The sequence below is a fragment of the Tropicimonas aquimaris genome, from assembly GCF_042676185.1.
GTDB lineage: Bacteria > Pseudomonadota > Alphaproteobacteria > Rhodobacterales > Rhodobacteraceae > Tropicimonas > Tropicimonas aquimaris.
In genome coordinates this window covers 1-57,671 of record NZ_JBHTJT010000012.1, presented here as the reverse complement: position 1 = coordinate 57,671, position 57,671 = coordinate 1, and the positions used below count along the sequence as shown (strand labels likewise).

Annotated in this window: 47 protein-coding genes and 2 pseudogenes (1 of these 49 running past the window's edge); 30 read left to right on the top strand and 19 right to left on the bottom strand. The window is 63.1% G+C overall.

Annotated elements, in window-relative coordinates; genetic code table 11:
• The 13 genes from ACFQ2S_RS10670 to ACFQ2S_RS10610 all read left to right on the top strand — a co-directional run.
• Positions 1-874: the 3' portion of a thiamine pyrophosphate-dependent enzyme gene (locus ACFQ2S_RS10670; RefSeq protein WP_386074446.1), read on the top strand. Its footprint begins 365 nt before the window's first position; only the last 874 of its 1,239 coding nucleotides appear in the window; its start codon lies off the left edge, out of view; the stop codon is at positions 872-874.
• A complete protein-coding gene (locus ACFQ2S_RS10665; RefSeq protein ID WP_386074445.1) occupies positions 865-1,884 on the top strand; it encodes an alpha-ketoacid dehydrogenase subunit beta in 1,020 nt (339 codons plus the stop codon). Before ACFQ2S_RS10670 ends, ACFQ2S_RS10665 begins: the two co-directional genes overlap by 10 nt.
• A gap of 1 nt (position 1,885) precedes the next feature.
• Positions 1,886-3,067, top strand: coding sequence for a dihydrolipoamide acetyltransferase family protein (locus ACFQ2S_RS10660; protein ID WP_386074444.1), 1,182 nt, complete (start codon positions 1,886-1,888; stop codon positions 3,065-3,067).
• Between the two features lie 376 nt (positions 3,068-3,443).
• The gene (locus ACFQ2S_RS10655) at positions 3,444-3,605 is read left to right on the top strand and encodes a hypothetical protein (RefSeq protein ID WP_386074443.1); all 162 of its coding nucleotides are present in this window, start codon (positions 3,444-3,446) and stop codon (positions 3,603-3,605) included.
• A gap of 42 nt (positions 3,606-3,647) precedes the next feature.
• Entirely contained in the window at positions 3,648-5,456 is a 1,809-nt protein-coding gene (locus ACFQ2S_RS10650; RefSeq protein WP_386074442.1) for an alkyl/aryl-sulfatase, read from the top strand.
• Positions 5,457-5,532: 76 nt separating this feature from the next.
• The gene (locus ACFQ2S_RS10645) at positions 5,533-7,236 is read left to right on the top strand and encodes a SulP family inorganic anion transporter (RefSeq protein WP_386074441.1); all 1,704 of its coding nucleotides are present in this window, start codon (positions 5,533-5,535) and stop codon (positions 7,234-7,236) included.
• 3 nt (positions 7,237-7,239) lie between these two features.
• Positions 7,240-8,100: a bile acid:sodium symporter family protein gene (locus ACFQ2S_RS10640; protein WP_386074440.1), complete on the top strand. Its 861-nt coding sequence runs from the start codon at positions 7,240-7,242 to the stop codon at positions 8,098-8,100.
• 175 nt (positions 8,101-8,275) lie between these two features.
• Entirely contained in the window at positions 8,276-10,375 is a 2,100-nt protein-coding gene (locus ACFQ2S_RS10635) for an alkyl/aryl-sulfatase (RefSeq protein WP_386074439.1), read from the top strand.
• A 265-nt stretch (positions 10,376-10,640) separates the two neighbouring features.
• Positions 10,641-11,285, top strand: a complete 645-nt coding sequence (locus ACFQ2S_RS10630) for a Crp/Fnr family transcriptional regulator (protein WP_386074438.1) — start codon at positions 10,641-10,643, stop codon at positions 11,283-11,285.
• Positions 11,286-11,588: 303 nt separating this feature from the next.
• Positions 11,589-12,287: a zinc metallopeptidase gene (locus ACFQ2S_RS10625; protein ID WP_386074437.1), complete on the top strand. Its 699-nt coding sequence runs from the start codon at positions 11,589-11,591 to the stop codon at positions 12,285-12,287.
• A 334-nt stretch (positions 12,288-12,621) separates the two neighbouring features.
• Positions 12,622-13,680, top strand: a complete 1,059-nt coding sequence (locus tag ACFQ2S_RS10620) for a DUF937 domain-containing protein (RefSeq protein ID WP_386074436.1) — start codon at positions 12,622-12,624, stop codon at positions 13,678-13,680.
• Between the two features lie 65 nt (positions 13,681-13,745).
• The gene (locus ACFQ2S_RS10615) at positions 13,746-13,949 is read left to right on the top strand and encodes a dodecin family protein (RefSeq protein WP_386074435.1); all 204 of its coding nucleotides are present in this window, start codon (positions 13,746-13,748) and stop codon (positions 13,947-13,949) included.
• A gap of 425 nt (positions 13,950-14,374) precedes the next feature.
• Positions 14,375-14,806 carry an FKBP-type peptidyl-prolyl cis-trans isomerase gene (locus ACFQ2S_RS10610; protein ID WP_386074434.1) on the top strand — a complete coding sequence of 144 codons (432 nt, stop codon included), beginning with the start codon at positions 14,375-14,377 and terminating at the stop codon, positions 14,804-14,806.
• A gap of 124 nt (positions 14,807-14,930) precedes the next feature.
• On the opposite strand, the gene ACFQ2S_RS10605 is transcribed toward ACFQ2S_RS10610, so the two are convergent.
• The 3 genes from ACFQ2S_RS10605 to ACFQ2S_RS10595 all read right to left on the bottom strand — a co-directional run bounded on the left by ACFQ2S_RS10605 (position 14,931) and on the right by ACFQ2S_RS10595 (position 21,244).
• A complete protein-coding gene (locus ACFQ2S_RS10605) occupies positions 14,931-18,323 on the bottom strand; it encodes an efflux RND transporter permease subunit (RefSeq protein WP_386074433.1) in 3,393 nt (1,130 codons plus the stop codon).
• Positions 18,323-19,810 (bottom strand): efflux RND transporter periplasmic adaptor subunit, encoded by a 1,488-nt coding sequence (locus ACFQ2S_RS10600; RefSeq protein ID WP_386074432.1) that lies wholly within the window; start codon positions 19,808-19,810, stop codon positions 18,323-18,325. Before ACFQ2S_RS10600 ends, ACFQ2S_RS10605 begins: the two co-directional genes overlap by 1 nt.
• Before the next feature lie 331 nt (positions 19,811-20,141).
• A protein-coding gene (locus ACFQ2S_RS10595) for an IS3 family transposase (RefSeq protein ID WP_386074431.1) occupies positions 20,142-21,244 on the bottom strand; the annotation gives its coding sequence in 2 pieces (ribosomal slippage) (positions 20,142-20,983 and positions 20,983-21,244; 1,104 coding nt in all).
• Positions 21,245-21,927: 683 nt separating this feature from the next.
• Here ACFQ2S_RS10595 and ACFQ2S_RS10590 point away from each other — a divergent pair.
• Positions 21,928-22,140 (top strand): hypothetical protein, encoded by a 213-nt coding sequence (locus tag ACFQ2S_RS10590; protein ID WP_386074430.1) that lies wholly within the window; start codon positions 21,928-21,930, stop codon positions 22,138-22,140.
• Between the two features lie 310 nt (positions 22,141-22,450).
• On the opposite strand, the gene ACFQ2S_RS10585 is transcribed toward ACFQ2S_RS10590, so the two are convergent.
• The gene (locus ACFQ2S_RS10585) at positions 22,451-24,091 is read right to left on the bottom strand and encodes a winged helix-turn-helix domain-containing tetratricopeptide repeat protein (RefSeq protein WP_386074429.1); all 1,641 of its coding nucleotides are present in this window, start codon (positions 24,089-24,091) and stop codon (positions 22,451-22,453) included.
• Between the two features lie 511 nt (positions 24,092-24,602).
• Between ACFQ2S_RS10585 and ACFQ2S_RS10580 the strand changes: the two are divergent.
• Positions 24,603-24,707 (top strand): annotated as a pseudogene (locus tag ACFQ2S_RS10580) (IS5/IS1182 family transposase); the annotation flags it as partial.
• Positions 24,708-25,016: 309 nt separating this feature from the next.
• On the opposite strand, the gene ACFQ2S_RS10575 reads toward ACFQ2S_RS10580, so the two are convergent.
• Positions 25,017-26,045, bottom strand: a complete 1,029-nt coding sequence (locus ACFQ2S_RS10575) for an IS110 family transposase (protein WP_386074428.1) — start codon at positions 26,043-26,045, stop codon at positions 25,017-25,019.
• A gap of 22 nt (positions 26,046-26,067) precedes the next feature.
• Between ACFQ2S_RS10575 and ACFQ2S_RS10570 the strand changes: the two genes are divergently transcribed.
• Positions 26,068-26,340, top strand: coding sequence for a hypothetical protein (locus ACFQ2S_RS10570; RefSeq protein WP_386074427.1), 273 nt, complete (start codon positions 26,068-26,070; stop codon positions 26,338-26,340).
• A 15-nt stretch (positions 26,341-26,355) separates the two neighbouring features.
• Here the strand turns inward: ACFQ2S_RS10570 and ACFQ2S_RS10565 are convergent, their stop codons facing one another.
• The 4 genes from ACFQ2S_RS10565 to ACFQ2S_RS10550 form a co-directional block, all read right to left on the bottom strand.
• On the bottom strand, positions 26,356-27,369 hold the full coding sequence (locus tag ACFQ2S_RS10565; protein ID WP_386074426.1) for a LacI family DNA-binding transcriptional regulator: 1,014 nt from the start codon (positions 27,367-27,369) through the stop codon (positions 26,356-26,358).
• 90 nt (positions 27,370-27,459) lie between these two features.
• The gene (locus ACFQ2S_RS10560; RefSeq protein ID WP_386074425.1) at positions 27,460-27,792 is read right to left on the bottom strand and encodes a putative quinol monooxygenase; all 333 of its coding nucleotides are present in this window, start codon (positions 27,790-27,792) and stop codon (positions 27,460-27,462) included.
• The gene (locus ACFQ2S_RS10555) at positions 27,789-28,676 is read right to left on the bottom strand and encodes an NAD(P)-dependent oxidoreductase (protein WP_386074424.1); all 888 of its coding nucleotides are present in this window, start codon (positions 28,674-28,676) and stop codon (positions 27,789-27,791) included. Before ACFQ2S_RS10555 ends, ACFQ2S_RS10560 begins: the two co-directional genes overlap by 4 nt.
• A gap of 37 nt (positions 28,677-28,713) precedes the next feature.
• Positions 28,714-29,487: an SDR family oxidoreductase gene (locus ACFQ2S_RS10550; protein ID WP_386074423.1), complete on the bottom strand. Its 774-nt coding sequence runs from the start codon at positions 29,485-29,487 to the stop codon at positions 28,714-28,716.
• 90 nt (positions 29,488-29,577) lie between these two features.
• On the opposite strand from ACFQ2S_RS10550, the gene ACFQ2S_RS10545 reads away from it, so the two are divergent.
• The 6 genes and pseudogenes from ACFQ2S_RS10545 to ACFQ2S_RS10520 all read left to right on the top strand — a co-directional run.
• Positions 29,578-30,525: a 2-hydroxyacid dehydrogenase gene (locus tag ACFQ2S_RS10545; RefSeq protein WP_386074422.1), complete on the top strand. Its 948-nt coding sequence runs from the start codon at positions 29,578-29,580 to the stop codon at positions 30,523-30,525.
• Positions 30,526-30,533: 8 nt separating this feature from the next.
• Positions 30,534-31,565, top strand: a complete 1,032-nt coding sequence (locus tag ACFQ2S_RS10540) for an L-idonate 5-dehydrogenase (RefSeq protein WP_386074421.1) — start codon at positions 30,534-30,536, stop codon at positions 31,563-31,565.
• 329 nt (positions 31,566-31,894) lie between these two features.
• Positions 31,895-32,398: a TRAP transporter small permease gene (locus tag ACFQ2S_RS10535; protein WP_089233636.1), complete on the top strand. Its 504-nt coding sequence runs from the start codon at positions 31,895-31,897 to the stop codon at positions 32,396-32,398.
• The gene (locus ACFQ2S_RS10530; RefSeq protein ID WP_089233635.1) at positions 32,395-33,675 is read left to right on the top strand and encodes a TRAP transporter large permease subunit; all 1,281 of its coding nucleotides are present in this window, start codon (positions 32,395-32,397) and stop codon (positions 33,673-33,675) included. Before ACFQ2S_RS10535 ends, ACFQ2S_RS10530 begins: the two co-directional genes overlap by 4 nt.
• Before the next feature lie 18 nt (positions 33,676-33,693).
• On the top strand, positions 33,694-34,671 hold the full coding sequence (locus tag ACFQ2S_RS10525; protein ID WP_386074420.1) for a TRAP transporter substrate-binding protein: 978 nt from the start codon (positions 33,694-33,696) through the stop codon (positions 34,669-34,671).
• A 421-nt stretch (positions 34,672-35,092) separates the two neighbouring features.
• Positions 35,093-35,527, top strand: a pseudogene (locus tag ACFQ2S_RS10520) (EamA family transporter); the annotation flags it as partial.
• A 187-nt stretch (positions 35,528-35,714) separates the two neighbouring features.
• Here ACFQ2S_RS10520 and ACFQ2S_RS10515 read toward each other — a convergent pair.
• Positions 35,715-36,311, bottom strand: coding sequence for a TetR/AcrR family transcriptional regulator (locus tag ACFQ2S_RS10515; protein ID WP_386074419.1), 597 nt, complete (start codon positions 36,309-36,311; stop codon positions 35,715-35,717).
• Positions 36,312-36,430: 119 nt separating this feature from the next.
• Here ACFQ2S_RS10515 and ACFQ2S_RS10510 point away from each other — a divergent pair, with 119 nt between their 5' ends.
• The 3 genes from ACFQ2S_RS10510 to ACFQ2S_RS10500 all read left to right on the top strand — a co-directional run bounded on the left by ACFQ2S_RS10510 (position 36,431) and on the right by ACFQ2S_RS10500 (position 39,064).
• Complete coding sequence (locus tag ACFQ2S_RS10510; protein ID WP_386074418.1) at positions 36,431-37,456, top strand: aldo/keto reductase; 1,026 nt, start codon at positions 36,431-36,433, stop codon at positions 37,454-37,456.
• 72 nt (positions 37,457-37,528) lie between these two features.
• The gene (locus tag ACFQ2S_RS10505; protein ID WP_386074417.1) at positions 37,529-38,482 is read left to right on the top strand and encodes an SDR family oxidoreductase; all 954 of its coding nucleotides are present in this window, start codon (positions 37,529-37,531) and stop codon (positions 38,480-38,482) included.
• A gap of 75 nt (positions 38,483-38,557) precedes the next feature.
• Positions 38,558-39,064 carry a hypothetical protein gene (locus ACFQ2S_RS10500; RefSeq protein ID WP_386074416.1) on the top strand — a complete coding sequence of 169 codons (507 nt, stop codon included), beginning with the start codon at positions 38,558-38,560 and terminating at the stop codon, positions 39,062-39,064.
• A 413-nt stretch (positions 39,065-39,477) separates the two neighbouring features.
• On the opposite strand, the gene ACFQ2S_RS10495 is transcribed toward ACFQ2S_RS10500, so the two are convergent.
• Both ACFQ2S_RS10495 and ACFQ2S_RS10490 read right to left on the bottom strand, forming a co-directional pair.
• Positions 39,478-40,830: an ATP-binding protein gene (locus ACFQ2S_RS10495; protein WP_386074415.1), complete on the bottom strand. Its 1,353-nt coding sequence runs from the start codon at positions 40,828-40,830 to the stop codon at positions 39,478-39,480.
• Positions 40,827-41,549: a response regulator gene (locus tag ACFQ2S_RS10490; RefSeq protein WP_386074414.1), complete on the bottom strand. Its 723-nt coding sequence runs from the start codon at positions 41,547-41,549 to the stop codon at positions 40,827-40,829. The genes ACFQ2S_RS10495 and ACFQ2S_RS10490 overlap by 4 nt, the downstream gene beginning before the upstream one ends.
• Positions 41,550-41,749: 200 nt before the next feature.
• Here ACFQ2S_RS10490 and ACFQ2S_RS10485 point away from each other — a divergent pair, with 200 nt between their 5' ends.
• The 3 genes from ACFQ2S_RS10485 to ACFQ2S_RS10475 are packed head-to-tail and all read left to right on the top strand — an operon-like array spanning position 41,750 to position 44,544.
• The gene (locus tag ACFQ2S_RS10485; RefSeq protein WP_386074413.1) at positions 41,750-42,310 is read left to right on the top strand and encodes a ricin-type beta-trefoil lectin domain protein; all 561 of its coding nucleotides are present in this window, start codon (positions 41,750-41,752) and stop codon (positions 42,308-42,310) included.
• Between the two features lie 14 nt (positions 42,311-42,324).
• Positions 42,325-43,626 (top strand): sulfatase-like hydrolase/transferase, encoded by a 1,302-nt coding sequence (locus ACFQ2S_RS10480; RefSeq protein ID WP_386074412.1) that lies wholly within the window; start codon positions 42,325-42,327, stop codon positions 43,624-43,626.
• Positions 43,627-43,677: 51 nt separating this feature from the next.
• On the top strand, positions 43,678-44,544 hold the full coding sequence (locus ACFQ2S_RS10475; RefSeq protein WP_386074411.1) for a hypothetical protein: 867 nt from the start codon (positions 43,678-43,680) through the stop codon (positions 44,542-44,544).
• Between the two features lie 1,101 nt (positions 44,545-45,645).
• Here ACFQ2S_RS10475 and ACFQ2S_RS10470 read toward each other — a convergent pair.
• From ACFQ2S_RS10470 to ACFQ2S_RS10440, 7 genes are all read right to left on the bottom strand, one after another.
• Positions 45,646-46,302: a DUF3299 domain-containing protein gene (locus tag ACFQ2S_RS10470; RefSeq protein ID WP_386074410.1), complete on the bottom strand. Its 657-nt coding sequence runs from the start codon at positions 46,300-46,302 to the stop codon at positions 45,646-45,648.
• Positions 46,303-46,323: 21 nt separating this feature from the next.
• Positions 46,324-47,664, bottom strand: a complete 1,341-nt coding sequence (locus ACFQ2S_RS10465; protein ID WP_386074409.1) for an ABC transporter permease — start codon at positions 47,662-47,664, stop codon at positions 46,324-46,326.
• On the bottom strand, positions 47,664-48,341 hold the full coding sequence (locus tag ACFQ2S_RS10460) for an ABC transporter ATP-binding protein (RefSeq protein WP_386074408.1): 678 nt from the start codon (positions 48,339-48,341) through the stop codon (positions 47,664-47,666). Before ACFQ2S_RS10460 ends, ACFQ2S_RS10465 begins: the two co-directional genes overlap by 1 nt.
• 155 nt (positions 48,342-48,496) lie before the next feature.
• Entirely contained in the window at positions 48,497-48,757 is a 261-nt protein-coding gene (locus ACFQ2S_RS10455) for a hypothetical protein (protein WP_386074407.1), read from the bottom strand.
• Between the two features lie 101 nt (positions 48,758-48,858).
• Complete coding sequence (locus ACFQ2S_RS10450) at positions 48,859-50,520, bottom strand: aminoacylase (protein ID WP_386074406.1); 1,662 nt, start codon at positions 50,518-50,520, stop codon at positions 48,859-48,861.
• A 106-nt stretch (positions 50,521-50,626) separates the two neighbouring features.
• Positions 50,627-51,973 (bottom strand): metal-dependent hydrolase family protein, encoded by a 1,347-nt coding sequence (locus ACFQ2S_RS10445; RefSeq protein WP_386074405.1) that lies wholly within the window; start codon positions 51,971-51,973, stop codon positions 50,627-50,629.
• Between the two features lie 208 nt (positions 51,974-52,181).
• On the bottom strand, positions 52,182-53,558 hold the full coding sequence (locus ACFQ2S_RS10440; RefSeq protein ID WP_386074404.1) for an amidohydrolase family protein: 1,377 nt from the start codon (positions 53,556-53,558) through the stop codon (positions 52,182-52,184).
• Between the two features lie 251 nt (positions 53,559-53,809).
• Between ACFQ2S_RS10440 and ACFQ2S_RS10435 the strand changes: the two genes are divergently transcribed.
• Positions 53,810-54,853: a helix-turn-helix domain-containing protein gene (locus ACFQ2S_RS10435; RefSeq protein ID WP_386074403.1), complete on the top strand. Its 1,044-nt coding sequence runs from the start codon at positions 53,810-53,812 to the stop codon at positions 54,851-54,853.
• A gap of 88 nt (positions 54,854-54,941) precedes the next feature.
• Positions 54,942-56,267, top strand: coding sequence for a carbohydrate porin (locus ACFQ2S_RS10430; RefSeq protein WP_386074402.1), 1,326 nt, complete (start codon positions 54,942-54,944; stop codon positions 56,265-56,267).
• Positions 56,268-57,671: the final 1,404 nt, after the last annotated feature.

Here is a 57,671-nt window from a genome sequence, read left to right as displayed (position 1 = left end):
GCTCGGCAAGGGCGATATGAACTTCCCGACCTATCGCAACGCCGGGCTTCTGGTTGCCCAGGACTATCCGCTCGAGACGATGATGAACCAGATCTTCTCGAACCAGAAGGATCCGCTGGCCGGACGGCAGTTACCGGTGCTCTACTCGGCCAAGGACTACGGCTTCTTCACCGTGTCGGGGAATCTCGGGACGCAGTTCGTGCAGGCCGTGGGCTGGGCGATGGCGGCAGCGATCGACGGATCGGACCGCATCGCGGCGGGCTGGATCGGCGACGGCTCCACGGCGGAATCCGATTTCCACTCCGCGATGGTCTTTGCCTCGACCTACAAGCCCCCGGTGATCCTCAATATCGTCAACAACCAGTGGGCGATCTCGACCTTCCAAGGCATCGCCAAGGGCGAATCCGGCACGCTGGCCGCCCGCGCGCTCGGCTTCGGGATCGCCGCGCTGCGGGTGGACGGGAACGACTTCCTCGCCGTGCACGCGGTGGCGAAATGGGCGGTGGAACGGGCGCGGCAGGGGCTCGGCCCGACGGTTCTGGAGCATGTCACCTATCGCGCCGGCGGGCATTCGACGTCCGACAACCCAGAAGCCTATCGTCCGAAGAAGGAGTCCGATGCCTGGCCCCTTGGCGACCCCATCGAGCGGCTCAAGCTGCACCTGATCCGGCGCGGGCTGTGGTCGGAGGAGCGGCACGCCCAGGCGATTTCGGAGATCCACGATCTTGTGGTCGCCGCCCAGAAGGCCGCGGAGAAGAACGGCACGCTGCTTGGTGGCGGCGCCCCACGCCGGCGCAGCATCTTCGACGGCCTGTACGAGGAAATGCCCCTGCACCTGAGGCGCCAGAAGGAGGCGGCCGAGAAATGGCTGTGAGGCAGATGTCGATAGTCGAGGCGGTGCGCGACGCGCTCGATGTGATGATGACCCGCGACCCGCGCGTGATCGTCTTTGGCGAGGATGTCGGCTACTTCGGCGGGGTCTTCCGCTGCACGCAGGGGTTGCAGCAGAAACACGGCAAGCTGCGCTGTTTCGATACGCCGATCAGCGAGAGCGGCATTGTCGGCGCGGCGATCGGCATGGCGGCCTACGGGCTGCGCCCCTGCGTCGAGATCCAGTTCGCCGATTACATGTATCCCGCCTATGACCAGATCACCCAGGAGGCGAGCCGCATCCGCTACCGCTCCAATGGCGATTTCACCTGCCCGCTGGTGATCCGGATGCCGACCGGCGGCGGCATCTTCGGCGGAGAGACCCACAGTCAGAGCCCGGAGGCCCTGTTCACCCATGTGTCGGGCCTCAAGACGGTGATCCCCTCTAACCCGCAGGATGCCAAGGGGATGCTCATTGCCGCCATCGAGGACCCGGACCCGGTGATCTTCCTGGAGCCCAAACGGCTCTATCATGGTCCCTTCGACGGGCACCACGAGCGGGAGACGACCTCGTGGCAGGGGCATCCGCTGGGCGAGGTGCCCGAGGGGCACTACCACGTCCCGCTCGGGCGTGCGGCGATCCGGCGCGAGGGGGGCGACCTGACGATCCTGACCTACGGCACGATGGTTCACGTCGCGCTGGCGGCGGTGGAGGAACAGGGGATCGATGCCGAGGTCATCGATCTGCGCAGCCTGATCCCGCTCGACCTCGAGACGATCGAGGCCTCGGTACGCAAGACCGGACGCTGCGTCGTTGCCCACGAAGCGACCCTGACCAGCGGCTTTGGCGCGGAACTGGCCGCGCGGGTGCAGGAGACCTGCTTCTACCACCTCGAAGCGCCGGTCGGCCGCGTCGCGGGCTGGGACGTGCCCTACCCCCATGCGCAGGAATGGTTCTACTTCCCCGGACCGGAACGCGTCGGCCGGGCGCTGCGCGAAGCGATGGAGGCCTGAGATGCCGGAGATCACCATCAAGCTGCCGGACATCGGCGAGGGCATCGCGGAGGCCGAAATCTCGGAATGGATGGTCGAGGTCGGCGAATGGGTGCGCGAGGACGAGCCGCTCGGCGTGGTTCTGACCGACAAGGCGGCGGTCGAGATCCCCGCGAGCGCCTCGGGCCAGCTCGTCTGGCGGGCCGGCGAACCGGGCGACAGGCTCGCCATCGGAGCGCCGCTGGTGCGGCTCAACGTTGCAGAGGACGGTGAGGACGCGCCCGAGACCTCAGCCGAGCCAACCGAAGCGGCCCCCAGCCCCACCCCGCCGCCCGCCAGAAGCCCCAGGCAAATCGAACACTCCCTCGCTGCCCCGGCCGTGCGGCAGCGCGCGAGAAACCTCGGGCTGGATCTCTCGGAGGTAGAGGGAACCGGGCCCGAGGGCCGCGTCACCCATGCCGACCTCGACCGACGCCTGGCCGGCACGCCCCGCAAGGCGCCCGCGCGCGATGGCGTTACGGAAACCAGGGTCATCGGCCTGCGCCGGCAGATCGCCGAGCAGATGGTCCGCGCCCATGAACGGATTCCCCAGATCACCATCGTCGAGGAAGTCGACGTGACCGAGCTGGAGCGGCTGCGCGGCCAGATGAACGCCGACCGGTCCGAAACGCAACCGCGGCTCACCCTGCTGCCCTTCCTGATCCGCGGCATGATCGTGGCGCGGTCGGAAGCGCCGGAAGTCAACGCGCGCTACAACGACGAGGCGGGCGTGCTGCACCGGCACGACGCCGTGCATGTCGGCATCGCAACCCAGACCGAACGTGGGCTGCTCGTCCCGGTCCTGCGCCATGCCGAGGCGCAGACGGTCTGGGAGATCGCCGCCGGCATCACCCGGTTGGCCGATGCGGCACGTGACGGCTCGCTGCCGCGCGAGGATCTCTCCGGCAGTACGATCACAATCACATCGCTCGGGCCGCTCGGCGCCCTCGCCACGACGCCGATCGTCAATTACCCCGAGGTGGCCATCCTCGGCGTAAACCGAAAGCAGGTTCGCCCGCATTGGGACGGCCGGAACTTCGTGCCGCGGGAGATGATGAACCTCTCGGCGAGCTTGGATCACCGGATCGTGGACGGCTGGAACGCGGCACGTTTCGTGGCGCGACTCAAGACGCTTCTGGAGACCCCCGCCCTGCTCTTTGCCTGACGGGGCGGATCATCGACGAACCTGCCCGCTCGCCGCTTGTCACCGTGCGGGAACTCATTCGCAGCAGGCATGGATTTCCGCAGGCACAGACGGGACGGTTTGCGCCTCGCATTGGCAGCGGCTGGACGGACCCGGTCGCTTCTCGACCTGTCGCTGCGGGTGGGCATTCCCGGAACAAGTGTGGTCAAGTATCAGTCTGCGGATCCGCCGAACGGGCAATCCGGAATTCTTCACGATTGCCACAATTGTTGCAATCTTGCAAAAACGCGCCGTTATTATGGCGTTGTGTTCCCAAGCGGTCATCGCTGCAGCGTCCCGCTCGGGGCCAGTCGTGGCGAGACATTTCCAGGCATCAGCCAACAGCGGGGTTGCTTCAATGACAGATTCCTCCGACATCGGGCACCTCCATTTCCATCCCAAGGGCAAGATGCCCACCGAGCAATCGCGGTCCATTCTGAGGACGGCGAGCGCGGATCTTCCCTTTGACGACACACGCGATTTCGAGGAAAGCGCGCGTGGCCTGATCGCCCGGATGTAAGAAAAACGGATCCCCGCAGATGGCGGTCACGATGCCTGGAACATGGGCAAGTTCGATTTCATCGACGCCGCCGACAGCTATGACAGCATTCACCCGTCGCTGCTGCGACAGGCCAAGCTGAACCAGGAATATGGGCTCTTCGAGGTTATCCCGGGTATCTACCAGATCCGCGGTTTCGATCTGTCGCAGATGACCTTCGTGCGCGGAAAGACCGGCTGGATCGTCTTCGACGTCCTGATCTCGGCCGAGACGGCCCGCGCCGGCCTTGAGCTCTTCCGCGAGCATGTGGGTGGCGACCTGCCAATCACTGCGGTCGTCTATTCCCACAACCACGTCGATCACTGGGGCGGTATCAAGGGCGTGGTTACGGAGGAAGAGGTGCTCGCCGGAAAGGTCGAGATCATCGCGCCCGTGGGCTTCATGGACAACACCGTGGCCGAGAACGTCTATGCCGGCAACGCCATGAACCGACGCGCGTTCTACCAGTATGGCATCATGCTTCCGATCGATCCTTACGGCTTCGTCACTCAAGGCCTCGGCCAGGGAACGTCGCGCGGCGCCGTGACGCTGATCGCGCCGACACGGGTCGTCCGGGAGGCCTTCGAGGAGTTCGAGGTCGACGGGGTGCGGATGATCTTCCAGAACACGCCCGACACCGAGGCGCCATCGGAAATGAATACCTACATCCCCGGGATGAAGGCACTTTGGATGGCCGAGAACGTCACCCATTGCCTGCACAACATCTACACGCTCCGCGGTGCACCTGTGCGCGATGCGCTCAACTGGTCGAAATATATCGCCGAGGCGCTCTATCGCTTCGGTCAGGAGGCGGAGGTGATGTTCGCCGCGCATCATTGGCCCCGCTGGGGCAACGCCCGCATCCAGGAGGTGCTGCGGGCCCAGCGGGATATCTATGCCAACATGCACAACCAGGTTCTGCACCATGCCAACAACGGCGTGACGATCAACCAGATCCACAACGTCTACAAGGTGCCCGAGGAGCTTCGGAAGCACTGGCATGTGCGCGGCTACCACGGTTCGCCGGAGCACAACGCGCGGGGGGTAATCCAGCGCTATCTCGGATACTGGGACTGCAACCCCGCGACGCTCATCCCGCCCTCGCCGGAGGAGTCCGCGCCGGTCTATGTCCGCATGATGGGCGGCGGTGAAGCCATCATCGCGGAGGCGGCGAGGCTATACGAGGCCGGTGACTACAAGATGGCGGTCGAGATCCTCAACAAGCTCGTGCTCGCGGAGCCGGGCAACCAGACGGGTCGGGATCTGATGGCGGACGCCTTGGAACAGATCGGCTACCAGCAGGAAAACCCCGGACTGCGCAACTGCTTCCTCGCCGGGGCGCTGGAACTTCGCTCGGGAATTCCCGCCGGCATGATCCCCACTACATCGAGCCCCGATGTGATGCAGGCCATGTCGACGGAACTGTTTCTGAACTTCCTCGGAATCCGTCTCGACAGTGCGAAGGCTGCTGGCCAACGCTTCACGATGAACCTGCGCACTCCGGACAACGGCGAAGAGTTCATCGTCGAGCTCGAAAATGCAACCCTCACCAACATCAAGGGGATCCAGGCGTCCAATCCGGATCTTGTCCTGACGATCGACCGCGCGGCGCTCAACCAGACCCTGACCGGCGCCAGGAGCTTAGCGGAACAAATCGCCGACGGAACCGCGCTGGTGGAAGGGGATCCGACAATCCTGCAGAGGCTCGCCACCATGATGGTGGATTTCACGCCGGACTTCGAGATCTTCCCGGGCACGCGCCAGGAGGCGCCCGCGGCCACCGATCACGATCCCTTCGATACCGAGGAGATGAAGCAGGTCGTCCCGGAGTGACCTGTGTGATGGCGGAGAGGGCACATTGGCAGTGCGGCCCGGCACTCTCGTTTGGGGAGGAAAGAGGAGCACGAGCATGAAGTTGCCAGCCGGCTTGAAGCTCGAACCGGGGAACCTCGTGTCAGACCTCGTCGCCGGCGCAACCTTTGCGATCGTCAACGTTCCGCAAGGCATGGCGAACGCCGTGCTGGCAACGGTCAACCCGGTGGCCGGCCTCTATGCGCTGATGATAGCGATGCCGGTAGGTGCAGTCTTCACCAGTTCCATCTTCATGAACGTGTCGACCACGGGCGCATTGTCAGTGGCCGCGGGCGAGGCGCTTCAACCGTTCGATGCCGATGCCAGGATCGCGGCGTTGGTGACACTGGTGCTGTTTGTCGGAGCGTTCCAGCTTGCCTTCGGTCTGCTGCGTTTCGGTCGGCTTATCCGCTTCGTGTCCAATGCTGTGATGACAGGCTTCATCACCGGGATCGCGTTCCTGATCATGTTCGGCTCGGTGTCCGACATCACCGGCTTCTCGAGCTCGCAGCCAAATCATGTACTGAGATTGGCCGACACCGCGCTCAACTGGCGTGAGTTCGATCCTCAGACAGTCTTCCTCGGACTCTCGACCGTTCTGCTGATCCTGCTGTTCCAACGCACGTTCGCGCGGAAATTCGCACTGATCATCGCACTGGCAGGAACGACCGGCCTTGCTCTGGGGCTGACGCGGATGCTCGGCGACCTCACTGCCGTTGTCGTGGGCGACATAGCATTCATTCCGCGGAGCCTTCCCCACCCCATTCTGCCGGATATGGCCCAGATCCATGTCCTCGCACTTCCCGCCTTTGCCATTGCGATCATCGGGCTGATCCAGGGGGCCGGGGTCGGGCAGAGCTACCCCAATCCCGACGGAACCTTTCCCGACACGTCGCGCGACTTCGTCGGACAGGGCGTGGCCAATCTTGCCGCAGGCGCTTTCGGCGCCATTCCATGCGGCGGATCCATGTCCGGAACGGCGGTTAACTATCAGGCGGGCGCAAGGTCCAGATGGTCGAACATCTTCGCAGGGATTTTCGTCATACTGATCGTCTTGCTGCTTGTCGATACGGTCAAGCTGGTGCCGATGGCCGGGCTCGGGGGCCTGCTGCTCGTCGTCGGTTTCCAGAACATCCAGCCCGAGACTATCCGCATGGTCTGGTCGACGGGGCTGCTGGCCCGAGCCGCGATGCTCACGACTTTCATCGCAACGCTGTTCCTGCCGCTGCAATTCGCGATCCTGCTCGGTGTGGCGCTGTCGTTCCTTCTGCAGATTTTGCGAATGTCGAACCGCGTCGAAGTGCGGGAAATCGAACTGGTCGATGGCGGCTTTCCGGTCGAGAAGGCGGCTCCGCGTGTCCTGGGACGTGACGAGTTGCGCGTCTTGCGCGTGAGGGGCGCGCTCTTCTTCGCCTCGGCGCAGGCGCTCGAAGCGCAGCTTCCTTCAGTGGCGGGGGCTACGGGTTCGACATTGATCCTGATCTTGCGCGATGTCGACGATCTGGGAAGCACGGTCATCCGGCTGCTCAAACGCTACGCCTCGGACATTGGCCGCGCGGGCGGGACGCTGGTGCTGACAGGCGTCAACGACGAACTCCACGGCCAGCTTGAACGCACCGGCGTCATAGAAAACGTGGGATCAGACAATGTCTACAGGGAGCAACCCGAACTTGGCGCCGCCTTGAACGCAGCCATCGCAGCCGCCCGCGAGAAGTTTGCGGGGCGCACAGACCGCGATGTCGCCGGCAATGAGACGGGATAGGTCATGCCGGACGCGATCGTTCTGTTCACGGGTCTCGTGGTCTTCGCCCAGATGTTCGACATGGGGTTGCAGCACATTCCCGGGAGCGCCATGCGCCTCTATCGCGAGACCAGACCGCTTCTGCGCGCGCTCCTGTCCTCGCTCGTCATGGTCCCGCTCGCCGCCTTTCTGCTGATCGCCATGTTGCCGGTTTCCGCCGAGGTCGCAATCGGCCTCGTCCTTCTTGCCGCGGCGCCGGGCGCGCCTCTGACCACGCGCAGATCGGAGGCGGCGGGGGCCGACCGGGAATTTGTCACGGCCTTGCAGGTGACCCTTGCCGCGCTTGCGGTGCTCACAATGCCTCTGGTGATTGCGCTGTTCGAGTCTGCCATCGAGTTGCCACCGCCAGAGGTCGCACCGGCAACGATCGCGCGGCAGGTCGCGCTCGTCACGTTCGTGCCATTGGCGCTTGGCTGGTTGTTCGTACGTTTCGCACCAGAGGCCGTCAGACGTCATGCACCGCGGCTCTCCAGAGCCAGCAAGCTGCTGTTCGCGGCCTTCATCGTCGCCGTGGTGCTGGCCCTGGCCCTGGTTCCGGAGTTGCGAAACAAGCTGCTGATTGGGTGGCTCGGCGCCGCGGCGGTGCTGGCTCTGGCAGCAGCTGCGCTTGTATCGGGGCACTGGCTCGGCGGACCGAAAGACTCCCGGAGGGGCGGCCTCGCCATCGTGACGGTCGCGCGCAACCTCGGGCTTGCACTGTACATCGCCGAAAGGTCCGAGCCGACCCTTGCCGCCATTCCAACAATTCTGAGCTACGGGCTTCTCGCCATGCTTCTGGCCATGGCCTACGCGCGCTGGATCAGGCGTCGCATCGACACCGGATAGGCCACCACCAAACGCGCGGCAGCTTGCGTCTCTGGACGGGATCGCACGCGCCTTTACGCAAAGGCAACGAAAGCTACGTCGAAATTGGATTGCATGAGATAAGACATAACCAGACCGGTTGGCGCAACGCGCTGCAGCTCAGAGATCGCAGTACGGCACTGAAAAGGAGTTGGCCATGACCACAAGAAGAACCTTCCTCGCATCCCTGCCCACGACGGGCGCGGCGTTCGCGCTTGGCGGCGCCCTCTTCGACGAGAGACCGGCGATGGCGCAGGAAGCTCCGGCGCCGCTTGCGGGCCATTTCCACCCCAAGGGCAAGGCACCGTCGGAGCATACGAAGCGTGTGATTTTCGAGGCGAAAACGAGCCTGCCCTTCGATGACACTCGTGACCTCGATGAGCAGGCGCGCGGCCTCATCGCCGAGATGCCTGACATGCAGATCATGGCCGACGCCGGGAACGTCGCCTTCGACATGTCGGAATACCAGTTCCTGAACGAGGAGCGGGATTTCGACAGCATCCACCCGTCGCTCACGCGAATTGCACGGCTCAACAACAACTACGGCCTCTATGAAGTGGTGCCCGGCATTTACCAGGTGCGCGGCTTCGACCTTTCCGACATTACCTTCGTGCGCGGCAAGACAGGCTGGATCGTGATCGACCCGCTGACCATGACCGAGACCGCGCGCGCGGCCTGGAACCTGTTTCAGGAACATGTCGGCGAGGGCCTGCCGGTTACAGCCGTGATCTATTCCCACACCCACGGCGACCACTGGGGCGGCGTCCGCGGCATCGTCCGGCCCGAGGACGTGGCCGAAGGCCGGGTCGAGATCATCGCACCGCGAGACTTCATGCAGTTCACGATTTCCGAGAACGTCTATGCCGGCAATGCCATGAACCGGCGGCTGTTCTACCAGTACGGTCTGCTTCTCCCGGTGGCGCCACATGGCTTCGTCAGCCAGGGACTCGGGCACCGCATCCCGGCCGGGACCGCAGGCCTGATTGCGCCGACACGTTTCGTTACCGATCCGATCGAGGAGTTCGAAGTCGACGGCGTGCGGATGATCTTCCAGAACACGCCCAACACCGAGGCGCCACGGGAGATGAACACCTACATCCCCGATCTCAAGGCGCTGTGGATGGCCGAGAACGTCACCGCCACGCTCCACAACATCTACACCCTGCGAGGCGCCCCGGTCCGAGATCCGCTCAACTGGTCCAAATACATCAACGAGGCGCTCTATCGCTTCGGACAGGAAGCCGAGGTCATGTTCGCCTCTCACCACTGGCCCCGCTGGGGTAACGAGCGCATCCGCGAGGTGCTGCGCGACCAGCGCGATCTCTATGCCAACATGAACAACCAGGTGCTGCACTACGCGAACCAGGGCGTGACCATCAACCAGATCCACCACGTCTACGAAGTGCCCAAAGCCCTGCAGGCGAAATGGCACTGCCGCGGCTACCATGGCTCGCCCGAGCACAACGCCCGCGGCGTGATTCAGCGCTACCTCGGCTTCTGGGATTGCAACCCGACGACGCTGATCCCGCTTGCCCCCTCCGACTCCGCGCCGCTCTACGTCGAGATGATGGGGGGAGCTTCCGCAATCCTCGCCAGAGCCCGGACGTTGCACGATGCCGGCGATTACCTGCTTGCCACCGAGATCCTCGACAAGTTGGTGCAGGCCGAACCGGAGAACAATGAGGCGAAGGATGCACTCGCCGACGCGTTCGAGCAGATCGGCTACCAGCAGGAGAACCCGGGCATCCGCAACAGCTTCCTCGCCGCTGCCTACGAGCTTCGCACCGGCATCCCGCAGGGAACCGTCGCCAGCAGCTCCAGCCCGGAAGTGATCCGCGCGATGTCGACCGAGCTGTTCCTCAACTTCCTCGCCATCAAGATGGACAGCCGCCGCGCCGAGGGGCTCGCGTTCGTGATAAACCTGGAGACGCCCGACAACGGCGAGAGCTTCGTCATCGAACTGGCAAATCAGACGCTGACCAACATTGCGGGCTTCCGTGCCGAGGATGCAGACCTCAGCCTGACCGTGAACCGTTCCGATCTCGAGCGTGTCATGGCGGGAGAGGTGGAGCTGGAGGCGCTTCTGGCCGATGGCACGATGCGAGCGGAGGGCGATCTCGCGATCCTGACACAACTTGCGACGCTGATGGTCGAGTTCGACCCGCGCTTCGAGATCATGCCGGGCACAAAGGGCCGCACGGTGCTTCCCGACGTCGCGCCTTTCGAGGGCGATATCGGCGCCGTGATCCCGGAGTGAAAGCACGCCCATCGACATGAGCGTCCGAGCGCCGCAAATCGCGCCCCGGGTGAGCCGGTGCTCCGGCGTCGCGTGACAGCCCTACCGAGGCGCCGATAGACCGGGCCGGCGAAGGGTCGACATCGAGGCATCATGTGAGACCACGCTGTCGGGGGACGGCCATTGGAACGCGCCGCGTCCATGCTAGCATGCGAGGTGGATTGGCACCGCGGGGGGCGTCGTTTTGGTGAACCAACAGGGTCAGCGAGGTCTTCCGGCTCCGAGTGTGTTGGCAGTCACCGGATGGTTCTCCGAGCAGCCGGAAGATTTCCGCGAACGCATGTTGGCGCTTGCCAACTGGCGGACCTATCGCGCTGGCGAGGATCTCTACGAAGTCGGGGACGAGCCGAACGGGGTGTTCGGCCTCGAGAACGGGGAACTGGATATCGCCGTCCCGCTGTCCGACGACGAGATGGTCGTTCTGCACCGTGCTCAGCCGGGGTTCTGGATTGGCGATTCCGCGCTTCTTGCCGAGACCAAGCGTGGGCTGTCCGTCGTTGCGCGCGTCGAAAGCCTCGTGCTCTCAATACCGGCCCGACCTCTGCTCCGCCATCTCTCGGAACGACCGGAGGACATCGTCTACTTCTACAGGTTGAACCATGCCAAAATCATGCTGACGCTCAAGGTTCTCGTGGAGACGGTCGCGCTCCCCCCGCGCTCGAGGTTTGCTCGCATGCTTCTGAGGCTCGCGACAAAGGACGGGCGCGTGAATGCGACGCAGACCGAACTTGGCGCGATGGCAGGAATGAGCCGCGCGGCGTTCCGGCGCTCGTTTGCCGAACTCATCGAGGCCAGAATCGTCCGAACGGAGTATGGCGGGATCCGCATCCTTGACCGCCGGGCTCTCGAAGACGAAGCCGAACGACAATGAACGCGCGCACCAACAGCACTTTTGGGTCCATTCTCACAAACAGGGGACAATGGCTGCGCGACGGGCCTCCAGTATCAATCAAGGTTTCGGTAGCAATCGAACCGGGTCACCGGATGGGAGCATGCCAGGGGAGGTGAAACGCGCCACCGCTGTTGCCCGTCGGCATAGCGGCCATGCCGAACACGAGCGAAGTGTCATCATGTTTCCCCGGCTTTGTTTGAGACCGTCCCTCGCGCTCCATGGACTGGTCGAGTCCGGCTGCTATGCTTTGCGAACGACAGCGACCAACCGCGGACAGATATTATGCCCACCGACCTGCTTTTCTGGCTTCTGGTGCTGCCCGGCATTGTTGTCGGGGCCTATGCCCAATCCCGCATCAAGTACAACGTTGCGAAATACTCCCGCACGCCCGCTCTCTCCGGCGCGACAGGCGCGCAGGTCGCACGGTACCTGCTGGATGCTCGTGGCCTTGAGCAGGTGGCCGTGGAGGCAACTGAAGGGGTTCTGAGCGATCACTATGATCCGCGAAGCAAGACCCTTCGGCTGAGCCAGAGCATCTACTATACGCCCTCGGTCGCGGCGATCGGGATCGCGGCGCATGAGGCTGGTCACGCCATCCAGGATGCAGACGACTATTTCGCGCTGGAGATGCGCAATCTCCTGGTGCCGGTCGTGCAACTCAGTGCACAGATCGCGCCTTGGATCTTCATCGGCGGACTGATGCTGGACCTTCCCCGAATGGCGTGGATCGGAGCGATACTGTTCGGCGCCTCGACCTTTTTCGCGTTGATCACTCTCCCCGTGGAGATCGACGCGAGCCGAAGGGCGCTTGACCAACTCGTCAGCCACCGAATCATCAATGATGCAAAAGAAATCGAGGGCGTGCGCGCTGTCCTGCGCAGCGCCGCCTGGTCCTATGTCGCGGCCGCCGTGTCCGCCATCGGGTCCTGGGTGTTTTACCTGATCCTTCTCTTTGCCCGCGGCGGTCGAAACCGATCTTGAAGCCTGCCGCCGGTGTCGGCGGCGGAGCGTTTCCCGGCCCCTGGCGTTACCCGCGTCCGCCGGTCATTCCATGAAGAGCATGTCGGCCGCTCCGTTCGCCCCCCATGCGAACCGATCGGCCTTTCATTTCACAAAACATACTTTATCCGCGGCTGTTCATTCTTCTTCGTGAACTCCATCGGATCTCAAGACGTGGCGACAGAGCGGCCCTTGCTCAGGCGCCTCTCTCTGGAAACAGTTTCAAAGAATGGCGCCCTATTGTATCGTATCCGAAAAATTATCGGCAAAGCTGGTTCGGGCATTTCGATGAAGACACCATTTGGGAGGGTCTTGAATGTCCATGGTCTCGATGATCACCAATGCCATTACACCTGCACTTGCGGACCAGGTGAGCAAACAGCTCGGGCTGTCGAGTGCTGTCGTTCAGAAAGGTATCAATGCCATCGTGCCCGTGCTCCTCGCGACGATTCTCGGTCGCGGGCGGCAGGGCGACGGCGCGAACGCCCTGTCGAGACTCATCTCTGAGCAACAACAACAGCCGGCATTCTTTGACAACCTTGCTGGCGCACTTGCGGGAGACTCTTCCTCTGTTTCTGCCAACGGCACGACGGCACTGAACGCGCTGCTGGGAGGCGACACGACGGGTCAACTGGCTTCGAAACTTGGCTCGTACGCAGGTGTTACCGGCAAAGGGGCGAACCAGTTGCTCGGTCTCGGTGCGGCGACAGTCATGGGGGCTCTAGGGAAGACCGCGCGCGATGAGAACCTCGATGCGGCCGGACTTCTGAACCGCCTTTCGGCAGAAAAGGACGCGATCGCGAAGGCTGTGCCGGCGGATTTTGCGAAGGAGTTGAAGGGGACCGGTCTCCTCGACAACCTGCCTCAGGCACTAGCGGCCGCACCCACATCGGCCGCAAGGACGCTCGATGCCAGCCCTCCAACCAAGCGTTCCTGGTGGCCATGGGCCTTGGCCGCCGCCGCGATTTTTGTTCTGCTTTTCCTCGTGCCGGGTCTCTTTCGATCAGGCGACGTTGTCGAAACGAACAACGTAGATTCAAGCGCCGTATCGGTCGATGCGGGCACGTTCACAGCGAGCCTCGACGCGGGCCTGAACTCCCTGAGCGAGTCACTCGGAAATATCACCGACGCCGCATCGGCCGAAGCAGCACTGCCATCGCTCGAAAAGATCCAGGCCGATCTAGGCGCGCTCGGATCCGGGTTCGGATCGCTTCCAACCGAGGCCCGAAGCGCGGTCGGCGCGGCTGTGTCAGAAGCTCTGCCGCAGATCACCCAAGCCATCGAGGCGCTTATGGGTGACAGCGCAATCGCGGGCATCATCAAGCCTGTCGTCGATTCAATCGTCACGTCGCTGAACAACCTGACCGCGACCTGAGCGATATCCAGACGCCACATCCTGATGGCGATGACCATGAGCCAGCAAACCTGGGAGGAAAAGAAATGAGCGTTGCACGCGTGACGGAGATTTCCGCGACATCAACGGTTGGATTCGAAGATGCCGTTCGCATCGGTGTCGACCGCGCCTCGAAAACCCTTCGGGGCGTGCGGTCCGCATGGGTCAAGGAGCAGCAGGTCAGGATCGAAGCCGGCGAGATCACGGAATACCAGGTCAATATGATGGTAACATTCGTTCTCGACGACTGACCTGACAACCACGACCAGCTTGCAGCTATGGCCAACCCGGCGAAACCCTGGTTGTGACTGACAGGAAAGTTCTCTGGCAATGACCGGGCCGGCGCCCCTCGGGCGCCGGTTCTTGCGGTTTGACCGTGAGGGCGGCGGGGAAGAGCTTCACGCTTGCGGAGAAAGGCGGCAACGGCGGCCCGCCCGACCTTCTGGACATGTACAAGCGTCCGAGACGGAGAAGTCGCATGCGACCATCGCTGCTATCGCGGATTGACGGCCGTGTGACATGTGGGTCGCGATTTGCGACATGCGCCCGGTTCTGGTAGCAAGGCACTGTGCCCGAGTTTTTTGATTTTGCGCCTTGCGTAATGGCACGAGAGAAATGCCGAGAACCCGCGATGCAGCGGCCTCGGTGCAACCCATCAAGCATACAGGAAAATATCATGCCCCAAGCCGCCAAGGCCGGAGACACACTGCGCGTTCACTACACGGGCCGCCTGAATGATGGCACCGTCTTTGACGCCTCCGAAGGGCGCGAACCGCTGGAGTTTACCGTGGGAAGCGGCCAGATCATCTCCGGACTGGACCGCGGCGTGATCGGGATGGAGATTGGCCAGACGCGGGAAGTGACAGTTTCTCCCGACGAAGCCTACGGCCCCCGCGACGAGAGCCGGGTCCAGGCTGTGCCGCGCGAAGCAATTCCTGACCACATACCAACGGAACCGGGCACGCAGCTATCCATGCAAACGCCGGAAGGACAGTCCATTCCCGTGGTCGTGTCGAATGCCACGGAGAGCCACGTCGAACTGGATGCCAATCATCCGCTTGCCGGAAAGACCCTGACGTTCGACGTGACGCTGGTGGACATCGCGTGACGCCATCACGGGGCGCACCGGCGCATACCCTACGGTCCTGTTGCGCGGCCGGCCAGAACCGGCCGTCAAATGACGGAACAACACCTCGGAGCGCCACCCCACCGATCGGACGCAAAGATGCGACCTAGTGTGGCGAAGTCTGGTGTCGTTTCGCTTTCCGAACAGGTATCGATGCGAGAATGGCGAAGGCCCCTCCGATTGCCAGGGAGAGAGTGATCGCGGCGACCATCGCTGCCTGTCGGGAAGGGAGATCCCCACCGGCGCCAGTGACGAGGCGCGTGGCAAGATCGGCGCCGGAGCCGGGCCAGAACACCGCCGCATTGACGAGCACGATCGCAGCCGCCGCAAACATTGCCAGCGCTCGACCAGCCCGGTTGCGATGGCGCAACGAGAGCATCCGGCGGAGCGAGCGGAGTGACCGGGCGACATCGGCCTGGATCACGAGCAGCGCGGGGACCATCAGAAGCACGATGAAGAAGCCGACCGACAGACCGTAGACCAGTGTCACCACGGTCGGCTTGAGGAAAAGCGACTGGCGGCTCTCTTCGAACATGAGCGGGGCGAGGCCGAGAACGGTGGTCAATGTGGTGAGCAAGATCGGCCGCAGCCGGTCTTTCGCGCCGGCCACCGCGGCCTGCGTTATACCCATGCGGCACGCGTAATCCTGCACGGTCGTCACCAGCACGATGGCGTCGTTGATGATGATCCCCGACATGCCGATCAGTCCGATGATGGTGAAAAGAGACATCGCCAGGCCAAATTGCGCGTGGCCCCAGATTGTGCCGATCAAGCCAAACGGGATGACGGCGAGGACGATCAGTGGGCGGTACCAGCTGCCGAAGACCCAGCCCAGCACGAGGTAGATCCCGAGAATGCAGAGCAGGAAACCGACCATCGCCTCGTCGAGAAACGCATCCTCCTGTATCGAAAGCCCGCCGAGTTCCCAGGCGAGATCGTGCCGTTCGGCGATCTCCGGCAGGATCTCGTTGCGCAGGGCCGCGCCGATTTCCGCCGCGCGTTCCGGGCTGTCCTCGGCAAGGCTGCCGGTGACCGTCACAAGACGGCGTCCGTTTTCGCGGTTGACGGTCGAGAAGGCCGGCGTGCTGACCGTCGTGACAATCTCTCCGAGCGGCACCCATTCGCCGTTGGGCGTCCGCAGGCGCGTGAACTGCAGGAAGTCGCCCTGCTGTTCCGCCTCCGGCAAGCGCACTGTGACTTTCGTGGTGCGCGTGCCGGCCGGGAATTCCGCCGCCGTGATTCCGTTGAGCCGCGCGAAGAGCTCGACGCCGATGGCCTCGGTGGTGAAGCCAAGCGCCTCGCCCTGCGGCGTGAGCTCGAGCACCATGTCCTCCTTGCCCATCGGCAGGCTATCCTGAAGGCCGGTCACTTCCGGATAGACGCCAAGCGCGGCGATCAGCTCCTCCGCCGCAGCCTTAAGCACGAATGAGTCCGGGCCGTAGAAGTTCACCGCCAGCGAATCCCCGCCCGGCCCCGCGCCCTGGCTGCGGAAGGAGAGCAACGCCAGACCGGCCGGTCGCGCAACCTCCTGTTGCAGGGCGCGGACGAAATCCTGCGCCGAGAATTCGCGCTGATCCTCGCCGACGAGGCCGATGTCGATGGAACCGAGCGCGTCCGGATCGAGCGTCGCCTCTCCCGGAATGCCCTTGCCGGCGGTCCCGCCGATCTGCGTGACCGAGTGGATCACCGGAGAGCCGCCATCTGCCGCCGTGAGCTCGCCGGCGACGGCGGCGACGGCGCGGTCGAGTTCTCGGGCCATGTCACGTGCGTCTTCCCGCGTCGCTCCCGGCAGGAAGGCGAAATTTCCGGTGACCGATCCCCGCTCGGGGGCGGTGAAGAAGGCCCACGGCACCTCGCCGCGCAAGACGGTGGAAAAGGACAGGGCCAGCAGCAGGATCAATCCGGAGACCACGAGGTAGCGCAGCCGTATCACCCACCGCATGACGGGCGCGAAGAGCGTTTCGGCAAACCACGCGAAGCCGCGGTTGAATTGCGTCGAGGGCCAGTCGTACCACCGCTGCCGTGTGCCAGCCGCCAGCGCGTGGCGCATGTGGTTGGGCAGGATGACAAAGCTCTCGATCAGCGAGGCGATCAGGACCGCCGCCACCACGAAGGGAATGTCCGCGATCAGCCGGCCGAAGCCGCCACCAACGAACAGAAGCCCCACGAAGGCCAGCACCGTGGTGATGGTGGACGCGACGACCGGGCCGAGCATCCGCCGGATGGCGTTGACCGGGGCCACGTCCGGTGGCTCGCCCAGCGTTCGGTGGCGATGGTCGGCATGTTCGGCGACAACGATGGCGTCATCGACGACGATACCCAGGGTGATGATCAGCGCGAAGAGCGACATCATGTTGATGGTGAGCCCCGCGGCATACATCACTGCGATGGCCGCGAGCATGGAGACTGGAATCCCCATGGCGACCCAGAAGGCCGTGCGCGCCGACAGGAACAGGAAGAGCGTGATCAGCACCAGTGCCAGCCCCGAGAGACCATTCTCGATCAGGATATCGAGCCGGTCGGTGATGTCCTGCGCGCGAGTGTTGATCAGCGCAATCTCCACCCCTTCGGGCAACTCCGGGCCGATTTCTGCAGCGAGCGTGCGGACAGTGCCCTCCATCCGGATCGCGTCGCCTTCGGCAGAGCGGTCGACCCGGATCAGCACGGCCGGATCATCGCCAACTAAATAGGCGCGTCCGGCATCGGAGCCGGTGAGGTTCACGCGGCCGACATTGCGCAGGTAGAGCTTGGAGCCATCCGGGTTGACCCGCACCTCGAGGTTTCGGATCGCGTCGGCGTCGCGGATTTCGTCGCCCGCGCGGAGCCGCACCGAGCTGCCTGCCACCTCACCCGCAGGACGGGTATCCACCGCCCGAGCGATGGCCGCGGCGATCTCCTCCAACGAAATGTCGTGGCGGATACGCGCCACCTCCGGCACGTCCACCTCGATCTGGGGCGCGGCGACCCCGGTGATCGCGGTCCGCGTGATGCCTTCGCGGTAAAGGCGGGACATGAACTCGTCGCCGATCCGTCCCAGTTGATCCGGCGCGATCGGCCCCCAGATCACCACCTCGGTCACCTTGTCCCGCCAGGCGCCGCGTCGCACGACGGGCTCGTCGGTGCTTTCCGGCAGAGTGTTGACGCCGTCCACTGCCGCCTTCACTTCCTCAGTGGCGCGCGCCATGTCCCAGCCCGGCTCCAGCACCAGCGTCACGGTGGTCGAGCCGTCCTTGGAGACGGCTGTTGAGTCGGTAACCCCTTCGACCCCCTGCAGTGCCGGCTCCAGCAATGCGACAACGGAACGGTCGAGTTCCTCCGGCCCGGCGCCGTCCCAGGCCACTGTCACCGTGATGGTGTCGATCACCACGTCGGGAAAGAACTGCGACCGGATCTTGCCTGTGGCGACGATCCCGAGCACCAGCAACACCACCATGACGAAGCTCGCCGCGGTATTGTGGCGGGCGAAATAGCCCAGAAAGCCGCCCGACCGTTCCGACATCACTGGCCCTCCGCGATCTTGGCTTCGAACCTCTCCACCGTTGCGCGGGGCACCTCGGGTTGGGCGAGCTCAGCCAGCCACTGCTCCCGTTTCTCCGGCTTCATCTGTTCGCTCGCTTCGATGAAGGCGATGATGGCCGCGCGCCGGTCATCGTCGAGAGCGACGGTGTCGGACGTGGCCGGGGCGATGGGAGCGGTGAACGACGCGCTCTCAGGCGCAGGAACGATGGGCGTAACCTGGATGCCCGGCCCGAGCTGGAGGGCGCGAACCTCGACGAATTGACGTCCGAAGGGCACGTCCCCGACAATGATCTCGTCGCCCTGGTGGCGTAGCAGCGTTGCCTGATATTCTTCCAGCCGGTTGTCGTCTCCGATCAGCAGGATCTTTCCATACGTCGTGACCGCCGAGGCGGGAACCGTAGCCACACCTTCCAGCGGCCGTTCGGGGATGCGCACGGTCACGAAATCCCCCTGCTGAACGAAGTTCGGGTCCGGGTCCGTCAGCCGCGCATAGACAAGCCGGCCGATCTGCCCCTCTTCGCGCTCGGCCCCGGCGCGGTCCAGCCTGGCCGGAACGGTGGTCGTGCTGCGTCCGCGTTGCACCAGCACTTCGACATCTGCCTTTCGCATCGCCCCCTGATCGTTCAGAAGCCTTGCGTATTGGTTGCTCGTGACCCGGAAGGCTACCTCCAGCGCGCCCGTATCGATCAGCACACCGAGCTGCTCGTTCACCGAAACCAGCCGCCCCTCGATGGCTGTCACATCGCTGACAACGCCTGCAAAGAGCGCGCGGTGTTCGGCCTCGGAAAGGTCGCGTCGGCCTTCTTCCAATGCGATCGTCTTGCGCTGCAGGGCAATCTCCGCCTGCGCCAGGCGTGCCTCATCGCCAGCCACCACCTGCTGCCGGTTCAGCAATGTCTGTGCCGCTGCGGCCCTCGACAGGGTGGCCGCTTCAACATCCGCCTCTGTCGCCACGCCCCGCTCCCGCAGCCCCTGTTGACGTTCCGCCGCTTGCTGGCGAAGCTCCAGCTGTTCACGGGACGCCTCAGCCTCGAGCCGCGCAAGCTCCAGCGCTGACTCCGCTTCCGCCTTTGCCGCCACCGCTTCGGCGACGTCGGTCTCTGCCAGCGCAAAAGCGGTTTCCAGTCTTGCCGGGTCGATGGCGAAGAGCAAATCGCCCGCCTCGACCACCCCACCGTCGCGGAAATCCTCTGACAACGACACGAGCTTGCCGGCAACCGCAGCGCGCAGCTCCAGCGTCCGGCCGCTCTCCAGGTGTCCGTAGGCCGTGATGATCGGAGCAACCGTCTCGACCGTCAGTGTCGCGACGTTTACGGAATAGCTCCGCTCTCGCGGTTGTTTGGTCTTGCCCGCGCTGCCGACCCGGTCCGACCAGGCATCGTGGATCACGCCAACGGCCGATAGCAGAAGCGCCAGCGAGACCCCACCGATTGCCAGCCCGGCACCGGTGCGCGCGATCGTTCCCATAGAATAATCTCCTGCGAATATGTTTATGCGTATTGCTGGTACGATCCATGCGGCTGTGTCTGTCGTCAACGGATATGGAAAATGGTGCGACATGTTCGACCACTTGCGGCGCGCGTCGGCTCCGGCGGAGTGTTGCACGACACCGAACCCCACCTTTCGGCACCCGCCCTCCCCGCTCGTCCTCGATCCCGCGATCGAGTTGGCACTCGATCATGACGGCACTGACCGGCTCCTCGAAGAGTCCGCGTTTATAGGTTAGTTCTGTTCAGGTTTTGATGTACTACCCAACGCGTCCGCGGGCGTTGTCGTTGTCAGAGTTTCCGCCATTCGATCAGGCGCACGGCCTGGTATCGTGCGCTGATTTCATCAGGTCCGCCGGGACCTTGTGCCCGATGGCACTGTGCGGCCGTTCCTCATTGTAGTCTCTACGCCAAGCCTCCAACTTTTCGGCCGCATTTTCAAGGCTCATGAACCAGTGGCTGTTCAGGCACTCCGCCCGGAACCGCCCATTGAACGCCTCGATGAAGGCGTTGTCCGTCGGTTTTCCCGGTCGCGAGAAGTCGAGCGTGACACTGCGTTGATAGGCCCAGACGTCCATATCGCGCGAGATGAACTCGCTGCCCTGGTCGACACGGATTGTGGCCGGATAGCCAATTCGCCGGCAGACGCGACCGAGGGTCGCTACGACATCCTCGCCACGGTAGCTGGACCGCGGATCGAGCACCGGCACGAAGCGTGAGAAGGTGTCGACAACCGTAAGAACCCTGATCTTTCGCCCCGTTGCCAGTTGGTCATGTACGAAGTCCATGGCCCAGACTTCGTTCGGCCCGACGGCTTCCGCACGGTCCTCCCTAAGCTTTGCCTTCACCCGGCGCTTCGGCGTCTTGTTCCTGAGCTGCATGCCCACCTCCTTGTAAATGCGATAGATCTTCTTCGCGTTGATCTCCCAGCCCTCTCGCTTAAGCAGCACGTGGACGCGCCGGCATCCGAACCGCACGCGAGTTTGGCAAATCTCCCTGATCCGCTGTTCCAACGCGGCCTGTCCGGGCCGACGAGACTTGTAGCGGTAGGTCCTGGGATCGAACCGGATCACCGCGCAAGCACGGCGGATCGACACCTGCCAATCCGCCCGCATTTCATCGACCAGCGTCCGCTTCCGGGCAGGCCTCAGAGCTTTCGCTTGATGACGTCCTGCAGCATCTCCTTGTCGAGCGAGAGATCAGCCACGATCTCCTTCAGCCGCGAGTTCTCCTGTTCGAGTTCCCTGAGCCGCTTCATCTCGGACGGCATCAGCCCGGCGTACTTCTTCTTCCAATTGAAAAATGTCGCCCAGCTGATGCCAGCCTTGCGACAGACCTCCGCAACGGAGGTTCCGTCCTCCGCCTGCTTGATGATGAACGCCTTCTGCTCGTCCGTGAACTTCGATGCTTTCATCGCAATCCGCTCCTCTCCCAGCCAGGGATTCGATGCGGAAAACTCTAACCAAAATCGGGAGCGTTTCCGGGGACCACATCAGAAGCTTTACGCTTTCCATGACGTTTCCTCAGATCCGCCACTCCCATCCTCAGCGCCAACCCAGCGTCGGCTGCCTTAGATAGGCCTGCAAGTCGGCTTTCAGGAACGTTGGAATCGAATTGGAAACCGAGGCGTGCTGCAGCTGTCCGCGCGCTTCCGACGTTCACGATTGTTGTCCACCAGCGCCGTTCGCAACCGCAGCATACTTCAAGAAGGGCGGAATCCGGACTTTCGCTGTAGGCACGAACAGCTCATGGATTATCGCTAAAGGCCGACATCCACATTCGCTTGAATCCGAAATGTTCACTGCGCTGTCGCAAGTCGGCTCTGAGCCCAACTGAGACGTTCGTACCGAGTGCAGCATCCAGCATGAACGTCGGCAAGCGGGCCTTCTTCCCGATCGGATCGGAGGTCCGGTAGGCAGAGGTCACGAAAGCCGGCCTATCGGACCTTCACCGTCGGGGGGGGGGGCAAGTTCGGCCAACCGCAGGGTTCGGACCGTTTAGGAACGTTTAGGTAGGATTTGGGATCGGCTTCAGGACGCCTAACCGAGGCCCTTGCAGGTTGGGATCAACGAAACACCCAAACCCGGAGCCAAGTCCATGACCACCTTCAACACCGACGCCTACAACGACCTGAACGCCCGTGGCCGCCAGATGCGGAAGGCGCGCGACACCGCCGCGGCCGAGGTTTGGAAGCTGACGGATCTCATGCCGCACCTGGCCGTCCGAATTGCGCCCGACCCAATGAACGAAATCGCCAAGGCCGGGCACCGCTCCACGGTCCGCCGCATCGTCGATTACCTGTGTCGCTGATTCACTCTGGCCGGTCGGCGCTCAGGAAGACCGCAGCGACGATGCACCCGGGGCCCGGGGCGACACTGGCCATCCGCGACACTTCGCGATGGGCTCACATGCCCGGCAACAAGTGCCGAGTTGCGGCACCGAGCCAAGAGCCTCGGCGTTCTGGCCTTGGTGCCAGTCGCTCACGAGGAGTGCCTGCAGCACTCCGCCCTGAAGTGTCCGGCGGGAATACGCTGAGATTTCCTGACGAAGCCATCGTTTTGTTGCCAGATTGCAAGCAACGCGGGTTCCAAACCAAAAGAAGGGAGTGAACGGACCAGCGCTATGCCCCGACGCCGGCCGCTCGCGCATCGAGGCCGCGAATGAGGTGCTGAAAGCGAGGGAGATCGCGCAGGGAGTCGAGGTCGTTGTCCTGCGCTACCCAGACAGAGAAGGTAACGGGGTCGACCTGCGGGAGGCAGGCTTCCAGCGCGTCAAGCGCGGTCTCTGTTTCGCCGAGCAGCGCCATTGCGCAAGCAATGTTGTAGTCGATGCTTGGATCATCGGGATCAATGGCCTTGACCCGCACGGCCCATTGCTTGGTGCGTTCGGCTTCGCCCAGTTTCGCAAGGGCATTGACCCCGCTGATCAATGCGTAGGAATCCGACGCGTTCTCTGAAAGCACGCGTTCCGCCCGCATAAGCGTGCGGCGGGCTGTGTCCAGAACCTTCTCGTGCTGGCCTGTTGCCCTGTAGCACATGGCGACGTGCGAGGTGGCCGCCAAATCCGCTTCTGAAAGTTCGGTTGCGCGTTCCCAGTGCAAAATGGCTTCCTCGTGCCGACCGGTCTGGAAACACGTTCGCCCGTATAGAAAGCGAACATCGTAGGAATTCGGGTCGAGTTGAAGCGAGCGTTCGTGAAGCTCGAAAGCCTCGTCGAAGCGACCAAGACCGGCCAGGACGAAGGCCTTTGCCGCAAGCGCCTCTGCGAGGTCGGGATTCAGAGCGAGTGCGCGCTCGGCTGCCTCCAGCCCATGTTCGGGCGAGCCCGAAAGACCATAAAGCCCCGTCCGACTGATGGCCAGAAGCGCCCATGCCAGGCCAAAATCGGGGTCGATATCGAGCGCCTGTTGAGCGAGGCGGGCAGCAATCTCGAAGTTGCGCCTGTCCAGACGTGTGTGGTGGTAGCGCGCCTGGAGATAGAGTTCATAGGCTTCGGGGTTGTCGGTTGGGCGCGACTGGATTGCCACGCGCTCGGCCGGGACAAGCCTGACTTTGAGCGCGGCAACGATGGCCTCGGTAATCTGATCCTGAAGATCGAAGATGTCGGTCAGGTCGCGGTCGAAGCGATCCGCCCAGATCGGATGCCCGGTCGCGCCATCAACGAGTTGGGCGTTGATACGGATCCGATTACCGGATTTGCGCACACTGCCCTCGACCACATGGGTCAGACCCATGCTTTCGGCTGTTTGAGCAACGTCAATGGCGCGGCCCTTGAAAGTAAAGGCCGTGTTTCGGGCGACGACCGACAGGGCGGCGACCTTCGAGAGATCGGTGATGATGTCCTCGGTGATCCCGTCAGAGAAATATTCCTGATCGGGGTCGTTCGAGGTATTTGCGAACGGGAGCACAAGGATCTTGGGACTCCTGCTGGCGGGGTTTTCAGCGCCTGGTTTGGGCGCGGGCGCGTCCTCTTCCACTGAAAGCACGAACTGGTATCCCCGGCCCGGTATCGTCGCAAGCGACTTGGGGCCAAGCGCCTTGCGCAGGGCCGAAACCTGAACGGTCAGATTGCTTTCCTCGACCGCGATCTCCGGCCAGACAGCGTCGAGTATCTCTGCCTTGGTAAGGACGCGGTGACGATTCGCGACAAGAAAGCTCAGCATGTCGAAAGCTCGGGCGCCCAGAGTCAATTCGATCCCGTCGCGAGTCAGCTTGCGCTCGTCCGGCGCCAGGACGAATTCGCCGAAGCGGAAGGATTGCATTGAGTTCTCTCCTGGATTGACCCTCGACGACCCGGATTTTGAGCTTGGCAGCCTAGGTACGAACGCGCCAGAAAATTCCAACGAAGTGCCGGTGTTTGCTGTTCGTGCGAACGGCTGCGCGGCCAGCAGCACCCGCCGGTGCGCAGCAGTGAGCGCAGGCGTTCACCGGAGCACCTGTTGTTCGGCCTTGGTGCTTTTTCGCTTTATCTGCTGCCAATCTGAAGCGGTCATTTATCGGGTGAGTAGCAAGGCTCGCTTCGTCCGCAACCCGGGCCTTGATTTTGGACGCGGCGATGACCGGTTCCCGCCCAATCTGAGGAGCCCTGATGAGCACTTCAGTTGATGAATTTCGGATCGGACGTCGTATCTGTCGCCGGCCGCAACTGGCTGGAATTTATCTGTCGCCACCCGCAGCCCCCAAGTTCGCAGGGGCGGGTCTTTCCCGCCGTCACGTTACCTAGTCCAGCGCCCCCCTCTCATGGTTTGCAAGCAAACCACTGCCGGTCAATGCAAGGCTCGGGACTTCGATCGCCAGGTTGCTGAAATCCAGCTCCGCATCGTCGTTCTCAACGGCCACACCGCGCGTGGCATACCTGTCATTGTGGCCGTGGAATAAGTCCGTCCGGGGAAAGGGGAACCTCGGCCCTCACATCTTTTGTGCAACATGTGTAACCGCCCCATGCGCAAGAGGTAATCTGAGGAACTGGTTCTGGCGCATCGTTGGGTGCTGACATGTGTCCGGCCTCGTTAGCGGCGTCACATATGCCGCGGGCCCGTATGGTGTTCGAAGATCGAGTCCAGATCAAAGCCGCGTGCTCGATGGCACTCTGTTGCACACTGGTTCTCCCGATCCTGTCTCACGACCGTTGCGCCAAACCTCTCCTTGCCCTCTTCCGCTCCGACGTCCTCGCGACCGACGACGGGCTTACGCCGCCGCAGCCGGAGATTGGTAAACGCCACCGCGAGCCATCAGCGCCCAGACGATCCACGCCATCTTGTTAACCAGCGCCACCCGCACCAGCATCGGCGGCTTGCGCGTCAGCATCCCGCCGAGCCAGGTGCCCGGGCTGGCCGCGGCATGGACGTGCCGCTTGATGATGACGCTGTTCGCCCCGATGATCAGCAGCCGCCTCAGGGAACGCTCGCCCATCTTGGTCGTGGCGCCGAGGCGCTGCTTGCCTCCCGTCGAATGCTGCCTCGGTGTGAGGCCGAGCCATGCCGCAAAGTCCCGCGCCTTCCGGAACGTCTCGGGCGGCGGGGCCAGGACCGCGATGGCCGTTGCGACGAGTGGCCCGATCCCCGGAACTGTCATCAGGCGTCGCGCCACCTCATTCTCCTTGGCCCGTCGGGAGATCTCGGCATCCAGTTTGGCGATCTCTGCCTCCAATTGCGCCAGCGCCGCGATCAGGACCCTGAGCGTGGGGATGGCGTCGGCAGGCAGGTCGCATTCCGAGCCTTCGACGTTTGCGATCAACTTCGATGCGTTGGCCGCGCCTTGCGGCACGATCTGCCCGAAATCGCTCAAATGCCCTCGCAATGCGTTGATCGCCTGAGTGCGCTGCCGGATCAGCAACTCGCGCACCCGGAAGACCATCGCCGCCGCTTGGACCTCCTCACTCTTCACCGGCACGAACCGCATGGTCGGGCGCAGCGCGGCCTCGCAGATTGCCTCGGCATCGGCCGCGTCATTCTTCTGCCGCTTGACGAAGGGCTTAACGTAGGCGGGCGGGATCAGCCGCACATCGTGGCCAAGCTTACCGATCTCGCGGCCCCAGAAATGCGCCCCGCCACTGGCTTCCATTGCCACAACGCAGGACGGCAGATGGCTGAAAAACTCCAGCACTTGGGCGCGCCGCAGTTTCTTGCGCAGGACAGGCTGGCCCGAGCCATCAGCCCCATGCACCTGAAAGACATTCTTCGCCAGATCGAGCCCGACCGTGATAATCTCCGACATGACCGCTCTCCTTTGTGGATCGATGCAGACCCACCTTGGCACACCGATGCCGTCGGGGGGCGGTCACATCATCAGAGCCTTCTGGCCGAACCGTTTTGGTCACACCAATCGCGATCACCGCGCCCTGATCGAAGCCGCCGCTACTGGCACCGGCCTGCAATCGTTGGAAGGGCTTCTGTTTGACCTCTATCGAGGGGATCGAGCGGAAAGCGATGTCTTCGAGGACCTCAGCGACGCCACCGGAGGCAAGTACCCTCTGATGTCGCCGCCCTGTGACTGGCGGTTCGCGGCCTGATGGACACGGTCGCTGTTAGGGGGTGGACTGGCGCACCACGAGTTGCGGGCTGATCTCTTCGCATTGCGGCCCCTCGGGCGGGTCGTCCCCCCGCAGCAGGCGGGCGATCATCTGGCCGGTCTTGCGCCCGATCTCGGCGGAGAAGGCCTCGATGGTGGTGATCGTGGGATGCGCGAAGGCCGAGATGTCATAGGCGCCGAAACCGGCGATGGAGATGTCTTCCGGCACCCGGATCCCGCGGCGCTGGCATTCCGTCAGCGCACCGAAGGCAGTCAGGTCGGACACGCAGACCACCGCCTCGGTGTCGGGATAGGCCTTCAGAAGGTGCTCCATCGCGAGGGCGCCTTCGCGCATGGCGACCGGGGCCGGGCCGGCCGCGATCAGGCGCGAGGTGTCGAGGCCGTGCTGCTCGAGCGCCTCGATGAAGCCGATCAGGCGGGCCTGGCCGCGAAGGTCGGCGGAGGCGTCACCGCCGAGAAAGGCGATCTTCGTAAAGCCCTTGTCGACGAGGTGATCCACCAGCCCCTTCATGGCCTTGCTGTTCGAGAAGCCGACGACATGTTCGATCGGGTGCTCGGGCAGGTCCCAGGTTTCGACGATCGGAACGGTGGCCTTGTCGAGCAGTTTGCGTGCGCGCTCCGTATGGTGCCCGCCGGTCAGGACGATCGCCTCCGGGCTGCGGCGCAGCAGCTTCTCGATGAGCCGCTCCTCTTCCTCGATGCTGTAGCTGGTGTAGCCCAGCAGGATCTGCAGCCCCTCGCGTTCCAGAACCTTGGACATCGCACCGATGGTGTCGGCGAAGTTCGCGTTGTTCAGCGAAGGGATGATCGCGGCGACGAACCCGGACTTGCGGGAACGCAGGTTCGAGGCCGCGCTGTCGAAGACATAGCCGAGCGCCTCCGCCGCCTCCATCACCTTGGCGCGGGTCTCGGCGTTCACGGAGGCGTTGGACTTGAAGGCGCGCGAAACCGTCATGGGCGCGACGCCCGCGGCCCTGGCTACGTCCTTCATTGTCGCTTTGCGGGTCATGACCTCCTTGTGGATGTCAAAACGGCCATCTGCAAGAGAGCGAACGACTTTTGGGCAGCTTCGCGCCCGGCCGCCCGCTCTCCCAGGCGATCAGATCGGAAAGGCCGTGCGCTGCGTGACGTGGTGGTGGATATGGCCGTCAAAACATTCGGCAAAGATCTCGCCGGTAACTGCGATGGCGGCCTGACGCCTGGGACTGGAGAGCGCGGCCTGCATCGTTTCGACGTCGGGATAGCTGACCGCCATGATCAGCGGCAGGTCCGGGGCGCCGTCGTCGCGCTCGTCGGTGAACGCGATGGAGACTTCCAGCACCCCGTCGAAGGTGCGCAGGACCGGCACCAGCCGGTCGCGGATGGCGGCGCGGAAGGCGTCCGTCTTGCCGTCCTTGATGGTGCCTTCGAACAATGCGTAACGCGTGATCACGAGAGTTTCTCCCTGTCCAGGCCCTTGAAATACTCCATAAGCGCAGCCTGATCCTCGCCGCCCAGCCCGGCGGCGGTGAGCATCCTGTGCACCTCGGCGCAGACGGCGGTGAGCGGCATCGAGGTGTTGGTCAGGCGGGCGAGATCCTGCGCGCCATTGAGATCCTTGACCATGTTGTCGATGCGCCCGGTCCGCCGGTAGTCGCGGGTGGCGAACCGCGGCATGTATTCCTGCAGCAGCGCGCTGTCGGCACGGCCGCCCTTGAGCGCCTGCGGGATCTTTTCTGCATCGACGCCGGCGTCCTGGGCGAGCTGCGTCGCCTCGGCGATGGCGAGGAAGCCGAGCCCGCAGAGCACCTGGTTGATCAGCTTGGTGGTCTGGCCGGCTCCGGAGGGACCCATGTGGGTGTAGTTGCTGGAGACGTGCTTCAGCACCGCGTGGGCGTCGGCGACGTCCTGCGCCTCGCCGCCGGCCATCAGGGTCAGCTCGCCGATCAGCGCCTTGGGAGCGCCGCCGGAGAGTGGGCTGTCGACCCACCGCAGGCCGGCCTCGGCCGCGCGGGCGGCCAGCGCCTTGGTCGACTCGGGGTCGATCGACGACATGTCGATGATCAGCGTGCCGGGCTTCGCGCCCTCGGCCGCACCGCCCGCGCCGAAGACGGCAAGCTCCACGATCCGGGCCGAGTTCAGGCTGGTGATGACATAGTCGCTCGCCGCCGCGGCCTCGGCCGCCGATCCGGCGGCGCGGGCGCCCTTGTCGGTCAGCGCGGCGACCTTCTCGGGGTCGAGATCGAAAACGGTCAGGGTGCAGCCGGTTTCCACCAGCCGCGTGCCGATGGCGCCTCCCATGGCGCCGGCGCCGATCAGGGCAACGTTCAGGGTCATCGCTATCTCCTCCATTTGCGGTTTCGGGGCCGGGCCGTCAGAGCGACGCGGTGATTCCGCCGTCAACGTACAGCGTGTGCCCGTTCACGAAACTCGACGCGGGGCTAGAAAGGAAGATGCAGGCGCCCACCAACTCCTCGACCTCGCCCCAACGGCCTGCCGGGGTGCGCTTGGCCAGCCAGGCGCTGAAATCGGCATCGGCCACCAGCGCGGCGTTCAGCGGCGTATCGAAATAGCCCGGCGCGATGGCGTTGCACTGGAGCCCGTGCCTGGCCCAGTCGGTCGCCATCCCCTTGGTCAGGTTGCCCACCGCGCCCTTGGTGGCGGTGTAGGGGGCGATGCCGGGCCGCGCGAGCGCGGTCTGCACCGAGGCGATGTTGATGATCTTGCCGTGGCCGCGCGCGATCATGTGGCGGGCGACGGCCTGACCGACGTTGAAGACGCTGGCGATGTTGGTCTGCAGCAGCCGCTGGAAAGCGTCCTCGGGGAAGTTCTCGAGCTCGGTGCGGTGTTGCATCCCGGCGTTGTTCACGAGGATGTCGATCGGGCCGGTCTCGGCCTCGAACTTGTCGACGGCGGCGCGCACCGCGGCATGGTCGGTGGCGTCGAAGGGCAGCTCGTAGACCTTGGCGCCTACAGCGCGCAGGTCCTGAGCGGCACGGGCGAGCTTGGCCACGTCGCGGCCGTTCAGCACCACGGCGGCTCCAGCCTCCGCCAGCCCCCTGGCGAGCGCGAGTCCGATGCCCTGCGACGAACCGGTCACCATCGCCGTCTTTCCGCTGAGATCAAAGAGTTCGGTTCCAGTCGCCATGACGCTCGCTCCCGTTTGTGGCTCGACAAATCCGCCGCGGTCTGTTTATGGTAACGATACCATTCAATGTCAAGGCTTGGAGATCTGATCATGGGAAGCCCGGCAATCCTGCAAGTTGGCCCCTATCCGGAATGGGACGAAATCCCGTTGAACGAGGCGTTTACCGTGCATCGGTACTTCGATGCGCCGGACAAGGCGGCGCTGCTCGAGGAGGTCGGGCCGGCGATTCGCGGCATCGCTACCCGCGGCGAACTGGGCGCGGACCGCGCCATGATCGCGGCCTGCCCGAACCTCGAGGTGATCTCGGTCTACGGCGTTGGGTACGACGCGGTCGACCTAGCCGCCTGCCGGGAGCGCGGCATCCGCGTGACCAACACCCCCGACGTCCTGACCCGCGACGTCGCCGACCTCGGCGTCGCGATGATGCTGTGCCAGGCGCGCGGCATGGTGGGGGCCGAGGCCTGGGTGCGCGACGGAAGCTGGGCCTCCAAGGGGCTCTACCCGCTGCGCCGCCGCGTCCACGGGATGCGCGCGGGCATGCTGGGCCTTGGCCGGATCGGCTTCGAGGTCGCCCGGCGGCTTGCTGGCTTCGACATGCAGATCGCCTATAGCGACGTGGCGGCCAAGGACTATGCGCCGGACTGGGAGTTCATCGCCGATCCGGTGGCGCTGGCCGCGCGCTCCGACTACCTGTTCGTGACGCTGGCGGCCTCCGCCGAGACGCGGCACATCGTCTCGCGCGAGGTGATCGAGGCGCTCGGGCCGGAGGGGATGGTCATCAACATCTCCCGCGCCTCCAACATCGACGAGGAGGCCCTGCTCGACGCGCTGGAAAGCGGCAAGCTCGGCTCGGCCGCGCTCGATGTTTTCGAGGGCGAGCCGGCGCTGAACCCGCGGTTCCTGGCGCTCGACAACGTCCTGCTGCAGCCGCACCACGCCTCGGGCACGGTCGAGACCCGCAAGGCGATGGGCCAGCTCGTGCGCGACAACCTCTCGGCCCATTTCGCAGGCCGCGACCTGCTCACCCCGGTTCTCTGAGGCACGCCATGAAATCCATCGTCATCCACGCCGCGAAAGACCTGCGGATCGAGGAACGCGACAGCGACACCCCCCGTCCGGGTGAGGTCCAGGTGCGGCTCGCCGCCGGCGGGGTCTGCGGCTCCGACCTGCATTACTACAACCACGGCGGCTTCGGCGCGATCCGCCTGAAGGAGCCGATGATCCTCGGCCACGAAGTCGCGGGGCATGTCACAATGCTCGGTGAGGGCGTCGAAGGGCTGCGCGTCGGGCAGCTCGTCGCCGTGTCGCCGTCGCGGCCCTGTTATCACTGTCAGTACTGTCTCGAGGGGCAGCACAACCGGTGCGAGAACATGCGGTTCTACGGCTCCGCCATGCCCTTCCCGCACATCCAGGGCGCCTTCCGCGAGGTTCTGGTGGCCGATGCCCGGCAATGCGCTCCGGCCGACGGGCTGACCCCCGGCGAGGCAGCGATGGCCGAACCGCTGGCGGTGACGCTGCACGCCACGCGCCGCTGCGGCGAGATGCTGGGCAAGCGGGTGCTGATCACCGGCTGCGGCCCGATCGGGCTGCTCTGCGCCCTGTCGGCGCGGCGCGCGGGCGCGGCTGAGATCGTGGCGACCGACCTGTCGGACTTCACGTTGGAGATGGCGCGCAAGAACGGCGTGGACATCACCGTCAATACCGGCACCGACCCCGACGGGCTTGCGCCCTACTTGGCTGGCAAGGGCTATTTCGACGTGCTGTTCGAATGCTCCGGCGCCGCGCCGGCGCTGGCGGCCGGGATCGCGGCGCTGCGCCCGGGCGGAATCATCGCACAGCTCGGGCTGGGCGGCGACATGTCTCTGCCCATGATGGCAATCACCGCCAAGGAGCTGGAGCTGCGCGGCTCTTTCCGCTTCCATGCCGAGTTCTTCACCGGCGTGAAACTGATGCAGGCTGGTCTGATCGACGTAAAGCCGCTGATCACCCACACCGTGGGGCTCGACGCGGCGGAGGAGGCCTTCAAGGTCGCCTCCGACCGAAATTGCGCAATGAAGGCCCAGATCGCCTTCTCCTGAGCCCAACGCGCAATGTTCCGGCGGTGCATAGCCGCCGGAACACCCGCTCCATCCAACCCGACCGCCATGATTTGACGCACCCGGAGAGGTATCGGTCTCTCCTTGGATCGAGCGTCAATTGTCAATTTATGTTCAATGAGTTGTCACTATTTGTCCAGGTCACAGTCAGTCGCTCGTCGCATGGCCGATACCGGAAACAGCGATATTGACGGGTCGATTTGGTATCGATACCATCGACCATACAGCGAGAATCGCGGGCCAGCCGTGCACCCCCTCCCGGACAGCGCGACGGCCGGATGACATCGCTCATCCAAGACGGAGGAGGACCGTTGGGTAAATTCATCGAAACCTTCTGGAAGGCCATCGACACCGTGATGGCGGTCCTCATGGCCGCAATGATCGCGCTGGTCTTCATCAACGTGGTGTTGCGCTACGGCTTCCACTCGGGCCTGCGCCCCTCGGTCGAGCTGTCGCGGCTCGGCTTCGTCTGGGTCGTGATGCTCGGCTCCGTCGGCGTCCTGCGGCGCGGCGAACACCTGGCCGTGTCGGAGTTCTCCGAGGTCCTGTTCCCCGCCCTCGTCCCCTACATCCGCAAGGTGATCTGGCTGATCGTGCTGGTCTCGGCGGGGATGCTGTTCTGGGGATCGGTCCAGCAGACCATCGCCAACTGGCACAACATCTCGCAACTCACCGGCCTGCCGACCGGCCTGCTCTACCTGGCCGGAGTCATCTCCGGTGCGCTCATGGCCATCGTCGCGGTCGCCCATATCTTCGGACCGCTGGAGCACGTCGTGCGTGACGCGCCCGTTTCGGAAGGCGAGGACAAACAATGACCCTCATCCTGTTCCTCACCGTCCTGCTCGGGAGCATCCTGCTCGGGCTTCCGGTCGCCTTTGCCCTGCTGCTGAGCGCCATGGCGCTCATGGTGCAGATGGACATGTTCAGCGCCAACATCCTCGCGCAGTCCCTGCTGAACGGGGTCGACAGCTTCCCGCTGCTCGCCATTCCGTTCTTCCTGGTCGCCGGGGAGGTGATGTCCGTGGGCGGTCTGTCCACCCGGATCGTCCGGCTGGCCTCGGCCCTTCTCGGGCACCGTCGCGGCGGGCTCGGCTATGTGGCGATTTTCACCTCGGTCCTGCTCGCCGGCCTGTCGGGCTCGGCGGTCGCGGATGCGGCGGCGCTGGTTTCGATCCTCTACCCGATGATGAAGAAGGCCGGCTATCCCGAGGCGCCCTCGATGGGCCTGATGGCCTCGGGCGGAATCATCGCCCCGGTCATCCCGCCGTCGCTGCCGCTGATCATCATGGGCGTTGCCGGCAACATCTCCATCGCCAAGCTGTTCATCGGCGGCATCGTGCCCGGCCTGATGATGGGCATGGCGCTGGTCATCGTCTGGTCGATCGTCATCCGCAAGGAGGACGTGCAGGTGTTCAAGAAGGCCGACAAGGCCGAGCGCCGCGCCGCCTTCCGCGACGGGATCTGGGCGCTGTTCCTGCCGATCATCATCATCGGCGGCATCCGCTTCGGGATCTTCACCCCGACCGAGGCCGCCGTGGTCGCCGCGGTCTACGCCATCGCCGTCTCGACGCTGGTCTACCGCGAGCTGACGCTGGCCAAGTTCTACCAGGTGCTGGTAAGTGCCGCGCGTTCCACCTCGATGGTGATGTTCCTCGTGGGCTCGGCCATGGTCGCCGCCTGGCTGATCACCGTGGCGCAGCTTCCGCAACAGCTCGCCGAGATGCTTGGCCCGCTGATCGACCATCCCAAGCTGCTGATGGCGACCATCATGATCATCGTGCTGCTGGTCGGCATGGTCATGGACCTGAGCCCGACGATTCTGATCCTCGTGCCGCTGTTCATGCCGATCGTGAAGATGGCCGGCATCGACCCCGTCTACTTCGGCCTCGTCTTCGTGATCAACACGTCGATCGGCCTCATCACGCCGCCCGTGGGCACCGTTCTGAACGTGGTCTGCGGCGTCGGAAAGGTGCCGATGAGCCACGCCGTGAAGGGCCTGCTGCCCTTCCTGCTTGTCTACCTGCTGCTCCTGGCGCTGTTCGTCGCCTTCCCGAGCATCATCATCGTTCCGATGAACCTGCTTATTGGATAATCAACCGGAGGAAACCCAATGAAACGACTTCTCGCAGCAACCGGCCTCGCAACCGCCGTTCTCTTCTCGGCCGTCACGGCTCAGGCGGCGACGACGCTGAAACTGGCCCACGCCGCGCCGGAATCCGACCTTCAGCAGACGCTGTCGGTGTTCTTCAAGGAGCAGGTCGAGGCCCGCAGCAACGGCGAGCTCAAGGTCAACATCTTCCCGCATGGCCAGCTCGGCTCCGACAGCCAGATGATCGACGGTGCCCGGTCCGGCATCATCGACATCGCGATGTCCGGCCTGAACAACTTCACCGGCATGCTTCCCGAAGCCGGCGCCTTCACCCTGCCCTTCATGTTCCCCGACCGCGAGTCCGCCTACAAGGTGCTCGACGGCGAGGTCGGGCAAGGCGTCTCGGCCAGCATGGAGCAGTTCGGCCTCAAGGGACTCGGCTACCCCGAGAACGGCTACCGCAACGTCTCCAACAATCGCGGCCCGGTGACGACCCCGGCCGATCTCGACGGCGTGCGGATGCGGGTCAACAACTCGAAGGCCCTGAACGACATGTTCGACCTGCTCGGCGCCAACCCGCAGCAGATCCCGGTGGCCGAGCTCTACACCGCGCTGGAAACCGGCGTGGTCGACGCGCAGGATCACCCGATCGGCGTCGTGCTGTCTTTCAAGTTCTACGAGGTGCAGGATTACCTGACCCTGACCCAGCACGCCTACGCCCCGCTGGCGCTGGTGATGAACCTCGACAAGTTCAACGGTCTCTCCGAGGACGAGCAGAAGATCATCACCGAGGTCGCCGCCGAAGCCGTCGCGATGCAGCGCGAGCTGTCCATCGAGAAGGAAGAGGAGATGATCGCCGAGCTGGAAGCCGAGGGCATGAAGGTGAACCGCGACGTCGACAGCGCCGCCTTCCAGGAAGCCGTGAAGCCGGTGTGGCAGAACTTCATCGACGAGAACGGCGACGCGCTGGTCAACGCCATCCTCGAGGCGTCGAAGTAACCCGACACCCGATCCCCAAACACGCGAAGGGGGCAGACAATTGTCTGCCCCTTTGTCGTTTCGTCGGGTGAGTCCGTCCAGATCTACCTGCCGGTGCCTGATGATCCGATGACGCCGCCGGACGAGACCGGTGCCTATTCCGGCGACGACGAGGACGGCGAGACCATCGTAATCACCCCTGGAGATGGCGACCAGACCGGCGGGCCAGCCAAGAGCTGCGGGTCATCGACGAGCTCGGCTTCGTGCCCCTCAACAACCTCGCGTTTCCTCGCTGTGCTATGCCGGCGGTGCTTTCTGGTCATGGGGTTCTCATTAGCAGAACCCGGGACCGGTCAATATCTCGGGGCCAAACTGTCCATCGTCGGGGGCGCACTCCACCCAGTGGTCGGAATTGCTCCGCCGTTGACAGCTCGCGTCGGTCTTCTGGACGGGCTTCACCTTCACTATCAAGCGCTCCGGCCACGACCCGATAGCCTGGGCGAACGTCATATCCTTCCCGTCCTGCGCCGCCATAGCCGCGATCTTCGCGATGGGCGCCATCGACACCAGCTGGGGCAGCTACACGCTGACGCAGGCGATGCCCTACATGCTGGTCCAAGGAGTCTGTGTCAGCGTGATCGCCATCCTGACCTATGCCATTGCTAACGAGCAGCTGGGATCGCCAAGCTGTGCGGCCATCGGCTCGACCGCGCCGGCGTTGACCGCACTGATGGCGATCGTGGTCCTGAACGAAGCGCTGGACTTCGTGACAGCTATTGCTGTGGTGGCCATCTGTGCGGGGGTCTACCTGTCGACGCGGTCGGGTCCGGGCATGCAGTGGATCGCGGCGCCAGTGTCACAGCTCGGCGCAGACTGACGGCCAGCCATCGACAAGAGGGCCTCGTTTCGTCTGCCCGCGTTCTGTTTCCAGAATGCTTTTTACACGTCCAATCGAGCGTTCCCGTGTGATCGTATCAACGGCGAGCCGCGCCACGAGGGCTGGCAACAATTTCGGCCAGCGGCCGTTAGCTGGGGACATGCTGCTTGCGGTGCAGAGGACTTGATCAGCTCTCCGGCAAATAATGAGCCAGAAACATGTCGACGCAGTCGGCAATGACGGTCTCCGCGTCCAGATCGGCCTTTTCGCCCAGAAGGAACTCCGGCCACATCAGAAAATGCTTGATCATCGAAAGGAGTTGACCGGCGGCAAAGCCCGGCTCGGCCTGGCGCAGCGCGCCGGCCTGCATCGCCTCGCCTATCAGCGCCTGGATCGGGCCGTCCTGCATCGCGGCCTTGGCAAAAAAGGCCTGCGCCAGTTCCTGGTCGCGCAACAGCTCTGACATAACCAGCCGGTTAAGCCCCATGTATTCCGGGCCCGAGAGGTGGCCTATGTAGTCCCGAGCCGCCGCGATCAGCTGGTCGCGCAGCGGAGCCTCCGGGTCATAGCGCAGCTTGGGCGTGGCCGCGATCTGTTCCAGCAGGATGTCGGTGATCGCGGAGAACAGCACCTCCTTGCTCTCGAAATGCTTGTAGAGCGTGCGCTTGGAGACCTCGGCCAACTCGGCGATCCGGTTGACCCGAGCCGTTGGAAAGCCTTGTTCTCGGAACTCCTGGATCGCCGCGTCCAGGATGTCCTTTCTTTTCTTTTCAGTCAGTTTCATCGCTTTTGCCCCGTTCGGTTGGAAAAATGTAAACACGGGGGTTTACACGCTGTGCTGGTGCCCCTTATGTAAACATCACGGTTTACAAACGCAAGCGCCGCGGCGCAGAGGACATCACGATGAAATACAAGCAGCTTGGGCATTCAGGTCTCTATGTTTCCGAACTGACGCTGGGCACCATGACCTTCGACAACGAGGGCGGCAGCTATGCCGATCTGATCGGTGCCACCGGTCAGGAGCTGGCAACCCGCATGGTCGGTCTCGCCATCGAGGCAGGGGTCAACATCTTCGACACGGCCAATGTCTACAGCTCGGGCGTTTCGGAAGAGATGCTGGGCAAGGCGCTTGGCAACCGGCGTCAGGGAAATCTCATCGCCACCAAGCTCTACAACACCATGACCACCGGCCCGAACGATCTTGGCACCAGCCGTCTGGCCATCATGCGCGAGGTTGAGGGCAGCCTGAAGCGGCTGGGCACCGATTACATCGACCTCTACCAGGTGCATAACTTCGACATCACCACGCCGCTGGAAGAGACGCTGCGCGCGCTCGACGACCTCGTGCGGCAGGGCAAGGTGCGCTACATCGGCCTGTCGAACTTTGCCGGCTGGCAGATTGCGAAGGCGGACGGCATGGCGCGGCTACTTGGCACCGAACGCTTCGTCTCGGCGCAGTCCTACTACAGCCTCGCCGGCCGCGAGCTTGAGCGCGAAATCATCCCCGCCGTGCGCGACCTCGGCCTCGGCACCTTCATCTGGAGCCCGCTTGCGGGCGGCTTCCTGAGCGGCAAATACACCCGCGATGCCGAAAACTCCGGCCGCCGCGCCGCCTTCGATTTCCCGCCGGTCGCCAAGGAACAGGGCTTCGACATCATCGAGACGCTGGCGCAGATCGCCGAGGAAAAGAACGCCTCCGTGGCGCAGATCGCCCTGGCCTGGCTGCTGCACAAGCCCGGCGTGACCAGCGTCATCGTCGGCGCCCGCAAGGAAGCGCAACTGGTCGACAATCTTGGGGCCGCCGCCATCACGCTGAGCGACGCGGAGATGGACCGGCTCGATCAGGTCAGCGCGCTCAAGCCCGAATACCCCGGCTACCTGCCGGTCTGGTGGCGCGGCGACACGCTGTTCGGCCAGCTCCACGACTAAACCAAAAATGACGCGCCCGGGCCCACGTCTGGGGCGTCCCCCCCCCACATACGCATGTCACGGATCACACAAATGGCTGACCATACCTTCGGACCCAAGGGCTGGACGCCCGAGCGCCTCGGCAACCTTGCCGGCAAGACCTATGTCATCACCGGCGCCAATGCCGGCGCGGGCTTCCAGGCGGCGCGCATTCTGCTCGGCAAAGGCGCCGAGGTGGTGATGCTGAATCGCAGCGCCGAGAAATCCGCCGCTGCCGTCAAGGAGCTGAAGCAGGAATTCGGGTCCGACACGCGGGTGCGTTTCATCCGCATGGATCTGGCCGAGCAGGCCTCGGTCCGCATGGCGGCCGAAGAGGTGCTGAAGACGGTGCCGAGGATCGACGCGCTGATCTGCAACGCGGCCATTGCCCAAGTGCCGACGCGGCAGTTGACCCCCGACGGCTTCGAGACCCAGCTTGGCACCAACCACTACGGTCACTTTACCCTCTGCGGCATGCTCTTCGACCGGATCGAGGAGTCGAGGGGCCGGATCGTCGTCGTCGCCAGCCTCGGCTACAACATGGGGCTCAAGACGATCCGCTTCGAGGACATGAACTGGGATACGGGTTATGGCCCGAACACCGCCTACAGCCAGAGCAAGCTGGCGCAGATGATGTTCGCCTATGAGCTTCAGGACAGGCTGGCCGCTGGCGGCCGGACCGACGTCGAGGTCTTTGTCTGCCATCCCGGCTCTTCGGCGACCTCGCTGATCTCGACCAGCGGCAGCCGGACCATGCGGTTCATCTGGTGGCTGATGACCAAGACGCCGATGGTGCAGACCGCGGAACAGGGCTCTTATCCCGAGGTGATGTGCGCCACCGAGGAGGCGCTGACCGAGCAACGCGCGCTCTATGGCCCGACCGGCGCCCGGGACTTCGTCGGCCCTGTGGGCATGGGCACGCTGAACGCCCACGCGCATGACAAGGCGGTCATGGTCAAGCTCTGGGAGCGGTCCGAGAAAGACACCGGATTTGTCTGGGCGCTCTGAGCCTCAATACCCGACGGGGCCTATCCGGCAGTATGGGGACGCCCCGTCGTCAATCTCCGATCGAAAGGTCATCCCATGGACATCGTGAAAATCGCCAGCGACTGGGCCCGGTTCGAAATGCACTCGGCGGCGGCCTTTGCCGTCTTCGGGCTGGCCTTCCTGCTGGCCGCTCTCGGGTTCCGGCACTGGGGCGGCACCGATTTCGCCCGCGCTTTCCTCATCCCGATGCTGGTGTCGGGCGTGTTGCTGCTGATCCTCGGCGTCGGGTTGTTCCTGCCGGCCCAGTCCCGGCTGGCCGCGGTGCCGAGCGCCTACGCCAACGATGGCGCCGCCTTTCTGGCCGCCGAGCTTGCCCGTGCCGACAAAGTGCTGAACGACTACAGCATCGCGGTTTTCCGAGCGTTCCCGGCGATCATCGCTCTCTGCGCCCTGGCGATCCCGTTTCTCGCAGGCCCGCTCTGGCGCGCAAGCCTGATCACCGCCCTCGCCTTCTTTACCGTGCTTATCCTCGTCGACAGCAATGCCAACGCCCGGCTTCAGACCTACAAGCAGCAGCTGTCGGTGGCAGCGGGATCAACGTAAACGCTGGCGACCGGGCCGGAGCGTCGGGGATTGCCCGAGAAGGGCCAAGTGTTTTTCTCATGAACAGACCCTCCCCCTTCAGACAAGCGCGCGGCTCAGGCCTGCACCGGTGAGGTTTCCATTCCGCATCCAGAAGGCGCCAGTGTCTTCGCCGTCAGCCACGCGATCTGGGCGCGCTTGGCCGGGGTCACTGTACGACCGTCGGCAACCTGGAGCTGTCACCCGCCGATATTCTTCTCCGGCTCTGCAGTTCAGCCACTCAAACCCGAAAGCTGCCATTCCGTCACGTCGCAGCGAAATTCAGCTTGCCGCCCTTGGCGGCTGTCACAAACGGCACAACATGGCCAACCAAACCGGCTCTCGAAATGACTGTCATCACGCGGAGCTCTTGACCGGGCGTTCGAATTCGCCCGTTACAAGCGGGAAATCGGCAGCCGGATGGTCGCAGATACCCCCTGTGGCGTTCGGTTTTCGAGGGAAAGCTCTCCGCTATGGGCCCGGACGATGCGGCGGGCGATTGACAGGCCCAGGCCGGCTCCGCCGGAGTCCGCGTTCCTGCTCCCTTCACCACGCGTGAACGGATCGAAGATGGTCGGGAACAGGCTCTCCGGGATGCCCGGTCCCGTGTCGGCGACCGTGATATCGACCGCCGTTTCCGTCTGCGAGAGAGTGACGGTTGTTCCCTCGGCTCCGCCATATCGCACTGCATTGTCGATCAGGTTGCCAACGGCGCGGGCAAGGCTGATCGGGCCGGCCTGGATCTGCGGGAGGGCATCGGATTTGAAAGCCACGCCTCGCTCCTCGCAGACCCGTGCAAGCAGCGCCGCCAAATCGAGCGCGGGGACGCGATCCTCTTCGCGACCGTCCCGCGCATAGGAGATCAGCCCCTCGGCCATCGCCGCCATCTGGTCCAGTGTGTCGATCATCGGTTCGCGCAGGTCGTCATCCTCAATCATTTCCGCGCGGATCCGCAGACTGGTCATCGGGGTCCTAAGATCGTGCCCGACGGCGGCGATGGTACGGGTGCGTTCGGCATCGAACCGTGCGATCTCTGCTTGCATCACGTTGAATGCCATCGAGGCATTGCGCAGTTCAGCCGGTCCCGTTTCGGAGACCCGGACAGAATGGTCGCCCCGCGCCGTGCGCCGAGCCGCATCGGCAAGTTCGGTCAGAGGGCGGGTCAGGCGGCGGATGAAGAGCCAGACCATCGCGGCGACCGCCAGCGACATGATCCCCATAGAGATCAGCAGAAACCTCTGATCTGCCGAGGTGTGCCAGGTCAGCGGCTCCTGTGTCGTGAAGTTCAGCCAGCGTTCGCCGGATGCCAGCGGCAGGGAGATCACCACGACCTCGCGGTTGCGCCCGGCATTGCGCGGGTCGTCCGAGGGCGCGGTTTCGACCCGTGACAGGATCGAGACGCGGGCATCCCGCTCGGTTTCCCCGGCGATCTGGGTGGCGAGGGTCCGGGAAAGTTCGTTGTCGGCGGTCTCCTTCACGAAGGGGGCGGCGGTCACGTCGATCCGCGTGGTTCGGGTCGAGGCGGCCCTCGCGAACTCCGCTTGCCCCTCGGGCGAGATGGCATCGAGCGCGACGACCAGTTCAACGGCCCGGTCAGCCGCCACGGCGGCCCGCGCGCTATCCCCGGCACGCCTTTGCGACACCACGATGATGGCGGTCGACAGGAGGAACGCCAGAAGCAGAGCGCCGATCAGAAGGGCCATGAGCTGGCTCGCCAGCCGGTCGGGAAGGAGGCCGCGCAAGCTCATGCGTCGCGCGCCTCGCGCACCTCCGCCACCAGCCGATACCCGCCGCCGCGTTCGGTCACCAACAGGCGCGGCGCGGACGGATCGTCCTCGATCTTCTTGCGCAGACGACTGACATGGTTGTCGATCGCGCGGTCAAAGGCTCTTTCCTCCCGCCCCATCACCCGTTCCAGCAGGTAGGTCCGGCTCAGAACCCTTCCGGGCTGGGCGAGCAGGATGGCCAGCAGGCGGTTCTCTCCGGTTGTCAGTGTGACTGCGTCGCTGCCGTCCCTCTGGACCGTGTGGGTCGCGGGGTCGTGCAGCCATGGGCCGAAATGACGTCGCTTGTCCGGTTCGCTCCGCTGAGGTTCCGGCCGGCGCCGCAGCACCGCGCGCACCCGCGCCAGAAGTTCGCGCGGGTTGAACGGCTTGACCACGTAATCATCCGCGCCCAGTTCGAGCCCGACAATCCGGTCGGTTTCCCCGGCCATCGCCGTCAGCATGATGACGGGGATATCGGTATTGGCGACCATCCAGCGGCAAAGGCTCAGCCCGTCTTCCCCCGGCATCATCAGGTCGAGGATTGCCAGATCGATCTCCGCCTCTGCAAGCACGGCCCGCGCCTCGGTCGCATCGGCGGCCAGCCGGGTGCGGAATCCCTGCTTGCGCAGGTATTGGCCAAGCGGTTCGCGAATGTCGCGTGCATCGTCGACGATAAGGATCTGCTGGGGGATGGGGTCCATGGCCGTCCGTTCCGTTTCGGGCCCAGCCTATGGGGCGGGATCACGGAAAACCAGCCGACGGAAGGCGTCATGGACAGCGACTTTGTCGCGGAATGTATCAGGCGCGGGCTTTGCGACATTTCGCGACAAAGCCCTTGTGACACGGGCGACGGGGTGCGGGCAGAAAGACGTTGAAGACCCGTCAGACAGGGAGATCCCGGATGCTCAGGGCAAGAAAATCGAAGACCATTGGTGCCGTGCTCGTAGTCTGCGTGGGGACCGTCTCGGCGCTCCCGGGGGGCAACGCGCACGCACAGGGCGACACCCTTGCGCCGAACCTGCGCACCCCGGCCCCGGTGATCCACCTTGCCGAAAACCTCGACGAAAAGGACGGGCTTGGCTGGTGCCTCGACACGCTCGGGCGCGGGTTCTCGACCAGCCTCCAGGTCCATTCCTGCAAGCCGCAGGGGGGCGATGTGCAGTTCTCCTTCGAGCCTGAAACGGGAGCGATCCGCTCTGTTGCCTTTCCGGACCATTGCGCCGTTCGCCAGGAGGCCGGTCCGACCAACCTCGGCCTCGCCCCCTGCGATGCGGACGACCCCGATCAGCGCTTTGCGTTCGACGCCGATACCGGGGCCCTGAGCGCCGCCGACGCGCCGGACCAGTGCCTTTCCGCAGGAGAGGCCAGCCGCTCCGCCGGTCCGTTCATGTCCCGCGAACTTCTTCTCACCGACTGCACCGCAACCGACCCGGCTTTGCGCCGCTGGGTCATTCGACACTGAAACCGGAGGCCCCAATGAAACTGCGATCGCTCCTTGCAACCTCCTGCCTCGCCGTCATTCCGTCGATGGCGCTGGCGGCCGATCACCCCAACATCCTGCTCATCATCGCCGACGACATGGGGCTGGACGCTTCCAACTGCTATTCGCTCGGCGACCAGCAGGCGCCGATGCCGAATGTCGAGGCGATGTGCCGCGAGGGGTTGGTGTTCATGAATGCCTATTCCGCACCAGTATGCTCCCCCACACGGGCCACGATGATGACAGGCCAGTACGGAATGCGCACCGGCGTCGGCGCCGCGATCCCGCCCAATGGCTCGAATGGCCTCGCGGCGGAAGCCGAGAGCCTCTTCGACGTGCTGGAAGGGAGCGACTACGCCACCAACCTGCTCGGCAAGTGGCACCTCGCAGGGGCCGGCGCGACGCTGGACCACCCGTCGGAGCTGGGCGTTTCCGACTACTGGGGCGTCTTCAAGGGCGGCGTGCGCGACTATTTCGAATGGGCGGCCGTGACCGGTGGCGAGGAAGTACCGGTCGAGGAATATGCCACCACCGCGATCACCGACGAGGCCCTCGACTGGATCGCGGCGCAGGACAGCCCGTGGTTTCTCTGGCTGGCCTACAACGCCCCGCACACGCCGTTCCACCTGCCGCCGGAGGATCTGCACAGCTTCCGAGACTTGCCCGCTGATGAGGAGTCCATCAAGGCTGACGAGCTCACCTACTACCAGGCGATGCTGGAAGCGCTAGACACCGAAATCGGCCGCCTGCTCGAGACGATGGACCCCGAGACGCGCGATAACACGATCGTCATGTTCATCGGCGACAACGGCTCGCCCAACCAAGTCACGCGCGGCTTCTATGGTTCGCATTCCGCCAAGGGCACGATCTACGAAGGCGGCACCCATGTGCCCTTCGTTGTCACCGGCCCCGGCATCGAGTCGGGTTCGACCGACGACTTTGTCGGAACGACCGATTTCTTCGCCACAATCACCGGCTTCGCCGGGATCGAGGTGGACCGGCCCGACAGCCATGACTTTCGGGCGCTGCTGGCCGGCGAGGAGGGCACGCGCGACTACATCTATGTCGAGCACTTCCAGGAGGACAGGTTGGACGCCAAGCCGAGCGACGTGTTTGGCTGGGCGCTCCGCGAGGGCGATTACAAGCTGGTCTCGGTCGAAGATACCGAGTTCGAACTCTACGACCTCGCCGCCGACCCGCGCGAACTGATCGACCTGCTCGCCGACGGAATCTCGGAGGACGAGGCCGCCATCGTGGCCCGTCTCCAGACCCGCGCAGAGGGCATCCGCAACGAGTAGGCGGCGCCCCTGAACACAATCACTCGACACCCCAGATCAAGGAAACTCCAGATGACCCGCAAACAGGTTCTCATTGCACTGGCCGTCACCACCGCCAGCGTCTCCGCGACGGTTGCCCTCGAGGCCGCCGCGCAGGATTACACCCCCGCCGAAGGCTTCTACGACCTCAGCGACATGCCCGAGACCGGCATGTTCCCGCAGGGCGGCCTGAAGCCCGGCGAAGGCAAGATCGCGGGCGGTCCGCCCCCTGCGAGTGACGTGGCGGTGAAAGAGGTCACGGTCGGCCCCGCCACCTTCGCCGTCAATTATCCGATCTTCGACGACTTCGCCGCGCTGCCGGATGATGTTGTCTATACCCGGGAGGTGATTCACAGCTTCGAACGCCCCGAGGGCGACACCCATTATTACGAAGTCGTGCTGGTCGAGAGCATGAACGTGAGCTGGGTGCAGGCCGCGATCCTCGCCGAAAGCGAAGGCGGCTACCTCGCGTCGCTGACGAGCCCGGAGGAGAACGCGTTCGTCTTCGGCCTCGTGGATGACGACAAGTACTTCTGGCAGTTTCCGGACGACTACACCCCCGACAGTCATTATCGCATCAAGATTGGCCCGTTCCTCGGCGGCGTGCGTGTCTCGGACACCGAGGATTCCTTCGACGGATGGCAATGGCTGTCCGGAGAGCCGTGGGACTATTCCAACTGGGCGCAAAACCTCGACGATGGCGTCATCGACCGCGACCCGCGCAACAACACTCAGCCGAACGGTGCCGGCAAGCAGAACGTCATGGGCTTTGGCGAGTTGAACGTGCCGGTTCCCACATGGGGCGATTACTGGGACACGGTTTCCCAGTACGGCGAGCGGGGAATGCCGTCGGGCTACAACATGGGCTTCGTCATCGAGTATGACGAAATGCCGGAGTAAGCTCGTCTGCTTCGTAGACTGATAAGATGGCAGGCGCCGGATGCTGCGCCTGCTGTCGGCATTCTCGAGTGCCCGTTGGACCAGCCCGCTTGCTCAGAAAAGGAAAATCCGGGTCGCCGCCGTTTGCGGAGCGCGCGGCAAAACTCCCCTTTCCGCCCAATCTGACTGAGGAGCCCTGATGACCACTTCAGTTGATGAATTTCGGATCGGACGTCGTATCGGTCGCCGGCCGCAACTGGCTGGAATGCATCTGTCGCCACCCGCAGCCCCCAAGTTCGCAGGGGCGGGTCTTTCCCGCCGTCATGGCACTGGACGTTAGGACACACCCCTCAATCTGAGTTGCAATTCTATCACTATGTGAACTGCGTCCCAGTGCTTCCACAATGCCTCCAGGCGCGGGCTCAAAAGCAAAGCGCCGCCAAACTGGCGGCGCTCAAGCATCTGTCCAAAAAAGAAAATTTAGCTGCGGGGGCTCGCAACCAGCGTTGTAGAACGCAGCTAGCGTGCCGTCTTCATTCCGTTCCAGATTTGGCATGATCCCCGCAAGCGGCCATTCACCAATTGCCCGGCCAATGGCCGAGGCGAACTGGATACGAAAGCCATGTGGCACCACAACATCGTTCATGAAGGGCGGGGAAGAGACATTCGCCGCGGCCAGGAGCAACGACTGAGGTGCGGACAAAGGGTGAGTTCGCTGCGTTTGCGCAGGAGTCTGCTTCCATGCGCTTTGCGGACCTCCACCTTGGATTGCACACCGAGCACACACAACCAGAGGTTAAAGCGCTGGTTCTAAAAGACACTCTGTCCACTCCCCCAAGAGCGAGAAATCCTTTTTCTATGCTTCGTGTAGCGGGCGACTGCCGGAGGAGGCGGGCCTGAAGCCCAGCCCTCTCCGACCATTAAGCTATTAAAATAATGCGTTTTTATAGGGCGCGCCCTCAGTCAGTGGGCGTTTCGGACGCACTCGTCTGGCACCGCACGATGCCTTCTTGGGTGGGCAGCATCCGACCCATTTCGATCTGAGGTCTCGTGGACGCGACGCCTTCGCCGACACGTACAACCCGCCATGCCGAGATACCGATCTGTCCAATGCATCGTCGTTCACCCGCCATACTTCTCGACCAGCACCGGCTGCATCGAATAGCTCACGGAGACCGGGGCCTGTCCATCGACGTACCCGACGTCCTGAACCGAACTCTGGGCGACCATGGTCCCGGTGATCCAGACGGGCCTGAAAAGTACGTCCACCTCGATGCCCTCGGGATACACGACATGGACGATCTGGTTGGCGGGCGGTGGTGGGGTGTGGATGCAGGCGCCGACGGTGGGCACGAGAAGGAACTCAACCGCCTTTCGATCCTTGAATTTCAAGGGCAGCATATATCCCGGTAGGCGGACACTCGTGCCGACGATGTCCTCGTTCACCGCTGAGGCTGCCGCTTCACGTTTCTCCATGATCGCCACACGCGCAGCGAACAATCCGTCGACATCGAGGCCGTCCTTGGACAGTTGTTCGCGTAACGCTTGCGCCTTGGCGCGCGCCTCTGCGTCATCGCTTTGCTCGGCCCCTGTCTCGAACCGCAGGATCTGGCGGAGGGTGTCCATCTGGTCGTAGGTGATGGTCTCGAACGGGTTCTCGATCACGGCGGCCGGAGGCGCGAGCGTCTCCCAGGAGATCTCCTGAGGGTCAGCCGCCTGCGCCAGCCCCGGAGGAACGGCAAGCCAAAGCATCAAGACGAGACGAGCAAACATGGGCATGGAGACTTCCCCTTTGGTTTGTCATAGCCGAACCGACAGCCCGTCGGCCAGCGTCATGCGATAGACCCGGACTGCCGGGATAAGCGAGGCAAGAAGCCCCGCGCAAAAGATGACGAAAAGGGTGGCCAGTTCGCGCGCGCCGAAGACATTCAATCCCAATCGCAGACCGAAACGGGCGGACAGGATCGGGTCGGTCACGACCGTGGCCACCGTGAGCAGAACAAGGCCCAGCACCAGCCCCGCGGCGGTGAGGACGGCTGCTTCCGTGACGATCAGCGCAAAGATGCGGCTGGGCGTGGCGCCGACAGACCGCAGGATCGCGAATTCGCGGCGGCGGGTGTCGAGGGTCGCAGAGAGCATGACCACCATGCCGATCATTCCTGCCAAAGCCACGGCCCAAGCCATCAGTCGCATCGCGCGCTCCGCTGTCCCGGTGATCCCCCAGAGCTCGGCGAGCGCGACCGCCGGGAGGACGGCGCTCAACGCGTCAGAGGGGCGTTCGTTGACGGCCCGCTGCAGACTGAGGACACTGGTCCGATCGATCAGCCCAACATAGACGGCATTGATCCGGTCCGGTTTGTGTCCGTGTCCGACCTCCGTGCCTTCATGGTCGCCATGATCTTCGTGGTCGTCATGCGCGTCATGGTCGTCGTGTGGGTCATCCTCACCATGACCGTCGGCGGGCATCGCGGCCGGGTCGAGGGGGTCGGCCAGCGGCGCGTCTTCCTGCGCATGCAGGGTGTCGAAGCCTTCGAGCGTGACGAAGACCATTCGGTCGACGGCGGTACCGGTCGGCGCGAGCACGCCCGAAATGGTGAACGGCGCGTCGTCGTGGAGGTCGAACGAGACCTCTCCTGAGCCATGGGCGTTGACGATCACCGCACCGGGCGCATAGCCGAACCGCGCCGCGACGTCGGCCCCGATCACGGCGGCGTCTGCCCCATCGCCGGTATAGAACGTGCCAGCCGCCAGGGAGAGCGGCTGACCGCCGGAGTGCCGGAAATGCTCGAAATACGATGCATCCGTCCCGATCACCGGATAGCCGCGATGATTGTCGCCCATCTGGATCGGCACGGCCCACGCCACCTCGGGCCGATTTTCCAGCCACTCGAAGCTCTCCCAGGTCATGCCGGTCCCGGTACCGCCGACGCCAAACACCGTGGCCATCAGGATCTGGACGGAATTGCCGCGCGGCGCCACGATCAGGTCGATCCCCGAGGCGGAGTTCGCGAAGCTGTCGCGCGCGCCGTCCCGGAGCCGCTCGACCCCGAGGATCAGCGCGACGCTGAGGCTGATGGCCAGCACGGTCAGCCCGGCGACGAACCGGCGGTTCCACAAGCTGCGCAGGCTGAACCCCAGCATCAGGCGGCACACCCGTTCAGGGTGAGGAAGTCGACACCGCGGTCGAAATGACGCTCCAGGCTGCGGTCGTGACTGACGAACAGCAGCGCGCTGCCCGCTTCGGCGCATTCCCTTGCCAACAACTCGACGAAGGCCGCCTTGGCCGCCTCATCGAGCGCCGAGGTCGGCTCGTCTGCCAGGATCAGGTCCGGCTTGCCAATCAGCGCACGCGCGGCGGCAACCCGTTGTTGCTGGCCCACGCTGAGCTCGCTGGCCGGTTTGGATGCCAACGACGGATCGGACAGACCCAATTCGTCAAGCAGTCGGCGGGCCGTCCCCGCAGGATCCTCGCCCGCACGCGCGCGGCGACGCTGCGAGAATGTGCAGGGCAGAAGGACGTTCTCGAGCGCACTCAGCCACGGAACGAGATTGAACACCTGAAAGATCATGCCGATGTGATCCACCCGGAACCGGTCCCGCGCACCACCGCGCAGGGCGCCAAGATCCTGATCCGCGACGCGGATGGCCCCCTTCGGCACATCGACCACCCCCGCGATCGCGGACAGCAAGGTCGATTTTCCGCACCCGCTCGGTCCATACAGGAACAGGCTCTCGCCGGACGCCAGAGACAGCGCGCCAATCTCCAGCGTGTTGCGCTCCGCGCCCGGCCATCGGTAGACAAGCCGTTCAATCCGCAAGGGCGAGCCCGGGACTCGACATGACCCAGAAGCCCCAGACACGCAGAGCGTTCAAAACAGTTCGATACACGGTGTTCTTCATGCTAGTTGACCGGATTGTCTGGCAGGCTTGCAGTATGTGGGGTGGAAACGCGTGGCACTGTCGCAGCACGGGTTCATTTGTTAAATCCCAAAGGATCATACACGGCATTTTGCCCGGCGTTCGAACGTATCTCGTACACCTGGTGGGTCGAACAGAACACGGCTTCTGTGAGGGAGCCGGGCATGCTGGCATCGCTGCCACCGAGCTCCGCACTGATCTGTCCAATATCAATGGCGGCGTCCGCGACAAACTCCGACAACGCGGTAGAAGCCTCCACATGCTTGGCAACCGGGCCCACTTGCGGATTCGTTTCGGCACCAACCGAACCCGGCATCAGCCCGAGTCCCAGCGGGAACGCCAGAAGGGCCAGCCGAAATCCCGTCCATCGGGGTCGGGTGGCGGAACCACCCTCCCCGATGTTGAGGGGCTCCCTCGTCACTGTTTTGCCTCCGCGGATCCGCCCACCGGCTTGGCACCGGAATCATCTATGGTGATCGTGGAAATGGAAAACTGCTGGACCCAGTCCTGTTCGGTCACGGGCTTGAACTCACCTGTTTCCCGGACCGGAAAGCGGATCGGTTGGCCGGCCCAGACCTTCTGAAACTCGGACTCGTTGACTACCAGTTGACCGTTGACGATCACGTAGGGAATTCCGGAACTTGGCAATCCATGTTCGCCGAACTTGTACGTGGCGTTGTCGGTAACCGTTGCAGGGTTGAAGATCGCGATGTCAGCAACCATGCCCTCCTGCATGCGTCCGCGTTCCTGCATGGCCACGATGCCGGTATCTCCCAGATGCTTGGCCGCCCAGTAGCTCAACTGGGCCAGCGTGAACATCAGAGGCACGCCTTGCTCGCGGCCGAGGCGCAGCACCGTTGCCCTGGAACCCGCAGTTCTTGGATGACCCAGATAGTCTGAGAACGGCAAATCCCAGGAATCCACGCCCTTGCCCGAATAGATGGCATCCGAGGCGACCGTCATGTGCGGCATCCGGAGCCAGTACGGCAGCCATTTTTCCCGGTCCGGGTTGAAGACCACGACAATGCGGCTCGGATCTTCCGCGCGAGTTTTCTTCCATTCGTCTTCGCTCAGGAACTTGTCGGCAATCGGGTCATACATGGTGTCCTTGTATTCGAGACCGAACACGCCCTTAAAGACTTCCGGATTGAAGAACTCTGCCGAGATGCTCGTTGATCCCGCAGTGTAAGGATAATACTCGGACCACACATTGTAGCCCTCGTCCCTTGCCTTCTGCAGTTTCTCCTCGTTCTCCCACCAGCCATAGTCATTGTTGTGCATCACGAGCAGGGGGGCATCGAGTGCAAGGGCATTGGCCAGAATCTCAGAGGTGCCAAGTGGGGCTTCCGGAGTGACCTTGTTGCCGTGAAACCGCACATGGGCAGCCGACACGCGACCATAGCGGGCAGCGAGTTCCTGGGCCTTGTACATCTCGAATGTCGTTACGCCGCCGGTCATGTATCCAACAGTGGACGCGAAACCAAGCGCACCTTGCTTATAGCCCTCGTCCATCAGGGCAAGTATCTGGTTCAGATGATCAATATCGCTACGCGTGTCCGACCAGCCGCAGACACCGTCAGCACAACCGTCGGCCCGGGCCTTTCCGACCAGGCCCGGAGTATCGGCCCACTCTGGTAGTTCAACTTCAGGGTCATGCACCTTTATCCGCACGCCTTCGTGGCTGATGCTCGTGCCATAGTTGAGCGGCCAGGCGCCCTGCTTTGCCGCATACCATGCATCCACCCCTATCGCACCGACTTCCAGGTCCATGCCGGTGGTTACGCCATCAAGCGCGGCCAGCTTCAGTGATAGGCCGTCAAGTGCGTGGAAGTGCGTGTCGATGAAACCTGCGGTGACCACATGGTCGGTGGCGTCAATCGTCTGGTCTCCGCTGATGTCACCGGGCGTGATGATTGCAATCCGCCCGTCCCGGATACCCACATTCAGCGTGGCATCGAGCATGGTCTCCGGATCCATGACCCGCCCGTTTAGAATGACGAGGTCATAGGTGTCTTGTGCCTTTGCAGGCACTGCGGCGAGCAATACGGTGGCGCATAACGAAAAAATCAGCTTGTTCACGATGGGTTCTCGCTTTTTGATCTCCAGGAGTGCGCCGGCAAAAAGCGCGCTCCGCGAGAGGTTGCTTACTTGTCGCCCGCCGCGCATTCGCGACGGGCGACCGTTTTCACTGAAGCGTGTTCTTGTAGATCACGCCGTCCTTCATGATCAGCGGGATGTTCTTTGCGTCGTCTCCCAGGACCGAGACGTCTTCTAAAGGATTTCCATCCACCAACAGGATATCGGCGTAGGCACCTTCCTTGATTACGCCCAGCGGCCCCTCCTGGTAGGGATGCCCTGGTCCGCTCAATTCAAAGTACTTCGCGTTGTTGGAAGTCGCCATACGAAGGATCTCAACATCGTTATAATAGTTTTTAAATCTGGCAAGAAGATCGGCCTGCTGACCGTTGGTATTCGGTGAAAAGAGAAGGTCTGTTCCAAAGGCCATATTCAGGTCATATTTTTTTACAAATCCCATCGTCTTCTCAAAACCATCTACGACCTGAACAAACTTTGCATAACGATCTGGGTCTAATGTCTCTGCGCCTGGAATATCCAGGTAAAACGGCTGGATGGACAGCCAGGCGCCCTTCTCCGCCATGAGTTTTGCACTTTCTTCACTCATCAGGTGTCCATGCTCGATACCCTTAACGCCGGCGTTTAATGCCCGGGCGATTCCTTTTTCGTTGTAAATATGCACGGTAACGTAGGTACCCCAGTCAGTCGCCGCATCCACGATAGCCTCTAGTTCTTCAGCAGTATATTCATTGACATACAGAGGATCATACAGGCTCGACACACCCCCGCCGGCCATAACCTTAATCTGGGTTGCCCCTTTCTTCAGGTTGTAGCGTGTGGCCGCGAGAACTTGATCCACCCCGTCTGCCACCCGGGTGATCTCAAGCTGCTCAAAACGTGGTGGGCCCCATCCGAAGGCACGCGGACCTTCCCACACCTGACCGAAATCACCATGCCCTGAAGTCTGGGAGATCAATGCCCCACTGGGAAGAATGCGCGGCCCCTCAATTACACCTTCATCAATGGCTTTCTTGATACCAAAAGCCGGCCCGCCGACATCACGGACAGTGGTAAAACCCCGCAGGAGCGTTGCCTCCGCGCCGGCAATCGCGCGTGCATGCAGATAGTCAGCTTCTTCCGATTGACCTTCCTGTAACGTAATAGAAGACAGCAGCGTATGCCAGTGAGCGTCAATCAACCCGGGCATCAACGTGCGACCGCCACCGTCGATGACCGTGCCGCCTGCAACAGCAAGCGGTTCGGTCGACACTGCGGTGATGAGGTTGTCCGTCACCACGACATTGGCGTTCATGATAAGGGCTTCGTTCACGCCGTCAAAGACGTTGACGTTCGTAAACAGGATCGGCCCGGAGGCGTCCTGAGCCGCCGCCGGCAGAGCAACGCTGACGGCGACGGCAAGGGCTGCGCCAAAGGTCTTTGGATTCAGTTTGTGCATCTGATATCTCCCATCATCGGTGAAAAAAGCCCCTGGTGAAGCGTCCAGTCACCGTGATGCAGGATCAAAACTATCGCGGGCGCGCTCGTTTTGTGTTTCGACGATTGGTCCCTGAGTTCGCGTTCATTGGAGCGCGCCGGCAAAAAGCGCGCTCCGCGAGAGGTTGCTTACTTGTCGCCCGCCGCGCATTCGCGGCGGGCGGTCTTTGTCACTGAAGCGTATTCTTGTAGATCACGCCGTCCTTCATGATGATGAGGATCGTCTCGGGGCTGTCAGGACGCGGCTCTGCGTCGAGCCACCTGTCTGACGCGCCGACGACAGAGAAGTCTTCGAGCGGATTCCCGTCGAGGAGCAACAGATCAGCGTAAGCGCCTTCTTCGATGACGCCAATCTTGCCTTCCGGATATGGGTTCATGAAATCGCCAGACAGGGCGACAATTTCTCCACCCACCGATGTCATCGCCACCAGTCCTTCGTAGGCGCTGAAATACTTCGCGTGCAAATGCTTCTCGTAGGCAATCTGGATGTTGCACATTACAACTGTATCGATACAGTCCGTATTAAAGCCACGCTTGACAGGAAATTTCTTCAAGTTGGGAATGAGGTTCTTAAACATCTCCATTGCCGCTGTCGCTTTGGCCAGGCTCGCTGGGACGTCGCGCACTGGCGGAATTTCCAGTATCGACGTATCGAAGGCGGTCAGGTTGGCCGTCATGTAGGCGCCTTTCTCGTTCATCAGCTCTGCCATTTCCTCGTCGAAGCCGAAATTATGTTCGATGGACTTGACGCCAGCATTCAGCGCGGCCATCGCGGCTTCCTTGCGATAGGCATGTACCATGACGTAACTGCCGTACTCGTTGGCGGCCTGAACCGCCGCCTCAAGTTCCTCTTTTGATCCGGCAAGCAATGTGAACGGGTCGAATGCCGAAATGATGCCACCCGATTGCATGAATTTGATCTGGGTGGCACCCATGCGGAAGTTGTTGCGCGCGAATTTCAGCACGTCGTCAGGGCCGTTGACCTGTTGCGAGATGTTCAATCGACCTACGTTTGTCTCTGCACCAGGCGGGGAAGTGAAGTCGGCGAAATCGGCATGCCCCCCTCTCGTGCCGATAAACGCACCGGAAGGATAGTGGCGCGGACCGACGATCAACCCGCTATCGATTGCCCTGCGAATACCGCCGTTAGCTCCGCCCGCGTCGCGCACGGTGGTGAAGCCCTGCATCAAGTACATCTCGGCCATCTTGCTAGCGTGAATGCCGAAATCCTCCCAGGTCTTCTGGGCTTCCATGGCCGGCACCGATGGCCCCATGAGCACGAAGTGGGCATGGGCCTCGACGAATCCCGGCGTCAGCGTCCGCCCGCCACCGTCGATCACTGTCGCATCCGGGGCGTCGACGGCGCCGGTCGACACGGTCTTGATCTTGTTGCCCTCGACCAGAACCGAAGCGTTTTCGATGAGCGCCTCGTTCACACCGTCAAACACATTCACATTCGTAAACAAAGTCTGCGGCAGCGCATCTTGTGCGCACACCGGGCCTGCCGCCAAGACAGACAGCACAGCTATTTTCATCAAGGTTTTCATACCGTTTTCTCCCGTTCACAGTGGCCACATACGCCTTGCGCGGGCCGTTCACCGCTCCAACATGAGCGCTTGTAACTCGCCGTCCGCGCGCACCGAATCTTTCGGGCAATGCCTCAGCAGTCACCGCAGACTAGCAACCTGAGGCGGCAAAAAGTTATCAAAATGGGATGAAATTATCCCGAGAGTCCGACTCTTTGATAAGTTTTTACTGCATCTCGAAGTATACTGAATCTCGAAGTATGATGGGGCGCATGACGTTAACTGATGCCGATTTCCTCCCGGGAAGCCCCGAAGCCCGGGCGAGTGCCTTGGTGCAACTGGCCACGATTTCCCCTTTGCTTGGCTATCTGAAGGCGCGGTCCTATGACGTGGACCAATTGATGGAGGCTCAGGGGCTTACGCTGAAAGCCGCGAAAGATCCTTCGCGGCTCGTGCAGGCCGAGGTGGTTTATAGGCTCCTCGAGTCCACTGCCCGGGCCATCGGCGATCCGTGGCTCGGCGTACACGTCGGGGAACAACTCGACCTGCAGGCGTGGCCTATCACGCAGGACGCGCTCAAGGGTGGCGAAACACTTGGCCAAATCCTGACAGGCCTCGTGCTTTCCACAGGGAAATTCACCGCATCGGCGCGGCACCGTCTGGAAATCGGCCCCGCGCAATCCTCCTACTGTGTAGAACGCACGTTTCGTCCGCGCCAAGTGCCGCTTCAGAACATCGGATTCACATTTGCAACATTTCTTCGGATTCTCGATCTGCTCGACGACACTCGGGCAACCGGCGACGTGGTGCTCGAAACACCTTCTGCACTCGCATTGCCGCTGGGTTACAGAGGCCTCGACATTCGGGAAACCGGATCTCCGGTGCAGGTGATCCGCTTTCCGTCACAGCTGCTGCGGTCCCGTGCTGTCAACCGTCTTGCCCGCATCCCTGCAACCGAGGCTTTACTGGAGCGCCCGTCGCTGACCCGCGCCATCGCGGCCGTAGCGCCGGAGATGCTCAATCGCCACGAAGACAACCTGCGGCAGGCTGTGGCCGAGGCGATCGGCCTGGCTCCGGCAGAACTGGAAGCCGGGTTGTCTGTCCTTGGCACGAGCCTCGCGAGCGAGCTCCGCCGCGCGCGCCTTGCGCTGGCTTGCGATGCGCTGAAAACGACTGACACGCCGATCACAGACATCGCGGCCCAGTTGGGTTTTTCCGCTGCCGGCAACTTCTCGAGGTTCTTCAAGTCCACCACGGGCGAAACGCCACGCGCTTATCGTCAGCGGCTGCGGCGCGTTCAAACCGGAAAGCGGTAGAAGCGGGTGGCTGTGATCAAGCAGGCCCGCGCCGGGCATCACGGTGACGATCAGCGCCAGCTACACCACTCGACGGGACGCTTCCGCCATGAAACTTTTGCAGGCCTTCCACCACACTCTGGTTCACATTTTCCACCAACGAAACGACAGGGAACAAAGCCCCGTGAAACCCACCCTCAAGTCCTACATCCTCGCGCCGACACTTTCCGGATTGTTCGCCGCAGCGCCGATGGCAACTTTTGCCCAAAGCGCCAGCAACCTCGCCGGCCCCGACTCAACGCCAAATGTCCTGGCTTCCGACGCGGAGGATTCTGACGACCTGCTTGGTATCAACAAGCAGCAATCCTGGTCGGAGTGGAAAGCAGGCATGAAGGAGCGCACAGGGTTAGACTTTGGGATCGACTACAACGTTCTAGGCTACAAGGCGTCCTCAAGCCTTGGAGAAGACAACACAGCCAGCGGTGCGCTTCGCTTCTTTGGCACTTGGGAATTGTTGAACCGGGGGCAGGCCAATTCGGGCAAGCTTGTCTTCAAATTTGAGCACCGTCATGCCTTTACAGACGTGGCACCGACTGACTTTGGCAGCGAGCTTGGCTATGCCGGGCTGGTCAGTTCCGTCTTCAGCGACCAGGGCACGCGGATGACACATTTCTACTGGCAACAGGATTTTGCTGAAGGCCGCGGCACCGTTTATGCCGGGTGGCTGGACGTGACGGATTACACCGATGTCTATGCCCTTGCCAGCCCGTGGTCCGGTTTCTCGAACCTCGCTTTCCAGACCGGATCCGGCACCATCGGCGGGTTGCCTGACGGAGCTCTGGGGGTTATGGCCGGCGGTTTCTTGAGCGACAACTACTATGTCGCGGCCAGCATCGTCGACGCCAACGGAGACCCGACCGATCCGCTTGCCGGGTTTGACACCTTCTTCAACGACTTCGAGACCTTCAAAACGCTGGAGTTCGGGTGGACCTCTGGGCCCGATGCCCTTTTCGTCGATAATGCCCACGTGACCCTATGGCAAATTGATGAACGCACGGCGGCAGGAACCCCCAGCGGGTACGGGGCTGCATTTTCTTACTCCAAAGCGATCGACAACACGTGGTTTCCGTTTATTCGCGGTGGTTGGGCCAAGGATGGCGGCAGCCTCTATGAAACCGCTCTGAGTGCCGGTTTCGGCTACACGACCAACCCGAGCCAGAACATGCTTGGTGCGGGGCTGAACTGGTCCCGACCAAATGAAGACACCTTCGGGTCCAAGCTGGACGATCAATATAGCCTTGAGGTTTTCCAGCAATGGCAATTGACCGAAGGCATTGAGCTGACCCCGAGCATTCAGGTGATCAAAAACCCGGCGCTGAACCCCACAAAAGATACGGTTGCGATGTTCGGGCTGAGGCTGAGGGCTGCTTTCTGAAACGACCCCCGCCAAATATGTTTCCATCGGAAGGGGCTCCGATGCTGTAACCGCCCCCCGACGGCATCGACGTGCCAAGGTGGGATCGCAACAATTCATACTGGGAGGCGTCATGTCGGGGGGCGGTTACAGCATCAGAGCCCATCGGCACGATACATCGGGGATGTCTGCTCTTGTTTCTTCAGCGATTGCGTTGCGCTGATGGCTTTCTTGCGGAACGGTCCTTGAAACTTTTTCCCAGAATCTACCTCTTTCGATACCTACAACCCGCCAGCCGTGACGGCTGGGCCGTATCGGCAGCACCTCACGGAGCACTCAAAGGCAATGATCCTGGTTCCATCTGGAGCCGATGGTCTGCTGTCTGGAGTTCACTCCTGAGCTAAACCAATCCGATCATTGTCATGTGCGGTTCCACTCAAGGAACCAACCGATGACGTCTTCGTCGCTCCCCAGCGGGCTTCATGAGCCCAACACGACCCTTCCCAAAGCCCTTTTTGATCTGGTGCGCCTTTTGGTGCGCGAGGCCGCTCGCACGGACTTCGCCGCGCGTCGCGATGGGGAAGTCTCTAATGGCTGATCTCCCGTTCCCTCAAAAGGCGACCTACCTGACTGTCGTGGAAGTCTCTGACCATTTCCGGGATCTGCGGCGCACAGACTTTCCGTCGACGCATTCTCCGGATCGATGTCCCCCGACGAGACGGCCTCGGCGACGGCGAGCACCGTCTCGACCTCCGCCTCGCGTGCAGCGACCTCGAGCTCCTTCGCCGCCAGCGCCTTGGCCTTCCGGGCGAGCTTGCGCTGTTGTTCCAGCCGCCACGCCTGCGTGCGGATGTGACGCCGCTTCGGCGGAGGGGCCTCGCCCTTTGCAAACGCCTCACGCGCCGCCGCCTTGCGCCGCTCTCCACGGGGCTAACGACAATTTCCAGGAGCCAAGAAACATGAACACTGCCAGGGGAACCAGCGTTATGGCAGCCCAGTCCCCGAATTGGTAAGCCACACTCCACGAGTAGAAAGAAAGGCCGATCAATGCCGTTGCTCCGAGTGCGCTCTTGAACCCTTGCCGCATTGTGTCCTGTGCTTGATTTTGATCGTTCCCCTAGTCGAAGCGCCCGTGCTTGGCAACCTGGCCGCGCCGGCATCGGGTGGACGACCCCGTTCAGCCACTATTCCCAACGCGCTGGCTGGACGTGCCATGCATGGGTTCAGCCAAGTCTCTCCCATAACCTAGTTGCGAATTGATTCGTCTGTCTCTCGATGAGAGCAACTGGTTTGAAGCCGCCGCGTCTGGAGAACGGGCGATTTGGTGAGCAAGTGGTGAGCAAGAAAAAACAGCTTACGAGCGTGGGGAGCCTGATCTGACTGGTCCGGTTTGATTGTTAGTGCATGACCCGCCTTGGTTCCATC

Bases quoted from the DNA above. Each gene is read 5' to 3' on its own strand.
- ACFQ2S_RS10665 (WP_386074445.1), top strand. From the start codon at position 865: ATGGCTGTGAGGCAGATGTCGATAGTCGAGGCGGTGCGCGACGCGCTC.
- ACFQ2S_RS10660 (WP_386074444.1), top strand. From the start codon at position 1,886: ATGCCGGAGATCACCATCAAGCTGCCGGACATCGGCGAGGGCATCGCG.
- ACFQ2S_RS10655 (WP_386074443.1), top strand. From the start codon at position 3,444: ATGACAGATTCCTCCGACATCGGGCACCTCCATTTCCATCCCAAGGGC.
- ACFQ2S_RS10650 (WP_386074442.1), top strand. From the start codon at position 3,648: ATGGGCAAGTTCGATTTCATCGACGCCGCCGACAGCTATGACAGCATT.
- ACFQ2S_RS10645 (WP_386074441.1), top strand. From the start codon at position 5,533: ATGAAGTTGCCAGCCGGCTTGAAGCTCGAACCGGGGAACCTCGTGTCA.
- ACFQ2S_RS10640 (WP_386074440.1), top strand. From the start codon at position 7,240: ATGCCGGACGCGATCGTTCTGTTCACGGGTCTCGTGGTCTTCGCCCAG.
- ACFQ2S_RS10635 (WP_386074439.1), top strand. From the start codon at position 8,276: ATGACCACAAGAAGAACCTTCCTCGCATCCCTGCCCACGACGGGCGCG.
- ACFQ2S_RS10625 (WP_386074437.1), top strand. From the start codon at position 11,589: ATGCCCACCGACCTGCTTTTCTGGCTTCTGGTGCTGCCCGGCATTGTT.
- ACFQ2S_RS10620 (WP_386074436.1), top strand. From the start codon at position 12,622: ATGTCCATGGTCTCGATGATCACCAATGCCATTACACCTGCACTTGCG.
- ACFQ2S_RS10615 (WP_386074435.1), top strand. From the start codon at position 13,746: ATGAGCGTTGCACGCGTGACGGAGATTTCCGCGACATCAACGGTTGGA.
- ACFQ2S_RS10610 (WP_386074434.1), top strand. From the start codon at position 14,375: ATGCCCCAAGCCGCCAAGGCCGGAGACACACTGCGCGTTCACTACACG.
- ACFQ2S_RS10605 (WP_386074433.1), bottom strand. From the start codon at position 18,323: ATGTCGGAACGGTCGGGCGGCTTTCTGGGCTATTTCGCCCGCCACAAT.
- ACFQ2S_RS10600 (WP_386074432.1), bottom strand. From the start codon at position 19,810: ATGGGAACGATCGCGCGCACCGGTGCCGGGCTGGCAATCGGTGGGGTC.
- ACFQ2S_RS10590 (WP_386074430.1), top strand. From the start codon at position 21,928: ATGACCACCTTCAACACCGACGCCTACAACGACCTGAACGCCCGTGGC.
- ACFQ2S_RS10585 (WP_386074429.1), bottom strand. From the start codon at position 24,091: ATGCAATCCTTCCGCTTCGGCGAATTCGTCCTGGCGCCGGACGAGCGC.
- ACFQ2S_RS10575 (WP_386074428.1), bottom strand. From the start codon at position 26,045: ATGTCGGAGATTATCACGGTCGGGCTCGATCTGGCGAAGAATGTCTTT.
- ACFQ2S_RS10570 (WP_386074427.1), top strand. From the start codon at position 26,068: ATGCAGACCCACCTTGGCACACCGATGCCGTCGGGGGGCGGTCACATC.
- ACFQ2S_RS10565 (WP_386074426.1), bottom strand. From the start codon at position 27,369: ATGACCCGCAAAGCGACAATGAAGGACGTAGCCAGGGCCGCGGGCGTC.
- ACFQ2S_RS10555 (WP_386074424.1), bottom strand. From the start codon at position 28,676: ATGACCCTGAACGTTGCCCTGATCGGCGCCGGCGCCATGGGAGGCGCC.
- ACFQ2S_RS10550 (WP_386074423.1), bottom strand. From the start codon at position 29,487: ATGGCGACTGGAACCGAACTCTTTGATCTCAGCGGAAAGACGGCGATG.
- ACFQ2S_RS10545 (WP_386074422.1), top strand. From the start codon at position 29,578: ATGGGAAGCCCGGCAATCCTGCAAGTTGGCCCCTATCCGGAATGGGAC.
- ACFQ2S_RS10540 (WP_386074421.1), top strand. From the start codon at position 30,534: ATGAAATCCATCGTCATCCACGCCGCGAAAGACCTGCGGATCGAGGAA.
- ACFQ2S_RS10530 (WP_089233635.1), top strand. From the start codon at position 32,395: ATGACCCTCATCCTGTTCCTCACCGTCCTGCTCGGGAGCATCCTGCTC.
- ACFQ2S_RS10525 (WP_386074420.1), top strand. From the start codon at position 33,694: ATGAAACGACTTCTCGCAGCAACCGGCCTCGCAACCGCCGTTCTCTTC.
- ACFQ2S_RS10515 (WP_386074419.1), bottom strand. From the start codon at position 36,311: ATGAAACTGACTGAAAAGAAAAGAAAGGACATCCTGGACGCGGCGATC.
- ACFQ2S_RS10510 (WP_386074418.1), top strand. From the start codon at position 36,431: ATGAAATACAAGCAGCTTGGGCATTCAGGTCTCTATGTTTCCGAACTG.
- ACFQ2S_RS10505 (WP_386074417.1), top strand. From the start codon at position 37,529: ATGGCTGACCATACCTTCGGACCCAAGGGCTGGACGCCCGAGCGCCTC.
- ACFQ2S_RS10500 (WP_386074416.1), top strand. From the start codon at position 38,558: ATGGACATCGTGAAAATCGCCAGCGACTGGGCCCGGTTCGAAATGCAC.
- ACFQ2S_RS10495 (WP_386074415.1), bottom strand. From the start codon at position 40,830: ATGAGCTTGCGCGGCCTCCTTCCCGACCGGCTGGCGAGCCAGCTCATG.
- ACFQ2S_RS10490 (WP_386074414.1), bottom strand. From the start codon at position 41,549: ATGGACCCCATCCCCCAGCAGATCCTTATCGTCGACGATGCACGCGAC.
- ACFQ2S_RS10485 (WP_386074413.1), top strand. From the start codon at position 41,750: ATGCTCAGGGCAAGAAAATCGAAGACCATTGGTGCCGTGCTCGTAGTC.
- ACFQ2S_RS10480 (WP_386074412.1), top strand. From the start codon at position 42,325: ATGAAACTGCGATCGCTCCTTGCAACCTCCTGCCTCGCCGTCATTCCG.
- ACFQ2S_RS10475 (WP_386074411.1), top strand. From the start codon at position 43,678: ATGACCCGCAAACAGGTTCTCATTGCACTGGCCGTCACCACCGCCAGC.
- ACFQ2S_RS10470 (WP_386074410.1), bottom strand. From the start codon at position 46,302: ATGCCCATGTTTGCTCGTCTCGTCTTGATGCTTTGGCTTGCCGTTCCT.
- ACFQ2S_RS10465 (WP_386074409.1), bottom strand. From the start codon at position 47,664: ATGCTGGGGTTCAGCCTGCGCAGCTTGTGGAACCGCCGGTTCGTCGCC.
- ACFQ2S_RS10455 (WP_386074407.1), bottom strand. From the start codon at position 48,757: ATGCCGGGTTCGGTTGGTGCCGAAACGAATCCGCAAGTGGGCCCGGTT.
- ACFQ2S_RS10445 (WP_386074405.1), bottom strand. From the start codon at position 51,973: ATGCACAAACTGAATCCAAAGACCTTTGGCGCAGCCCTTGCCGTCGCC.
- ACFQ2S_RS10440 (WP_386074404.1), bottom strand. From the start codon at position 53,558: ATGAAAACCTTGATGAAAATAGCTGTGCTGTCTGTCTTGGCGGCAGGC.
- ACFQ2S_RS10435 (WP_386074403.1), top strand. From the start codon at position 53,810: ATGACGTTAACTGATGCCGATTTCCTCCCGGGAAGCCCCGAAGCCCGG.
- ACFQ2S_RS10430 (WP_386074402.1), top strand. From the start codon at position 54,942: ATGAAACTTTTGCAGGCCTTCCACCACACTCTGGTTCACATTTTCCAC.